This is a genomic window from Duganella sp. S19_KUP01_CR8 (genome assembly GCF_036688705.1).
Taxonomy (GTDB): Bacteria; Pseudomonadota; Gammaproteobacteria; order Burkholderiales; family Burkholderiaceae_D; genus Rugamonas.
The window spans coordinates 1-40,808 of record NZ_JAQQPR010000040.1 but is presented as its reverse complement, the minus strand read 5'-3'; the positions used below and the strand labels follow the sequence as shown (position 1 = coordinate 40,808).

Here is a 40,808-nt window from a genome sequence, read left to right as displayed (position 1 = left end):
GCCATCGCCGCGCTGGAAACGGCCGACCTGGTCGCCATCAAGACCGCCGCCATCGCCGCGCTGAGCACCGGCCAGGTGGTCGCGCTGAGCACCGGCCAGGTGACTTCGCTGACCACCGGCGCCATCGCCGCGCTGAACACCGCCGGCGTGTCGGTCCTGAGCACCAACCAGGTCGTCGCCCTGACTTCGGCGCAGATCGCCAGCCTGGGCACCGCGCAAGTGGCGGCCCTGTCGAGCAACGGCCTGGGCGCGATCCAGACCGCCGACCTGGCCGGCCTGTCGACCAACCACATCGCCGCGCTGCGCACCGCCCAGCTGGGCGGCCTGACCACCGACCAGGTGGCCGCGCTGTCGACCGGCCAGATCACGGCGCTGTCGTCGGCCGCGCTGGCCGCCTTGAGCACCGGCCAGATCGCCGCCCTGACCACCGCGCAAGCGAGTGTGCTGAGCGTCGCCCAGGTGGGTGGCCTGACCACCAACGGTGTCGCCGCGCTGGAAACGGCCGACTTCGCCGCACTGTCGACCAACGCCATCGCCGCGCTGAGCGCCAACCAGGTCAAGGCCCTGACCACCAACCAGGTCGTCGCCCTGACCACCAATGAAGCGGCGGCGCTGACCACCGCGCAAGTGGCGGCCCTGACCACCAACGCCATCGCGGCGCTGGAAACGGCCGACCTGTCGGCGATCAAGGTGGCGGCCATCGCCGTGCTGGGCACCGCCCAGGTGACGGCGCTGACCACCGGTCAGATCAACTCGCTGGCCACGGCCTCGATCGCCGCGCTGAACACCGCCGGCATCGCCGCCCTGAGCACCAACCAGGTTGTCGCGCTGACCTCGGCCCAAGTGGCCGCGCTGGGCACCGCGCAAGTGGCGGCACTGTCCACCGCCAGCATCGGCGCGATTGAAACCGCCGACCTGGCCGGCCTGTCGACCAACGACGTCGCCGCCCTGCGCACCGCGCAGCTGGCCGGCCTGAGCACCACGCAGATCAGCGTGTTGTCGACCGGACAGATCGCCGCGCTGGCCACCTCGGCCTTCTCGGTGGGCCTGAGCACCACGCAGATCGCCGCGCTGACCACCGGCCAGGCGGTATCGCTGAGCGTGACGCAGGTGGCCGCGCTGTCGACCAAGAACGTCGCCGCGCTGGCCACGGGCAGCCTGAACGTCTTCACCACCGCGGAAATCGGTGCGCTGAGCGCGGTCCAGCTGGGCGTGCTGAGCTCCGACCAGGGCGTGGCGCTGACCTCGACCCAGGTCGCGGCGCTGACCACCGCGCAAGCGGTCGGCCTGTCGACCAGCGCGCTGTCGGCTCTCGACACCGCCGACATCGCCGCACTGAGCACCGCCGCCTTCGCCGCGCTGAGCACCCGCCAGATCGTCAGCCTGCGCACTGCGGAAGTGGCCGCGTTGACCACCAACCAGGTGCATGCGATGACCTCGACCCAGTTGCACGCCTTGACCAGCGACCAGGTGCACGCCATGAGCACCGACCAGACCCACGCACTGTCGTACCTCACCCCGATCGTGCTGGACCTGAACGGCAACGGCGTGCAGACCACCGCACTGGGCCAGGGCGTGCAGTTCGACCTGCTGGCCAACGGCAATAAAGTCAACACCGGCTGGACCGCCGGCGGCGACGGCCTGCTGGCCCTGGACCGCAACCACGACGGCGTCATCAACGACGGCGGCGAGTTGTTCGGTTCGGGCACCACGCTGGCCAACGGCCAGAAAGCGAGCACCGGCTACCAGGCGATGGCGGAACTGGACAGCAACGGCGACGGCACCATCGACGCCAAGGACAGCGCCTACGCCGACCTGCGGGTCTGGGTGGACGGCAACGCGGACGGCGTCAGCCAGGCCGACGAGCTGAAATCGCTGCAAGCGCTGGGCATCACCAAGCTGAACCTGGACGTCAAGCAGGACGGCACGCTCAACAACGGCAACATCCTGGGTCTGACGTCGACCTTCGAGACGGCCGACGGCGCCACCCACGCGGCGGCCGACGTGTGGTTCGCCACCACGCCGACCAGCAACCTGAGCGGTAACGTCAGCGGCCTGGCGCAAGCGCTGTCCAGCTTTGCCGGCAGCAACGCGGCAGCGCCGGCGGCGGCCAAGCTGGAAGTCCCGGGCGGCAGTGTCAACGGCAACGTGGCGCAGCTGGCCGGCGCCATCCAGCAGTACAGCGAGAAATCGCTGGGCGCGCCGAGCCAGGCGGCCACCGACAGCGAGCTGCGCCTCAAAGCGCTGCAATCGCAAGGCGGCCATGGCTTGCTGGCCGCGCCGTCCAAGTAACACGGACCGGCAGTCATGAACGGCAGGGCTCAGGCCCTGCCGTTTTGCCCTCCACGACCCGGTTTTCGTAGCAGGATGCAAGTGTTGGCGCGATTTTTGCGTTGCATCTAGTAAACAAAAAAGCTTAATGCAGTCAGTAAATTTGTCGCTTTATACGGTCAGGGCGGTTGCCGACGCCCGGTTTGACGGCCTGATTAATTGAAACTATGTGCAGTACTCTTGCCATAAAATTGTTAACGCTAGGAAAATTCCTAGTGCTGGTATCCTAAAGTTGGCCTGGATATTGACGTTAAGAACTAAAGTGCGGCGCTCTTCTGGCGTTTAGCTCAAGCAATTCGGTAATAAATTCGTAAGTCTTACCCAATTTAACGTTGGAGCCTGGGGGGAAAGTCCCTGCTGGCTCCGATATTCGTCTGTATAGAACTGTGCAGTGCCCCAAGGAGAATGGAAATGAGCCTCGTAACAAGCATGAGTACCGACCAGATTGCAGCTCTGTCGACCCAAACAATTGCTGCTCTCGCGACTTCCGATATTGTTGCGCTCAATTCAGCTCAGACCCGGGCCCTGACCACGGACCAGACGGTGGCGTTGACCACCACCCAGATCTCCGCGCTCACCACCAAACAACTGACGGTCGGCCTGACGACCGACCAGATCGTCGCCCTGAGTTCGACCCAGGTCGGCGTGCTCAACTCGGCGCAGTTCAATGCGCTGGCGACGGAATCGATCGTCGCGCTGGAGACCGGCGACTTCGCCGCCCTGCGCACCGCCACCATCGCCGGCATGAGCACCGCCCAGCTGGCGGTCGTGACGACCGACCAGATCGTCGCGCTGACCGCCGCCCAGGCGGGCGCGCTGGGCAGCGCCCAGGTGGCCAGCCTGAGCACCGGCGCCATCGTCGCGCTGGAATCGGCCGACCTGATGGCCCTGAAAACGGCCGCCATCGCCGCACTGAGCACCGCCCAGTTCACCTCGCTGACCACCGACCAGATCACCAACCTGACCACCGCGCAAGTAGCCGCGCTGAGCACCGTCGACCTGGCGTCCGGCCTGACCACCAACCAGGTCGTCGCCATGAGCTCGACCCAGCTGTCGCTGCTGAGCACCAGCCAGTTCAGCGCGCTGGGCACCAGCGCCATCGCCGCGATTGAAACCGGCGACCTGATCGCGATCAAGACCAACGTCATCGCCGCGCTGAAGACCGCGCAACTGGTGGCCCTGACCACCGACCAACTGTCCAGCCTGACCACCAGCCAGATCGCCGCGCTGACCACCGCCAGCATCGTGGCGCTGACGTCCGACCAGGTGGTCGGCCTGTCGTCGCAGCAGATCGGCACCCTGAGCTCGGCCCAGGTCGCCGCGCTGAGCACGCTGAACCTGGCCGCGATTGAAACCGCCGACATCGGCGCGCTGAAAACCTCGGCGATTGCCGCATTGACCACCAACCAGGCCAAGGCCCTGACCACCGACCAGGTGGTCGCGCTGAGCTCGGGCCAGATCGGCGCGCTGACCGCCAACCAGGTCGCCGGCATGAGCAGCGGCCAGATCGCCGCCATCGAGACCAACGACATCGGCGCGCTGAAAACCGCCGCCGTCGCCGCCATGACCACCAACCAGGTCAACGCCCTGAGCACCGACCAGATCCAGGCGCTGAACACCGCGCAGTTCGCCGCGATGACCACCGCCAACCTGGCGTCCGGCCTGACCACCGACCAGATCGTCGCGATGAGCTCGAGCCAGTTCGGCGCGCTCAACACCGCCCAGTTCGGCGCACTGTCGACCAACGATGTCGCCGCCATTGAAACGGCCGACATCATCAGCCTGAAGACCGCGATCATCGCCGCGCTGAAAACCGCGCAACTGGCGGCCTTGACCACCGACCAGCTGTCGAACCTGACCACCAACCAGATCGCCGCGATCACCACCGCCAACATCCAGGCCCTGACCACCGATCAAGTGGTGGCCCTGTCGTCGCAGCAGGTCGGCACCCTGAGCTCGGCCCAGGTCGCCGCGCTGAGCACGCTGGACATCGCCTCGATCGAAACCGCCGACATCGGCGCGCTGAAGACCTCCGCCGTCGCCGCACTGAGCACCAACCAGGCCAAGGCCCTGACCACCGACCAGATCGTCGCCATGGGTTCGGCGCAGATCGGCGCGCTGACCAGCGCCCAGGTCGCCGGCATGGGCAGCGCCCAGATCGCCGCCATCGAAACCGGTGACATCGGCGCGCTGAAAACCGCCGCCATCGCCGCCATGACCACCAACCAGGTCAATGCGCTGAGCACCGACCAGATCCAGCAGCTGAACACCGCGCAATTCAGCGCGATGACCACCGCCAACCTGGCCTCCGGCCTGACCACCGACCAGATCGTCGCGATGAGCTCGAACCAGTTCGGCGCGCTCAGCTCGAACCAGTTCGGCGCGCTGTCGACCAACGATATCGCCGCCATCGAAACGGCCGACATCGTCGGCCTGAAGACCTCGATCATCGCCTCGTTGAAGACCGCGCAACTGGCGGCCCTGACCACCGACCAGCTGTCCAGCCTGACCACCAACCAGATCGCCGCGATCACCACCGCCAACATCCAGGCCCTGACCACCGACCAAGTAGTGGCCCTGTCGTCGCAGCAGATCGGCACCCTGAGCTCGGCCCAGGTCGCCGCGATGAGCACGCTCGACATCGCCACCATCGAAACCGCTGACATCGGCGCGCTGAAAACCTCCGCGATTGCCGCATTGACCACCAACCAGGCCAAGGCCCTGACCACCGACCAGATCGTCGCCATGGGTTCGGCGCAGATCGGCGCGCTGACCAGCGCCCAGGTCGCCGGCATGGGCAGCGGCCAGATCGCCGCCATCGAAACGGCTGACATCGGCGCGCTGAAAACCGCCGCCATCGGCGCCATGACCACCAACCAGGTCAATGCGCTGAGCACCGACCAGATCCAGCAGCTGAACACCGCGCAGATCGGCGCGATGACCACCGCCAACCTGGCGTCCGGCCTGACCACCGACCAGATCGTCGCGATGAGCTCGAACCAGTTCGGCGCCCTCAGCTCGAACCAGTTCAACGCGCTGTCGACCAACGATATCGCCGCCATCGAAACGGCCGACATCATCGGCCTGAAGACTTCGATCATCGCCACGCTGAAAACCTCGCAACTGGCGGCCTTGACCACCGACCAGCTGTCGAACCTGACCACCAACCAGATCGCCGCGATCACCACCGCCAACATCCAGGCCCTGACCACGGATCAGGTAGTGGCCCTGTCGTCGCAGCAGATCGGCACCCTGAGCTCGGCCCAGGTCGCCGCGCTGAGCACGCTGGACATCGCCTCGATCGAAACCGGTGACATCGGCGCGCTGAAAACCGCCGCCGTCGCCGCGCTGACGACCAACCAGGCCAAGGCCCTGACCACCGACCAGATCGTCGCCATGGGTTCGGCGCAGATCGGCGCGCTGACCGCCAACCAGGTCGCCGGCATGAGCAGCGGCCAGATCGCGGCCATTGAAACGGCTGACATCGGCGCGCTGAAAACCGCCGCCATCGCCGCCATGACCACCAACCAGGTCAACGCGCTGAGCACCGACCAGATCCAGCAGCTGAACACCGCGCAATTCAGCGCGATGACCACCGCCAACCTGGCGTCCGGCCTGACCACCGACCAGATCGTCGCGATGAGCTCGAACCAGTTCGGCGCGCTCAGCTCGAACCAGTTCGGCGCGCTGTCGACCAACGATATCGCCGCCATCGAGACGGCCGACATCATCGGCCTGAAGACCTCGATCATCGCCTCGTTGAAGACCGCGCAACTGGCGGCCCTGACCACCGACCAGCTGTCGAACCTGACCACCAACCAGATCGCCGCGATCACCACCGCCAACATCCAGGCCCTGACCACGGATCAGGTAGTGGCCCTGTCGTCGCAACAGATCGGCACCTTGAGCTCGGCCCAGGTCGCCGCGATGAGCACGCTCGACATCGCCTCGATCGAGACCGCCGACATCGGCGCGCTGAAAACCGCCGCCGTCGCCGCCCTGTCGACCAACCAGGCCAAGGCCTTGACCACCGACCAGATCGTCGCCATGGGTTCGGCGCAGATCGGCGCGCTGACCGCCACCCAGGTCGCCGGCATGAGCAGCGGCCAGATCGCCGCCATCGAAACGGCTGACATCGGCGCGCTGAAAACCGCCGCCATCGCCGCCCTGACCACCAACCAGGTCAATGCGCTGAGCACCGATCAGATCCAGCAGCTGAACACCGCGCAGATCGGCGCGATGACCACCGCCAACCTGGCGTCCGGCCTGACCACCGACCAGATCGTCGCGATGAGCTCGAACCAGTTCGGCGCCCTCAGCTCGAACCAGTTCGGCGCGCTGTCGACCAACGATATCGCCGCCATCGAAACGGCCGACATCATCGGCCTGAAGACCTCGATCATCGCCACCTTGAAGACCGCGCAACTGGCGGCCTTGACCACCGACCAGCTGTCGAACCTGACCACCAACCAGATCGCGGCGATCACCACCGCCAACATCCAGGCCCTGACCACGGATCAAGTGGTGGCCCTGTCGTCGCAACAGATCGGCACCCTGAGCTCGGCCCAGGTCGCCGCGATGAGCACGCTCGACATCGCCACCATCGAAACCGCCGACATCGGCGCGCTGAAAACCGCCGCCATCGGCGCCCTGTCGACCAACCAGGCCAAGGCCCTGACCACCGACCAGATCGTCGCCATGGGTTCGGCGCAGATCGGCGCGCTGACCAGCGCCCAGGTCGCCGGCATGGGCAGCGCCCAGATCGCCGCCATCGAAACGGCCGACATCGGCGCGCTGAAAACCGCCGCCATCGGCGCCATGACCACCAACCAGGTCAATGCGCTGAGCACCGACCAGATCGTTGCGCTGAGCACCGCCCAGATCGGCGCGATGACCACCGCCAACCTGGCGTCCGGCCTGACCACCGACCAGATCGTCGCGATGAGCTCGGCCCAGTTCGGCGCGCTCAGCTCGAACCAGTTCGGTGCGCTGTCGACCAACGATATCGCCGCCATCGAAACGGCCGACATCGTCGGCCTGAAGACTTCGATCATCGCCTCGCTGAAGACCGCGCAACTGGCGGCCTTGACCACCGACCAGCTGTCGAACCTGACCACCAACCAGATCGCCGCGATCACCACCGCCAACATCCAGGCCCTGACCACGGATCAAGTAGTGGCCCTGTCGTCGCAGCAGATCGGCGCCCTGAGCTCGGCCCAGGTAGCCGCGCTGAGCACGCTGGACATCGCCACCATCGAAACCGGTGACATCGGCGCGCTGAAAACCGCCGCCGTGGCCGCGCTGTCGACCAACCAGGCCAAGGCCCTGACCACCGACCAGATCGTCGCCATGGGTTCGGCGCAGATCGGCGCGCTGACCAGCGCCCAGGTCGCCGGCATGGGCAGCGGCCAGATCGCCGCCATCGAGACGGCTGACATCGGCGCGTTGAAAACCGCCGCCGTCACCGCCATGACCACCAACCAGGTCAACGCGTTGAGCACCGACCAGATCGTTGCGCTGAGCACCGCGCAGATCGGCGCGATGACCACCGCCAACCTGGCGTCCGGCCTGACCACCGACCAGATCGTCGCGATGAGCTCGGCCCAGTTCGGCGCGCTCAGCTCGAACCAGTTCGGTGCGCTGTCGACCAACGATATCGCCGCCATCGAAACGGCCGACATCGTCGGACTGAAGACCGCGATCATCGCCTCGCTGAAGACCGCGCAACTGGCGGCCTTGACCACCGACCAGCTGTCCAACCTGACCACCGGCCAGATCGCGGCGATCACCACCGCCAACATCCAGGCCCTGACCACCGACCAGGTCGTCGCGTTGAGCTCGCTCCAGATCGGCACCCTGAGCTCGGCTCAAGCGTCCGCCCTGAGCACGCTGGACATCGCCTCGATCGAAACCGGTGACATCGGCGCGCTGAAAACCGCCGCCGTGGCCGCCCTGTCGACCAACCAGGCCAAGGCCCTGACCACCGACCAGATCGTCGCCATGGGTTCGGCGCAGATCGGCGCGCTGACCAGCGTCCAGGTCGCCGGCATGAGCAGCGGCCAGATCGCCGCCATCGAAACGGCTGACATCGGCGCGCTGAAAACCGCCGCCGTCGGCGCCCTGACCACCAACCAGGTCAATGCGCTGAGCACCGACCAGATCGTTGCGCTGAGCACCGCGCAGTTCGGCGCCATGACCACCGCCAACCTGGCGTCCGGCCTGACCACCGACCAGATCGTCGCGATGAGCTCGGCCCAGTTCGGCGCGCTCAGCTCGAACCAGTTCGGTGCGCTGTCGACCAACGATATCGCCGCCATCGAAACGGCCGACATCGTCGGACTGAAGACCGCGATCATCGCCTCGCTGAAGACCGCGCAACTGGCGGCCTTGACCACCGACCAGCTGTCCAACCTGACCACCGGCCAGATCGCGGCGATCACCACCGCCAACATCCAGGCCCTGACCACCGACCAGGTCGTCGCGTTGAGCTCGCTCCAGATCGGCACCCTGAGCTCGGCTCAAGCGTCCGCCCTGAGCACGCTGGACATCGCCTCGATCGAAACCGGTGACATCGGCGCGCTGAAAACCGCCGCCGTGGCCGCCCTGTCGACCGCCCAGGCCAAGGCCCTGACCACCGACCAGATGGTGGCCCTGGGTTCGGCGCAGATCGGCGCGCTGACCAGCGTCCAGGTCGCCGCGATGAGCAGCGGCCAGATCGCCGCCATCGAAACGGCCGACCTCGGCTCGCTGAAAACCGCCGCCGTCGCCGCGCTGACCACCAACCAGGTCAACGCGCTGACGACCGACCAGATCGGCGCGCTGAGCACCGGCCAGATCCTGGCGATGACCACCGCCAACCTGGCTTCCGGCCTGACCACCGATCAAGTGGTGGCGCTGTCCTCCGGCCAGCTGGCGGCACTGAACACGGCGCAGGTCAACGCGCTGACCACCGGCGCCATCGCCGCGATCGAAACGGCCGACATCGGCGCGCTGAAAACGGCGATCATCTCGACGCTGCGTTCGGCCCAGGTCGCCGCACTGACGACCGACCAGATCTCGGTGCTGACCACCGGCCAGATCGCTGCCCTGAGCACCGCCAACCTGGCGGCCGCGCTGAGCACCGACCAGACCGTGGCGTTGACCACCACCCAGGTCGCGGTGCTGAGCTCGGCTCAACTGAACTCGTTGAGCACCAACGACATCGCCGCCCTGGGCACGGAAGACATCACCGTGCTGCGCACCGCGGTGGTCGGCACGCTGCAGACCGCCCACATCGCGGCGTTGACGACCGACCAGATCGTCGCGCTGTCGAGCCAGCAGGTTGCGGTGCTGACCTCCAACCAGGTCAAGGCGCTGTCCACGAATCAAATCGTGGCCATGGAGACCGCTGACCTGGTGGGCCTGAAGACCGCCGCCATCGCCGCCCTGAGCACCACGCAGATCCGCGCGCTGACGACCGACCAGATCCACTCGCTGACCAGCCAGCAGGTCTGCGCGATCACCAGCGCCCAGGTACCTGGCCTGTCGACCGACCAGATCGCGGCACTGCCTTCGCCGCTGGGTACGCCGATCGTGCTGGACCTGAATAACGACGGCATCAACACCCTGGGCCTGTCGGCTGGCGTGAACTTCGATCTGAACGCCACCGGCACCAAGGTCAACACCGGCTGGGTCGGCGGTGGCGACGGTCTGCTGGCCCTGGATCGCAACCACGACGGCGTGATCAACGACGGCGGCGAGTTGTTCGGTTCGGGCACCACCTTGGCCAACGGTCAGAAAGCGACCAACGGCTACTCGGCCCTGAACGAGCTCGACTCCAACGGCGACGGCGTCATCGACGCCAAGGACAGCGCCTACGGTGACCTGCGTGTCTGGGTCGACGGCAACGCGGACGGCGTCAGCCAGGCCGACGAGCTGAAGTCGCTGCAGGCCCTGGGCATCACCAAGCTGAACCTCGATGCCAAGGAGAATGCGTCGCTGAACAACGGCAACATCGTCGGTATCACGTCGACCTACGAGACGGCCGACGGCGCCAGCCACGCGGCGGCGGACGTCTGGTTCCAGACCGGTGCCGCGACGACCAGCCTGACCACCTCGGTGAGCGGCCTGGCTTCGGCGATGTCGAGCTTTGACGCGGCGGCGGCAGCGACCACCACCACGGCCAAGCTGGAAGTGCCGAACAGCGTCAACACGGCGGTGGCGGCGATGGCCGACGCGATCAGCAATTACGACACCAAGCTGACCGCGACGTCCAACTCGGCCTCCAGCGAGGAAACGCTGCGACTCAAAGCGCTGCAAAACGGCAACCACCAGGGCTTCCTGGCTGCCAAGTAAGCCACTTCCATAAGGGAAGCAAGAACGGCAAGGCCTGCGGGCCTTGCCGTTTTTTTTTAGCCCTCGAACTGACTGGTAAATCGGGCTGTGTTTCTACCACACAAAAACCTCCAGTCGGCACTGCGCTGGGTTAGAATCCGAAGGCTGGCACGATAGTGCGCTACTGCAAGCTTTTCCCAGCTCTTTCCCATTGATCAGGCTTATGCACGATAAATTTCCCCATACCGCGATCCAGTGTCTGACGGCCATCGCGCAGCACCATGGTCTGCAAATCAATCCAGAACGCCTGATCGATGACTATGCCTTGCGCGCGGAAGAACCCGGCACCGGCGCGCTGTTGCGGATCGCCTCGGACATCGGCCTCAAGGCCAAGGCCGACAAGCTGACCTGGTCGCGCCTGATGGCGCAGGGCGGCGTGTTCCCGCTGATGGCGCGCCTGAACGACGGCAATATGGTGATCGCGGTCGGCGTCAAGCCGGCCGAGGAAGGCGGCACCAGCGGCGGCGAAGACCATGTGGCCGTGCTCAACCCGGCCAACGCCAACGCCGCCGTGGTGATGGTGGCGCGCAGCGATTTTGAAAAGCGCTGGAGCGGCGACGTGCTGTTCATCAAACGCCAGCACAAGTTGAGCGATCCCAACCAGCCGTTCGGCCTGCGCTGGTTCATCCCCGAGATCCTGAAACAAAAAGCCGCGTTCCGCGACATCTTCATCGCCGCCATCGCCATGCAGCTGCTGGCGCTGGCCTCGCCGATCTTCTTCCAGCTGGTGATCGACAAGGTGCTGACCCACCAGAGCGTGACCACGCTGCAGGTGCTGGCGGTGGGCATCATCGCGGCGCTGGTGTTCGACGCCGTGTTCGGCTTCCTGCGGCAGACGCTGACGCTGGCCGCCTCCAACAAGATCGACATGCGGCTGACGCGCCGCGTGTTCGGCCACCTGCTGTCGCTGCCGATCGACTTCTTCGAGACCACCAGCGCCGGCGTGGTCACGCGCCACATGCAGCAGCTGGAAAAAATCCGCAGCTTCCTGACCGGCCGCCTGTTCTTCACCGCGCTCGACCTGATCGCGCTGCTGGTGTTCGTGCCCATCCTGTTCAGCTACTCGTTCAAGCTGGCGATGATCGTGCTGCTGTTCGCCGGCATGATCGCCGGCATCGTGGTGGCCATGGTGCCGACCTTCCAGCGCCGCCTCAACGCGCTGTACTCGGCCGAGGGCCAGCGCCAGGGCATGCTGGTGGAAACCATCCACGGCATGCGCACCGTCAAGGCGCTGGCGATCGAGCCGTCGCAGCGCCGCATCTGGGACCAGCGCTCGGCCGAGGCGATCACCATGCACTTCCGCGTCGGCCAGATCTCGATCGCCGGCAACGCCGTCACCGACTTCCTCGGCAAGCTGCTGCCGGTCACCCTGATCGTGGTCGGCGCCGCCGACGTCTTCACCGGCGGCTTGTCGGTGGGCGCGCTGATCGCCTTCCAGATGTTGTCCGGCCGCGTCACCCAGCCGTTGATCTCGATCGTCGGCCTGGTCAACGAATACCAGGAAACCGCGCTGTCGGTGCGCATGCTGGGCGAGGTGATGAACCGCGCGCCGGAAGGCCGCGCCGGCGCCAACGGCCTGCGTCCCGTGCTGCAGGGCGAGATCCGCTTCGACGACGTCACCTTCCGCTATCCGGGCGCGCAGGCGATGGCGCTGGACAAGGCCCGCTTCACCATCGAGCCGGGCACCGTGGTCGGCATCGTCGGCCGTTCCGGCTCCGGCAAGACCACTTTGACCAAGCTGATCCAGGGCCTGTATCCGGTGCAGGAAGGCATCGTCCGCTTCGACGGCATCGACGCCCGCGAGATCGAGCTGTCGCACCTGCGGCGCCAGATCGGCGTGGTGCTGCAGGAGAACTTCCTGTTCCGCGGCACGGTGCGCGAGAACCTGTCGGTCACCAAGCCGGACGCCACGTTCGAGGAACTGGTGGAAGCGGCGGCCGCCGCCGGCGCCGACGAATTCATCGAGCGCCTGCCGATGGGCTACGACACCGTGCTGGAGGAGAACGCCTCCAACCTGTCCGGCGGCCAGAAGCAGCGGCTGTCGATCGCCCGCACGCTGGTGGCCAAGCCGCGCATCCTGATCCTGGACGAGGCGGCGTCGGCGCTGGATCCGGAATCGGAAGCCATCTTCATCAGCAACCTGGCGCGCATCGCGGTCGGCCGCACGGTGGTGATGATCTCGCACCGCCTGTCGACCCTGGTCAACGCCGACAAGATCATGGTCATGCAACAGGGCCGGCTGGTCGACGCCGGCCGCCACGAAGAACTGCTCACCACCAGCGACACTTACCAGCACTTATGGAACCAGCAAACAAGTCACCTCTAAGCTTCAAGCGCCGCCGCAAGGACGAAACCGAAATCGCGTTCCTGCCGGACGCCGACGCCATCGAGCGCGGCCCGCTGCCCAAGTTCGTGCGCATCACGCTGCACGTGATGCTGGCCGCCTTCGTGTTCTTCATCGTCTGGGCCAGCGTGTCGCCGGTGGAGAAGATCGTGGTCGCCCACGGCCGCCTGGTCAATCCGCTGCCGAACATCGTGGTGCAGCCGCTCGACACCTCGATCATCCAGAGCATCGACGTGCGGGTCGGCCAGGTGGTGAAAAAAGGCCAGGTGCTGGCCACTTTGGATCCGACCTTCACCGCCGCCGACGAGCAGCAGCTGCGCTCGCGCCTGGACAGCCTGAACACCCAGGCCGCCGGCCTGCGCGCCGAGCTGGCGGGCCAGCCGGGCGCAACCACCGGCAGCGGTTCGAGCGCCGACAGCCTGCTGCAGGCGCAGTTGTCGACCGAACGCAAGGCCAACTTCGAAGCGCAGAAGAACAAGATGGACCAGAACATCGCGCGCCTCAAGGCCGGCCTGGAAACCAACAAGCACGACCAGTCGATCCTGGCCCAGCGCGTCAAGTCGCTGCGCGAAGTGGAAGCCATGCAGGAGCAGCTGATGGCCGAGCAGTTCGGCGCCAAGATGCACCTGCTGGAAGCGCGCGACCGCCGCCTCGAAGTCGAGCGCGACATGGACATGCAGCGCAACAAGTCGATCGAGATGGCCAGCGAGCTGGCCTCGGCCCAGTCCGAGCGCGCCGCCTTCGACAAGAGCTGGCGCCAGAAGGCGATGGAAGACCTGCTGAGCGCCACGCGCGACCGCGACGGCGTCGCCGAGCAGCTGTCCAAGGCCGACAAGCGCGCCAAGGCGATCCACATGCTGGCGCCGGCCGACGGCGTGGTGCTGGAGATCGGCAAGCTGTCGGTGGGCTCCATCGTGCGCGAGGCCGAGCCGCTGTTCACGCTGGTGCCGCTGGGCGCGCAGCTGGAGGCCGAGGTGCAGATCGACTCGCTCGACATCGGCTACATCAAGCCGGGCGCGCTGGCCCACATCAAGGTGGACGCCTTCTCGTTCCAGCAGCACGGCATGCTGGAGGGCAAAGTGCGCACCATCAGCCAGGATTCCTTCAAGCGCGAGGCGGCCGACAAGAACGGCGGCGGCCTCGACGCCTACTACCTGAGCCGCATCCCCTACACCGGCAAGCTGAGGAAGATGACCGAGGGCGCCCAGCTGCTGCCGGGCATGACGGTCTCGGCCGAGGTGGTGGTGGGCCACCGCACGGTGATGTCCTACCTGCTGTACCCGCTGACCCGGGCCATGGACGAATCGATACGCGAACCCTGATAGCCACCGGAGCCTGACACGTGTTCACCATCATCATCGCCACCCACGACCGTCCGCTGCTGCTGATCCGTACGCTGGAGTCGCTGATTGCGCAGACCTGCCAGGACTTCAACGTCATCATCGTGTCGGACACGGCGGGCTACCTGCCGCCCTACCAGCAGCTGGCCCAGCTCGACACCCGCTTCGACTTCGTGATACGCCGCAGCGGCAAGGGCGGCCCGGCCGCCAGCCGCAACCTCGGGCTGGCGATCGCCGAGGGCGAATACATCCTGTTCCTCGACGACGACGACACCTTCCGCCCCGGCCACCTGGCGGCGCTGAAGGCGCGCCTGCTGCGCGACAAGCCGGCGCTGCTGTTCTGCGACTTCCAGGTGCAGAACGAAGACCGCACCGTCTACCCGCCGACCGCGCTGTCGACCCAGGCGCTGTCGATCGCCGACGTCAGCTTCGACAGCGTCTACGTGCGCAACCGCATCCCCAACAGCTGCGTGGCCTACCGCCGCGACGTGCTGGACGGCGTGCGCAATGAAACCGACCTGATCCTGTACGAAGACTGGGACTTCCTGCTGGCCGCGATGCACGGCCGCCAGCTGGCGCACCTGGCCACGGACGGCGTGGTGATCCACAAGAGCCAGGCCACGGCGCCGGAGAACATGCGGCGCGGTAATTCGCAGGACGACAAGATCGTCGAGGTCATGCTGCAGCTGTACCGCAAGCACGCGGCGCCGAATATGGAGACACGGCTGGCGCGCCAGGCGCTGCTGGCCGGCGCCGGCGTGGTGCTGGACCTGGCGTATTTTTGACCGATTTTTAAACGCAGTGCGACTATAACCTCACAGAAGGATCTGCCATGTTTTTAACCGTAGAAAATGGATTTATCGAGCGACCGGCCGTAGCGGACCGGGCCATCGTCGAACGCGTGATGAATTCGTATAACAAGGCCAAGGCGGTGCAGAAGGATGCGGCGGAAGAGTACCAGGTCAGCCACATGTGGCTGCCGATCTACCAGGGTTATATGGGCGAGCTGATGCAGACCATGGCCAACCGCGACATCGACAAGCTGTGCCACATCTACGCCAACTTCTTCCGCGACCAGAGCACCGTCGGCATCCACGGCATGCCGGTCGACATGCAGAGCACCTACTTCTCCGGCAACATCAGCGAAGACGCCAAGGGCAAGTACCTGGCCGACGTCATGCACCGCATGCAGATCTGGCTGGACTCGATGGGCAAGGTGCTGCCGCTGGAGTCGCTGGAGACGCCGCTGGTGGGCAATCCCTACGGCTTCTACATCGACGGCAAGTTCTACCGCGCCGGCGTCGACTACCAGCACTACTACGCCACCATCATCGGCCGCCTGATCCGCGGCAAGCAGCACAAGACGGTGCTGGAGCTGGGCGGCGGCTTCGGCGGCCTGGGCCACTTCCTGATGCGCGACAATCCGGACCTGACCTACATCGACGTCGACCTGCCGGAAAACATGGCGCTGAGCGCCTACTACCTGCTGGCCGGCTGTCCCGGCAAGAAGATCGCGCTGTTCGGCGAGATCGACCTGGCCACGGCCGACCTGACCCAGTACGACGCGGTGGTGCTGCCGAACTTCGCGCTGGCGGAATTGAAGGACAACACGGTGGACATGGCGTTCAACTCGTACAGCCTGGCGGAGATGTCGCTCAACAACGTGGCCAACTACGTCAAGCAGTTCAGCCGCCTGTCGCGCAAGTTCATCTACCACATCAACCACACGGCGATCCCGCCGGTGAAGTCGGACGACTTCGCCTTCGACTTCGACAAGTTCGAGCTGATCTCGCGCGCGCCGGCGCTGTGGAACATGGGCCGCAACAAGCACATGGACGAGTTCGAGTACCTGTACAAGTCCAAGCACCTGAGCTTCAACTAAGGTCACGCCGTCGCTCCCGCGCAGGCGGGAGCCCATGCTGAGCGTCCTGGCATGCTCAGCATGGATTCCCGCCTGCGCGGGAATGACGCTGGTTATTGCAGCCGCGCCAGGACGGCGTCGACGTTGTCGGCCGTCAGGCCTTCATACAGCGCCTCGCGGTTGGCCAGGATGGCTTCGTCGCTGACTTTGGAAAAGTCGAACTTCAACATCTTCTCCACCACCGCCGGTTCGAAACGGTGCTTGATGTAGCGCGCCGGGTTGCCGCCGACGATGGTGTACGGCGCCACGCTCTTGGTCACCACGCTGCCGGCCGCGACGATCGCGCCCTGGCCTATCGTCACGCCCGACATGATCAGCGTCTGGTAGCCGATCCACACGTCATCCTCCACCACGATCGGCCCCTTGGTCGACGATTCCAGCATGTCGCCGAAATACTTGACCTTGAACGGGAAGGTCGAGAAGCCGTCGTACGGGTGGTTCCCGCCCAGCATGAACTTGACCTCGCTGGCGATCGACACAAAGCTGCCTATGCTCAGCCGCTCGGCGTCGCGGCCGTAGGCCATGATGTTGAGCTCGCCATACGAGCGGCGTCCCACCGTCACCTTGCTGAAGTCGAACGGCCCGGCCGACATGGTCAGCATCGTGTGGTTGTGCGGATTCAGCGCGCGCCAGTAGTCGGCCTTCTGCTCCTCGAACGATTTTTCCGGCGCCGGCGGCGGCGCCACCGCCGCGGCCTGCTTCGGCACGTCGGTGATCAGGTTCTCCACCGCCTTGTAGAAGTAGTCGTCGTGCAGGTAGTCCTGCATGTGCTCGAAGAAGCCGGTGCGCGAGAAATCGTCGTTGTCGCCGAAGTAGTAGGGGATGATGTGGTTGATCAGCAGCGCCTTCTTCTCCACCTCGTAGACTTCCTTGCTCAGCTGGCCGTTGGCCAGGTAGGGCTTGAGCAGGGTCAGGTAGTTGGTGCCGAACACCTGCGCCACGTTGTAGCCGCTCTTGCGGCCGGCGTTGACGCCGGCGAAGTAGCGGCCGTACAGCACGATGGCGCGCTTGCCCAGGCCCATCAGGCGGAACATGACGTCGGTCTGCACCAGCTTCAGGTGCACATTGCGGCCGAAGTCCGGCATCGCGTAAAACTCGTCGCGCCACATGCCGAAGCCGCCGATCCAGGTGGCGAAGTAGGACACCCGCTGGACGAACTCGTCGAAGGTGTTCAGCACCTCGATCGCATTGCCGGCGAACATATTGCCGTTGGTGAAGAACACCACCGGCTTCTCGGCCGCCACCGCGCGGTACACCTTGACCAGTTCGGTCAGGCTGCCGTCCAGGATGGTCAGGTTATCGTTGTGCAGCTTCAGGTAGTTGCCGCTGCCCATGCGCAGCGCCGCTTCGAAGTTCTTGTCCGGGAACACCGGCTCCGGGTGGCGCGAGTACTTGATCTTGTCCGGGTAGGCGGCGGCGAAGGCCTGGCCCACGGCCTGGGTGCTGTCGTCCGAGCAGTTATCGGAGATCAGCACCTCGATGTCGTAAGTGTCGGTGAACGCCTGCTGGGCGACGATGCTTTCCAGCGTCTGCTTGAGAAAAGGGCCTCGGTTGAAGGTCGGAATGCATATCGATAAAACGAAGCCGGTTGGTTCCATAGGTCTGTCCAGAAAGTTAAGCGCGCGGCGTGGCGAACCAGCGGTAGGTCTTGGTGATGGTCTGTTCCAGGCCGCAGGTCTGGCGCACGCCCAGGCGTTTCTGCGTGGCGGTCACGTCGGGATACAGGTCGTCCTGCGCCGGCTGCTTGCCGGGCGCGGTGTTCAGCGCCACGCGCGGCGCCGGCGTCACGCGCTCGCCGATCAGGCGCACCAGCTCCAGGTGGGTCACCGCCTCGGCGCTGCCCAGGTTGTAGATCTCGCCGTCCACGCCCTTGACCAGCGCGGCCAGCGTCCACCAGGCGGCGTCGCTGCCGTACAGGTAGCTGCGGCGCGCGCTGCCGTCGCCGTGGATACGGATCTCGCTGCCGGTCAGCACGTCGCGCAGGAAGTTGTTGATGGCCCACGGGCGGTCCAGCTGCTGATAGGCGCCGGTCAAGGTGAACGGCCGCACGGTCGATACCGGCAGCCGGTACTGGCTGCGGTAGATCGAGGCCAGCATCTCGGCCGAGCGCTTGGCGTCCACATACACCTTGTGCAACTGGCCGGACGGGATCGGGTAGTAATCGTTCTCGCCCAGCGGGCCGGGACGCTGCGGCGTGCCGGCCACCAGGCAGGAGCTGACGTTGACGAAGCGCAGCAGGCCGTCCAGCTGCGAGGCGGCGTCCAGCGCGTTGCCGATGCCGGCCACGGTGGTCTGGTGCACCCGCAGCGGATCGGAGGCGTGCACGCGGTTGTTCGGGATGCCGGCCGCGTGCACCACGTAGCTGGTGTTCTTGGCGAATTCGAACGGCGAGCGCACGTCCTGCGAGCGCAGGCGGATGTCCAGCCGCTTGGCCAGGTGCGGGTATTGCGCCGGCCATTCGCTGACGTTGCGGGCGAACAGGTCGAGCGTGATGCCCAGCTGGTACTGGTCGTTCAGCGCGGCCACCATCTCGGCGATCCAGCTGCCGAGGAAGCCGGTGCCGCCGGTGACGGCGATGTGCTGGCGCGCCAGCGCGGCGCGCACGTCGGGCTGGTCGGCGCAGGCGGCCAGGCAGTCCTGGCGCATTTCGGCGTTGCGTTGATCGGTCATGATTATCCTTTCTGGGCGGCGCTTTGGGCTGCCAAATCGCGCGCGACTTCGATGATCAGGCTTTCCTGCCCGGCCACCGCGTTGCGCTTGCCAAGGCCGAAGAAGATGTCGCGCGGGTCGACCTTGTAATCCTCCGCCGCCCGCGCCACCGGCTTGGCGAAGCCGGAAAACACGCCGGCCAGGCCGGAGACGATGGACAGCGGCGAAATCGACGGCGCCACCGGATTGAATTCCTTCTCGGCGATGTCGGCCGCGTCGAGGATCTTGTACAGGTCGATGCCGGTCTCGAAGCCGAGGCGGTCGAACACCGCCACCAGCACTTCGAGCTGGGTGTTGCCGGCGCCGGCGCCGAAGCCGCGGATGGTGCCGTCGATGATGGTGGCGCCCTCGTTGACCGCCGTGACCGAGTTGATCACCGCCATGCCCAGGTTGTTATGGCCGTGGAAGCCGACCGGGATATTCAGGCCGTTGACCAGCGTCGAGATGCGTTCCTTGACGTCGTCCGGGAAGTAGGCGCCGGCCGAATCCATGATGACGATCGCTTCGGCGCCGTAGGATTCCATCTTCTTGGCCTCCTCCAGCAGCACCGAGGGGCTGGCCATGTGGCTCATCATCAGCACGCCCCAGGCTTCCTTGCCTTCCTTGCGGGCGTAGGCGATGTGGCGGTCGGTGATGTCGGCCTCGGTGCAGTGGGCGGCGATGCGGAACACGTCCACGCCCAGCTCCACCGCGCGCACCAGGTCCTTCTTGATGGTGCAGAAGCCGGGGATCACGTGGATGCCGAGCCGCGATTTCTTCAGGTGCTGGCGCGAGATGGTGAGGATCTCCTCGTCCGTCAGCCGGCATTCGCCGACCAGCAGCGAGGAGGCGCCCAGGCCGTTGCCGTGGCCGACTTCGACGATCGGCACGCCGGCCGCTTCGGCGGCCTGGCAGTAGGCGATGAAGCTTTCGCGGCTCAGTTGATGGCGCACGGCGTGGTTGCCGTCGCGCAGGGTCGGATCGCTGATCAGGATTTTCTTAGCCATGCTTGCGCTCCTCTTGGTGTTTTTTACCGTGCTTGCCGTGTTTCGACGTGGCCAGCATTTCCGCCATGGCGATGGCGGCGCAGTTGATGATGTCCAGGTTGCCCGCGTACTGCGGCAGGTAGTCGCCGGCGCCCACCACCTTGATGGTGGTGATGATGCGGCCACCCTCGATGGTCGGCGGCACCACCAGGCCGTAGCCCGGCACATAGGTCTTCAGCTTGGCCACCATCGCGTCCACCGAGGCGCGGATCGCCTCCAGGTCCGGGTTGGCGATCTTGGCGTAGATCGTGGTCTGCATGTCGATCGGCGGGTTGGCCGGGTTCAGGATCAGGATGGCCTTGGCGCGTTTGGCGCCGGAGAAGCGCTGCAGCGCTTCCTCGGTGGTGTCGATGTATTCGTCCAGGTTGGCGCGCGTGGCCGGGCCGGCGCTGCGCGAGGCGATGCTGGACGCCACCTCGACGTACTCGATATCCTTGTGCACCATGCCGATGGCGGCGGCGATCGGGATCGACGACTGGCCGCCGCAGGTGATCATGTTGATGTTGGCGGTGCCGGTGTCCAGGCATTCCTGGGCGTTGATCGCCGGGATGCAGAACTCGCCCAGCTTGGCCGGCGTCATGTCGATCACGGTCTTGCCCAGTTTTTCCAGCACCGCCCAGTGGGCGATGTGGGCCTGGGCCGAGGTGGCGTCGAACACCACGTCGCAGATGGCCGGATCGGCGATGATGGCCTCGATGCCGCGGTCCGAGATCGGCACGCCCAGCTGGCTGGCGCGCTTCATGCCGGCGGAATTGAAATTACGCCCGGCGAACAGGGTGCACACCAAATGCTTGGAGCGCATCACCTTGATCATCAGGTCGGTGCCGATGTTCCCGGAGCCGATGATGGCTATCTTGAGTTTGTCGGAGCTTGTCATCTGGTTTCACCCATGGTCTTGTTGTGTTGCGTCCCTGCCGAGGATTATCGCCGATTCCACGGCGATGCCATCGATAGAGGAGTACGCGGGTTGATAGCCCAATTCGGCGGCTTGCCGGTTGAGCGAATAGTAAAAGGGCTTGGCGCCGGTGGCGTTGACGATGCCGGCCGGCGCTTGGGTGCTTGCGGCGACCTCGTAGCGCAGGCCGAAGCGCTGCTGCATGGCGGTCAGCAGCTCCTGCTTCTCCACCGGCGCCGCGCTGTAGCAGTCGAACGCGCGGTTCTGCGGCGGCGCATCCAGCACGCGCCGCACCAGCTGGTGGAAGTCCTGCGGGTGCAGGTAGTCGCGCACCATCTGGCCGTCCGTGGTTTGCAGCACGGTGTCGTCGCGGATGGCGCGCAGGATGTCGGTGATGAAGAAGCGCGCGCCCAGGTCCTGGGTGCGGCTGAAGTAGTTGAACACCCGCAGGTCGGTGATCGCCAGTTCCGGCAGCGCGCGGTGCTTGCATTCCGCATGCAGCTTGGCCATCGCGTAGTAGTCCTGCGGCGTGACGGCGTTCAGCGCGATGCTGGCGCGGGTGTCCGGGCCGGCCGGCTGGGTGAAGGTCGGGCCGTAGGCGGCGCCGCTCGACAGGAAAATATAGCGCCGCTGCGGATGCAGCTTGAGCTGCTCCAGCGCCAGGTCGTCGTACTGCTGGGTGATGCCGAAGATGGCGCCGCCCATCTGCGCGGCGCGCTGCGGATCGCCGACGCCGACGAAATTGAGCACGGCGTCGTGCGGCTCGCGGCCGTAGTCCGCATAGTCCAGCACGGCGAAATCCAGGCCGCGCGACTGCTGCCAGCGCTGCGCCGCCGCGACGTCGCGCACGTACAGCAGCAGCTCGGAGCAGCCCTCGCGCGCCAGCGACTGGATCAGATCCTTGGCGATCTGGCTGCTGGCACCGAGGATGGCGATGCGTTCCATGCTAGAGCGTTTTCGACTTCTCGTGCATGCCGCCTATCATGGCCTTATCCAGCACATCGCGCGGGATCAGCGGCGACAGGTCCTCCAGCGGCGGCGACACCAAGGTGCCGTCGGCGCGCGAGACCACGCCCAGCTTCGGCGAGAACAGCTGCTGCGGATGCATGAACACTTCGCAGATCACCGGGCCGGTGTGGGCCTGCACCTTGGCCAGCGTGGCGTCGCACTCGTCCCAGCCGCGGATCTGGTAGGCGGGGATGTCGAAGGCGGCGGCCAGCTTGGAGAAGTCGGGGCAGGACACGCCGGACTTGCGGTCGGTGCCGACGTAGTCCGACTTGAACAGCGACTTCTGCGTGTGCTTGATCATCAGGTAGCCGTCGTTGTTGAAGATGAACAGCTTGATCGGCAGGTTGTGATGCACCATGGTTTGCAGCTCTTGCAGGTTCATCATCATGCCGCCGTCGCAGTTCAGGCACATCACCTCGCCGCGGTCGTTGGCGAACGACACGCCCAGCGCGGCCGGCAGGCCGTAGCCCATCTCGCCCAAACCGGTGGAGGTCATGAAGCGCTGGCCTTCCTTGAAGCGCAGCACCTGGTGGCCGCTCAGCAGCGCCGTGCCCATGTCGGTCACCACCACCTGGTCGTCCTTGAAGAAGCCGTTCAGGCGCTCCATGAAGCGGTAGGAGTTGATGTAGCCTTCCGGATCCGCGTGCTCGGCGCCCACCCACGGGAACTGCTCCTCGTAGGCGCGGCACTTGGCGACCCAGTCGGCCTTCGATGCGATGGCCGGCGCGCTCGCCGCGTCCAGGCGCGCCTGCAGCGCCTCGATGAAGACGCGGGCGTCGCAGATGATGTTTTCCTGCGTGCGCTTGGCGTGCTTGATCACTTCGTCGCCGTCGATGTCGACCACGTCGATGCGCGCCAGGCGGGCCAGTTCATTGATGTCGTAGCCGATCTGCGGGATCGCCAGGCGGGTGCCGATGGCCAGCACGTAGTCGCTGTTCTGCAGGATGAAGTTGGCGGCGCGCTGGCCGTAGACGCCGGCGCGGCCGAACACCAGCGGGTGGCTGGAGTCGAGCATGTCGATGCCGGCCCACGACACCAGCGCCGGCGAGCCGAGTTTTTCCAGCAGCGGCTTGAGCAGACGCTCGCCGCCGGCCAGGCGGATGCCGTTGCCCAGCCAGAGCACCGGACGCTCGGCCTTGGCCAATGCGGCCAGCACGCTGTCCACCTGCGCGGCCACGGCCGGCGTCAGGTAGTCGGGCGCCGGCGGCGCGACGTAGTGCTCCAGCGTGGCCGGATCGATGCGGCCGGACTGGATGTCCATCGGGATCTCGATCCAGGTCGGACCCGGACGGCCTTCCAGCGCCAGGTGCACGCCTTTTTCCAGTTCGTAGACGGCGCGTTCCATCTTCGTCACGCGCATCTGGTATTTGCTGACGCGCTCCACCATCTGGCAGGAATCGTAGCCCTGCACGCCCCACATGCGCAGCGGGTTTTCCGGGAAGGTGAACTTGGAGTTCTCGTTGCCGGCGATGATGATGCACGGGATCGAATCGGCCCATGCCGACACCACGCCTGTGACGCCGTTGGTGGAGCCGGCGCCGGTGGTCAGCAGCGCGGCGGCGATGCGGCCGTTGGTGCGGTAGTAGGTCTGCACCGCCATGCAGGCGGCCTGCTCGTGGTGGACGCAGACGATCTCGGTGTAGCCGCGGCGGGCGATGGCTTCGAACAGGTGCACGTTGCCGGCGCCGATGATGCCGAAGGCGTGCTGGATGCCCAGGTTTTCCAGGGCTTCGGCCACCAGTTCGGCGACCTTGACTTTATTGTCTTGCATTAGAAGTTCACACCAAAGAAGGCTTCGAGTTTGTCGATCGTGAAGTCCAGCATTTCACGGGTCAGGCCGGGGAACACGCCGATCCAGAAGGTGTCGTTCATCACGCGGTCGGTGTTGGTCAACTCGCCGGAGACGCGGTAGTTGCGGCCCACCATATACGGCTGGCGCGTCAGGTTACCGGCGAACAGCAGGCGGGTGCCGATCTTGTGCTGGTCCAGGTAGGTCAGCAGGTCGACGCGCGAGACGTTCGCTTCAGGCTTCAGCGTCATCGGGAAACCGAACCACGACGGGTCGGAATGCTCGGTCGCCTGCGGCAGGATCAGGAACTCGGCGCACGATTGCAGGCGCTCGGTCAGGTAGGCGAAGTTGTCCTTGCGGGCCTGGATGAAGCCCGGCGCGCGGTCGATCTGCGCCAGGCCGCAGGCGGCCTGCATGTCGGTGATCTTCAGGTTGTAGCCCAGGTGGCTGTAGGTGTACTTGTGGTCGTAGCCCATCGGCAGCGTGCCCAGGCACTGGCAGAAACGCTTGCCGCAGGTGTTGTCCTTGCCCGGCGCGCAGTAGCAGTCGCGGCCCCAGTCGCGGAACGATTCGGCGATCATCTTCAGTTCGGCGTTGTTGGTGAACACCGCGCCGCCTTCGCCCATGGTGATGTGGTGGGCGGGGTAGAACGACATGGTGCCGATGTCGCCGAAGGTGCCGACCATCTTGCCGTGGTAGGTGGAACCCAGCGCGTCGCAGCAGTCTTCGATCAGCCACAGATTGTGCTTCTTGCAGATCGCGGTGATGACGTCCAGGTTGTACGGATTGCCCAGCGTGTGGGCCAGCATGATGGCCTTGGTCTTGGGCGAGATCGCCGCTTCCAGCTGGGTCACGTCGATGTTGTAGGTGCCCAGTTCGACGTCGACGAAGACAGGGATCGCGCCGAACTGGATGATCGGATTGACGGTGGTAGGGAAGCCGGCGGCCACGCCGATCACTTCATCGCCCTGCTGGATCGCGCGCGCGCCCAGCTTCGGCGAGGTCAGCGTGTTGAACGCGACCAGGTTGGCCGAGGAGCCGGAGTTCACGGTGATCAGGAAGTCCACGCCGATCATCTTGGCCAGCTTGGCCTCGAACTGGTCGTTGAAGCGGCCGGTGGTCAGCCAGGCGTCGAGCGAGGCTTCGACCATCAGTTCCATTTCCGGTGCGCCGACCACTTTGCCGGCCGGCGGGATCACCGTCACGCCGGGTTCGAAGGCCTTAGGCACGCTGGCCAGCGCGCCGTATTCGCCCACCAGCTTGATGATCTGTGCGCGGAGTTGTTCTTTGCTTTGTGCTTCACTCATGATTGCTGCCCTAAAGATGGTCGCTTAAAGATGTGCGGTGTTTTGATATGTGTCGATTTGCGCCAGCGTCAGCGCGCGCATGTCGGCGCCTTTGGCGTGGGCCTGGTGCCATGCGACGATCATGTCGATCGTATGGCCCAGGTGCCAGCGCGGCTGCCAGTGCAGGCGGCTGCGGGCCTTGGAACAATCGAGTTTCAGGTAGTGCGCCTCGTGCGGCTGCGGCGCCGAGTCCAGCTCCCAGCCGGCGCCCTGGCCCCAGCTTTCGCACAGGCGCGAGATGATCCATTCGACCGGACGGGCGTCGATGTCGTGCGGGCCGAAGTTGAAGCCCTCGGCGAAATCCGCGCCTTGCAGGTACAGGTGTTCGGCCAGCGCCAGGTAGCCCGACAGCGGCTCCAGCACGTGCTGCCACGGGCGGATCGCGTGCGGGCTGCGGATGCGCACCGGCTTGCCGGCGGCGATGGCGCGCACCATGTCGGGGATCAGGCGGTCCTCGGCCCAGTCGCCGCCGCCGATCACATTGCCGGCGCGGCCGGAGCCCAGGCCGACGCCATGCTCGGCGTATTTTTCAGGATTGAAGAAGGACGAGCGGTAGCCGGCCGTCACCAGTTCGGCGCAGGCCTTGCTGTTGCTGTAAGGGTCGTAGCCGCCAAAGGCTTCGTTCTCGCGATAGCCCCAGGCCCATTCCTTGTTCTCGTAGCACTTGTCGCTGGTGACGTTGACCACGGCCTTGACGCCGGGCGTGTTGCGCACCGCTTCGAAGAAATTCACCAGCCCCATGACGTTGGTGGCGTAGGTCTCCACCGGATTGGCGTACGAATAGCGCACCAGCGCCTGCGCCGCCATGTGGATGACGATTTCCGGACGCGCCTTCATCATCGCTTCGCGCAGGGCCGCGCCGTCGCGGATGTCGCCGATGATGGAGGTCATGCCGGCGCCGACTTGCGCCGTCTCGAACAGACTGGGTTTGCTTGGTGCTTCGAGCGCGTAGCCGGTGACGTGCGCGCCCAGTTGCTGCAACCACAGGCTCAGCCAGCTCCCCTTGAAACCGGTGTGCCCGGTCAGGAATACACGCTTGCCGTGCCAGAAGGATGGATTCATGGCCATCGCTTCCACGGGGCCTTGCCGCTTTCCCACAGGTCTTCCAACAGGACCTTGTCGCGCAGCGTGTCCATCGGCTGCCAGAAACCGTGGTGGTGGAAGGCGTCCATCTGGCCTTCCCTGGCCAGTTTTTCCATCGGCTCTTTTTCCCAGGTGGTGCTGTCGTCGGCGATGTAGTCGATCACTTTCGGCGACAGCACGAAGTAGCCGCCGTTGATCCAGGCGCCGTCGCCCTGCGGTTTTTCCTTGAAGCTGACGATGCGCTGGCCGTCGATGTCGATCGCGCCGAAGCGGCCCGGCGGCTGCACCGCCGTCATGGTGGCCAGCTTGCCGTGCTGCTTGTGGAAGGCGATCGAGGCGGCGATGTCGATGTCGGCCACGCCGTCGCCGTAGGTGAAGCAGAAGGCTTCGTCGTTCTCGACGTACTGGCGCACGCGCTTCAGGCGGCCGCCGGTCAGGGTGTCGGCGCCGGTGTCGATCAGCGTGACCTTCCAGGGTTCGGCGTGGCGCTCGTGCACTTCCATGCTGTTCTTTTGCAGGTCGAAGGTGACGTCCGACGTGTGCAGGAAGTAGTTGGCGAAGAATTCCTTGATCACGTAGCCGCGGTAGCCACAGCAGATGACGAAGTCGTTGATGCCGTGAGCCGAATAGCTCTTCAGGATGTGCCACAGGATAGGCTTGCCGCCGACTTCCACCATCGGTTTCGGCTTGACCGTGGTCTCTTCGCTGAGCCGTGTGCCCAGTCCACCAGCCAGTATGACTGCTTTCATACGATCCCCGATTATTTTGAATTGACGCAGACGATATTATCTCTTGCGCCCGGGCTATTTTAAACGAAAAGCAGGGGTCGTTTGGTGCCACAGACCGGGCGATGGCGATTTACCACAGTTATGGCGCCAGCAGGAGTTGATAGCCAATTCTCATGGTGCGCTGCAGCACATCGACCCGGTGGGCAGCGGTCGCGGCCAGTTGTGTGTAGTGACTGGCAATGAGTGTGTTCAATTCGGAAAGACGGGCCGACAGCAGCTGCTGGAAGTGGCCGGCCGGCTCGAAGCGGTGGCCGTGGGCATGGGCCTGGTACAGCAGCTCCAGCGCCTCGATGCCGGCCTCCAGCTGGGCCAGCGGCGTGGCCGGCACGACGGGCGCGGCGCGGTAGCTGGACAGCGGCTGCGGCAGGTAGACATAGTCGCCGCCGGCCAGCGCGGTCAGCGTGCTGGCGACGTAGGCGCGGTCACGGTAGGGGCGCTCATGATAGTGGCCGAACGCCGCGCCGATGCTGGCGCGCTTGAACAGCAGGGCGCCCGGCGCGCAGACGGCGGCGGCCGCGCCGCTGTCGCCATTGAGCAGCAGGTTGGCCAGCGAGCCGGCGCTGACCACGATCTCGGCCGCGAACAGCGGCGCCACCGGCAGCGCCTGGCCGTCGGGCGCACGTGGCTGGCGCCAGCAGGCCACCAGGTTCACCTGCGGATGATCGAGGAAATACGGCAGCATCACGGCGATCTTGTTGGGCGCCAGCGTGTCGCCGGCCGGCGCCACGGCCACGTAGGCGCCCAGCGCCAATGCCAGGCAGTGATTCAGGTTGTCCAGCGGCGCCAGGCCGGGCGCGGGCGCGTAGCGCAGGCGGCGGTGGGCTTTCAGCAGGGGCTTGAGCAGCGCGCGGCAGGCGCCGTCGGGGCTGCTGTCGCTGACGATGATTTCGCAATTGGCCCAGGTTTGCGCCAGCGCGCTGCGCAGCGTGGTTTCCAGCGGCAGCGGGTCGTCGGCGGCGATCAGGATGCTGACCAGCGCGTCGTCGTTCCCGCGCACGCGGGAATCCATACGTCGCGTGCCGGCCGGCGCAGCATGGATTCCGCATCGGCGGACCGCCGCCTGCGCGGGAACGACGGGGGAGACGCCCTTGGCGACCCGCAGGTACAGCGCTTCCAGGTCGCACACCAGCTGCGGCGTGTCGAACAGCGGCGCGCTGTCGCGGTGCTTGCGCAAGCGGTTGCGCAGCCGCGCCAGTTCCTTGGGCCGCTCGGCCAGGCGTACCGCCCTGGCTTCGTATTTCTGCTCGCTGGCGGTGACCAGCTCCGGCAGCCCGGCCGCGTGCAGCAGGCTGGCGCTGACCCGGCTGGCGCTGCTGCGCCCGGTGCTGGTCAGCAGCGGCAGGCCGGCCCACAGCACTTCGCCGGCCATCGCGCCCGACGCGTACGGCGCGGTGTCGAGGAACAGGTCGGCGGCCTGGTAGCGCGCCAGCTGCTGGTCCGGGGATGATGCGACCGGCTCGGCAAAGCACAGGCGCTCGCTGGCGACGCCGCGTTGCATGGCCGCCACCCGCAGGTTGTCGCGCACCGGTTCGCTGGCCGTTTGCAGCCACAGCACGCTGTCCGGCACCTGTTGCAGGATGCGCATCCAGGTGGCGTAGCGTTCCGGCGTGATGTGCTCGGCCGCGCCGAAGCAGCAGTAGACGAAGCCCGGCTCCGGCAGGCCGAGCGCGGCGCGGCTGCCGGGACCACTGTGGCTGCCGTGGCCGCCGTGGCCGGGCTGCGGCTTGGGCAGCGGCCGCCGGCGGTCCTGCGGTTGGAAGCAGTGCGGCAGGTACAGCGGCTGTTCGGTGTAGTGCGGCGCCAGTTCCGGCGGCAGCGTGATGGCGTCGGCCAGCACGTAGTCGACGGCGGCCATGGCGCTGCTGCCGGGCTGGCCCAGCCAGGCGATCTGCACCGGCGCCGGCCGCTGCAGCAGGATGCCCGGCCGCGCGCCCGGCAGCCGGCCGTGCAGGTCGACCAGGATATCGATCTCGTGGGCGCGGATCGCCTGCGCCGCCTGCAAGTCGCTCAGCGCGGCGATCGGCACGTGCAAGTCCATGCCGCGCAGCAGGCGCTGGCGCAGGGCCGAGCCGTCCTCGGCGCTCCAGCAGAAGCCGTAGACTTCGATCTGCTCGCGATTGTGCAGCTCGAACAATTCCGCCAGCAGCCGGCCGATGGGCTGGGCGCCAAAGCCGCAGGACAGGTAGCCGATGCGCAGCTTGCGGTGGCCGTAGCCTTCGCCGTCGGCCAATGGCGCCGGGGCCGGCGGCAGGGTGGCGCGCACTTCGCGCTGGGCCGCCGCCAGCTGGCGGGCCGGGTCGTCGCTCAGGCTCAGCATGGCCAGCGCCGAGGTGGCGTGGCGCAGCGCGCTCTCGCTCAGGCCGGGCACGAAGCCCACCACCGGCCAGGCGCACAGCTTCAGGCGCAGGTTCAGCCATTGCGGCGCGATCAGGCTCTGGCGCGGGTCGAGTTGCAGGCTGTGCAGCAGCGCCTGCTCCGCCTGCGGCAGTTCGCCCTGCGCCTCGGCCAGCCGGCCGATGTTGTTGAACAGGCGTATCCGCAGCGCCGGCGCGGCGGCCGAGCTGGCGTCGAGGTCGTCCAGCGCCTCCTGCCACAGCGCCAGCGCCGCTTCCGGCTGGCGCCGCCGTTCCAGCAGCGCGCCCAGTCCCAGCTGGCTTTCGGTGAAGCCGGGATGCAGCCGCAGCGATTGACGGTAGCCGCGCTCGGCGCCGGCCTCGTCGCCCGCTTGCAGCTGGACCACGGCCAGGTTGTACCAGGCCACGTATTCCAGCGGCGAGTCGCAATGCTCCAGCCACAGCTGGTACAGCGAAATGGTCTGCTCGCTCTTGCCCTGCGCCGACAGCAGACTGGTCAGGCCGATCAGGTCGATGATGGCCAGCTCGCCCAGCCGCGCCAGCGCCAGCGCCAGCGTTCCCGCTTCAGCCAGGTTACCGGCGGCCATCGCTTGATGCAGTTGCTGGGACATGGGCGGGCTCCGGTCAGGTGGCTGGCGCTTTAGCGCGCCTCGGTCAGCATCAGCACGCCGACCAGGTCGAGGTGGCGTTCCGGCGCATCCGGCCGGCCGCCGGCATAGCAGTCGAAGCCGGTCTGCGCGCCGCCGGCCTGTTCCGGCACCGACACAGCCAGCCGGCTGGCGCCGTAGGGCCGCAGCAGGCTGTGGCTCCACAGCAGCGGCAGCGGGATGCTGGAGTAGACGAAGGGCAGGGTTTCGGTATCGGCGTGGCGGGTGGCGACGCGGGCGTTGAAGGCCAGGCCGTCGTCGCTGCCCAGTTCCAGTTGCAGCGCGTCGTGCTGTGGGTCGGATTTCAGGAACAGCGCCAGCGGGAACATCTCGCTGTTCAGTTCGAGGCGGCTGCCGGGCAGCATGCGCAGATAGTCCAGCTGCATCAGGCGGTTGCCGGTATGGCCGCGCTGCACCGGGCCGCTGGTGAACTGTTGCAGGTTGACGCCGGGCAGGTACATCGCCTGCAGCCCGGCGAACGGCGACACGGCCTGCAGGCGCGCCGCCGTGGCCGCCAGCGGCTCGGCGTTCTGCGCCTTCAGCGTCAGCAGGCGCTGGGCGACGATGGCGCCGACGATGGAGGTGGCGTGCGGCGTGTCGTAGTGGGCCGGGTCGCGGTACAGCCAGGCCGGCGCGCGGCCCAGGAACAGCGCCGACAGCGCGGCGCGCACGTCGATCACCGGCAGCGCCAGTTCATTGAAGGCGCGCAGCTGCGCGTCGTAGATCGGATGCGGCGCGGTCGACGAGAAGTGCTGCTGCTGCGCCAGCACCAGCGGCACGAACACCGCCGTCGGGTACAGCTGCGCGGCCGTCTTCAGCAGCAGGTGGAAGCAGAACAGCCAGGAATCGGCGCCGCCGGGGCGGGGCGCGAAGTGGCCGGTGTCGTTGATCGAGTACTCGTACAGCACCACGTCCACCGGCGCCACCGACGTGCTGGCATAGGTTTCATACAGGCGGCCGATGGCCGACAGCGAGGTGGTGGCGCCGACCGAGATCTGCACGATCTCGGGCTCGACATAGCCTTGCAGCGACTGCGCCAGGTGGGTGACGTAGCCGTCCTTGAGCAGCGAGTTGGAACCGCCGATGATGAGGATCTTCATGGGACTCAGGCCGGCACGGCGGTGACGATGTAGCGTTGCGCCATGGCGTCCTGCACCGCCAGCTCGGGATCGCTGCCGCTGGCCTGGGCCAGCTGGCGCAGGATGGGCAGGAAGATTTCGCGGCCCGGCTCGTTGTACATCACGGGCATGCCGCCGCTCATGCGGAAGCCGCATTGCTGCAGCAACTCCAGCAGCGAGCCGCGCGTGAAGCCGTGCAGTTCGCCCTGCTGCATCACGCCGTCGGCGCGGTAGCGGAAGTCGCCCATGTTGAGCCGCACTTGCGTGCTCCAGTGCTGCAGGTTACGCACCGACAGCACCAGCGTGCCGCCCGGCGCCATGCTGGCGCGGATCGCCGCCAGCAGCGCGGCCGGATCGCGCACGCGTTCCAGCGCGCCGTCCAGCAGCCACAGGTCGGCCTGCGCCAGCTGGCGGTCGCGCTGCGGGTCCGGGGTTTCGATGTCCTGGCTGTAGACGAAATCGCAGTGTGCGCGCGCCTGCTCGGCGGCGATGGCGTCGCGTTCGATGCCGGTGTAGTTGCACAGCGGGTGGCGCTGCTTGTAGGCCTTGGCGAAGGCGCCGTCGCCGCAGCCCAGCTGCACCACCTTGACCGCGCTCGGCGCCAGGTCCAGCAGCTGCTGGTTGATCTGCACGGTGGCCGCGGGTTTGTCGTAGTGGTAGCCGCCGGTGCGGCGCACCGTGCCCTGCCAGTCGTGGCGGATGAAGATGCGCTGCGCCGGCTGGTCGCTGAAATCGTTGTTGACCCAGGCGACGTTGCGCATCAGCTGGTCGCTCTTGCCGGCCTGCGCCATCGCCACCATGGACGGCAGCATCGGCGCGCCGTGCTTGACCGGCAGCGGCCACTGGCGCACCACCTCGATGTTGGTCAGCATGCAGGCCGGGTGCAGGTAGGGCATGCTGCCTTCGCCGTAGGGCTGGCCGTCGGCGTTGACGGGGGTGACGTTGCCGACCCCGTACATCTGCGGCTCCAGGTTCTCCACCAGCGATTCGAGGAAGCCGCGCTTGAGGATCTCGACGTCGGAATCGAGGAACAGCACCTGGCCGGACAGCTCCAGGTTCTCGATCGCCCACGCCATGCCGGGGCCGTGGTGGATGTTGTAGCCGAACGGGATGAAGCGCACGCCCGGATACTGGGCGGCGATCGGCGCGATCTTTTCGGCGATCTCCGGCGCCGAGCCGTCGATGATGGTGACCGGGTTGTGCGGGTAGAACTGGCGGAAAGTGCCCAGCAGCGAGGCGATCAGGTCGGGTGCGTTGTAGGACACCGCGATCATCGGGATCTGGTCGATATTCATGGCTGCTTTCGTGGTGTTGGTTGTAGCAATGCCTGGCCGCGCCACGCGCTGCATGGCCGCCTCCAGGTTGCGCACCAGGCGCGGGGTGTCGAACAGGGCGCAGCTCATGCGGTTTTCGATCAGCTGGCGCTTCATGGCGGCGATGGCGTCCGGGTCGTTGGCCAGCGCCACCGCCTTTTCTTCGTAGTCGGCGAAGTTGTAGGTGATCAGTTGCGGCAGGTCGACCGCGCGCAACAGGCTGCCGGCCATGCGCGAGGCGAAGGTCGGCCCGGCGCAGGTCAGCAGCGGCAGGCCGGCCCACAGGGCATCGCTGGCGGTGGTGCCGGCGTTGAACGGATAGGTGTCGAGGAACAGGTCGGCCAGCTGGTAGCGCGCCAGGTAGTCGGCCGGCAGCGCGCGTTCGGCGAAGATCAGCCGTTCGGCATCGATGCCGGCGTCGGTGGCGAAGCGCTTCAGGTTGTCGGCCACCAGCGGCGTGTCGGCCACCAGCCACAGCACGCTGCCCGGCACGCGGCGCAGGATGTTCATCCAGTGCGCGAACAGCTCGGGCTTGAACTTGTAGCTGTTGTTGAACGAGCAGAATACGAAGGCGTCTTCCGGCAGCTTGACGCTGGCGCGGGTCGGCTTGTTGCCGATCAGGCGCTGGCGGTCGTTGATCTGGAAGGTGTCCGGCAGGTACAGCGGCTGCTCGCTGAAGTCCTTGGTCATTTCCGGCGTGATCAGGAACTCGTCGGCGATCACGTAGTCGATGCCGGGCAGGCCGGTGGTGCCGGGGAAGCCCAGCCACGTCATCTGCACCGGCGCCGGACGGTACGCCAGGATCTGCGGACGCGCGCCGGAGGTCAGGCCGTGCAGGTCGACCAGGATGTCGATCTCGTGGCCGCGGATCAGGCGCGCGGCCTGCTCGTCGCTCAGCGCGTGAATCGGAATGTAGTGGTCCATGCCGGCCACCACGCGGGCGCGCAGCGGCGAGCCGTCCTCGCGGCTCCAGCTGAAGGCGTAGACCTCGAACTGGCTGCGGTCGTGCAGGCCGTACAGCTCGGCGGTCAGGATGGACACCGCGTGCGAGCACAGGTCGGACGACAGGTAGCCGATGCGCAGCCGTTCATGGCCGTAGCCGGAGCCCTGGCCGGCCGGGCCGGTCAGCGAGGCCACCGTGGTGTCGAGCTTCTCGGCCACGAAGCGGGCGGCGGCGGCCGCTTGCAGCGCCGGGTCGTCGGTCAGGCTCAGCATCGCCAGCGCCGAGGCGCCGTCTTCCATCTGGCGCCGGCTGATGTGCGGCAGGCCGCTCCAGGTCGGCCAGTGGCACTGCTTCTGGCGCAGGTGCACCCAGTGCGTCATCACGTGCGGCTGGTCCGGCTCCACGGTCAGGCTTTGCGCCAGCATGGCTTCCGCTTCCGGGTACTGCTTCTGGATTTCCAGCAGACGGCCCAGGTTGTTCAGCGTTTGCAGGTATTGGGTGCGGTGGGTTTTCTGGTCCAGCTTGACGGCCGGGCCGAGGATGGTGCGCCACATCGCCAGCGCCTCCTCCGGCTGGCCCTGGCGTTCCAGCAGGGTGCCGAGATTGAGCCGGCCTTCGACAAAGCGCGGCTGCAGCGCGATGCACTTGCGGTAGGCCGCCTCGGCGCCGGCGTCGTCGGAATCGGCGGCCAGCAGCGCGCCGAGGTTGAACCAGGCCGCGTACAACAGCGGCTGGCGCGAGCCGTGCTCGATCCAGCAGCGGTAGAGCGCGATGGCTTGCTGCGGCTGGCCTTGCTTTTGCAGCGCGGCGGCGGCGTCGAACAGCTGCGGGATCGTCATGTTGCCGCGTCCCGCCTGTTTCAGCCACTGGGTGTAGGGCGTGCCGGCGCCGCTCATGGTTGCGCCGCGTCCCAGCCGGCGGTGATCTCGGCCGGGTAGCCGCGCTTGAAGTGGGTGGTCCACGGATAGGCCGGAGCGCCGCTGCCGTCCTTCAGCTTGATCTTGCTGGCGTCGCACAGGAACTGCGCCGGATTGCCGGCCACCACGGTGTGCGGGGCGACGTCGCGGTGCACCTTGCTGTGCGCGGCCACCAGCGAGCGCTCGCCCACGGTCACGCCGGGCAAGATCACCGACATCGCGGCGATGGCCGCGTAGTCGCCGATGGTGGCGCCGACCAGCACATTGCTGGGCGGATGGGGATCGTTGGTCAGCACCACATACGGCAGCAGCCAGACGAAGTTGCCGACCCTGGACATCTTGCCGATGAAGACGTTGGACTGGCAGCGCACGTAGTCGCCGATGACGCAGTCGCCCTGGATATCGTTCATGGTGCCGATCTGGAAGGCGATGCCGGCCACGGTTTTTTCGCGCACCACCACGCGGTGGCCGGTGACCAGCTTGTCGCCGAAGCGCGAGCCTTCGTAGAACACCGAGTGCGAGCGGATGCGCGCGCCGGCGCCGATCACCAGCGGCTGGCCGTCGGCCAGCGGGGTCGGATAGCCGATCTCGCAATAACTGTCGATGACCGAGCCGGCGCCGATCTCCACGTTGTCATGGATGATGGTGAACGGGCCGACGCTGACGCCGTCCCCCAGCTTGGCCTTGGGCGAGACGATGGCGCTAGCATGAATCATGTGGTTTCCTGTAATTTATGCCGCGCAGAACTTGCGCACCGCCGCCACCACTTCCATCGCCTGTTCGGCCGTCATGGTCGGGCCCATCGGCAGGCTCAGCACTTCCTTGTGGATGGCTTCGGCCAGCGGGAAGTCGCCCGGCTGGTAGCCCAGGTGGGCGTAGGCCGGTTGCAGATGCGGCGGCACCGGATAGTGGACGATGGTGCCGATGCCCTGTTCGGCCAGCGCCTTGGCCAGCGCGTCGCGCTGGGCGTGGCGGACCACGTAGACATGCCATACCGGCTCGGCCCATTCCGGCACGTGCGGCAGCGCCAGGCCGGGCAGGCCGGCCAGCTCGCGCTGGTAGATGGCGGCGATGGCGCGGCGTTTGGCGTTGTCGCCGTCCAGCTTGGGCAGCTTGACGCTCAGCAGCGCCGCTTGCAGCTCGTCCAGGCGCGAGTTATAGCCCGGCACCTCGTTGTAGTACTTGACCTTGGAGCCGTAGTTGCGCAGCGTGCGGATCTGGTCGGCCAGGTCGTCGTCGCTGGTGGTGACGGCGCCGCCGTCGCCCAGCGCGCCCAGGTTCTTGCCCGGATAGAAGCTGAAGGCGGCGGCGTCGCCCAGCTGGCCGGCCACGCGGCCGCGGTACAGCGCGCCGTGGGCCTGGGCCGCGTCCTCGATCAGCTTCAGGCCGTGCTTGGCGGCCAGCGCTTGCAGCGGATCCATGTCGGCGGTCTGGCCGTACAGGTGCACCGGCATGATGGCCTTGGTGCGCGGCGTGATGGCCGCCTCCACCCGGGCCGGGTCGATGTTGAAGCCGTCGGCGGTGGGCTCGACCGGGATCGGCGTGGCGCCGCAGTCGCTGACCGCCAGCCAGGTGGCGATGAAGGTGTTGGACGGCACGATCACCTCGTCGCCGGGGCCGATGCCGTAGGCCTTGAGTATCATGAAGATCGCGTCCAGGCCGTTGGCCACGCCGATGCCGTGCTTGCTCTTGCAATAGGTCGCGAAGCTGGCTTCGAAGGCGCCGGTCTCGCTCCCGAGGATGTACCAGCCGGAATGCAGCACGCGCTTGAACGCGGCTTCCAGCTCGTCGCCTTGCGACAGGTTGATGGCTTTCAGGTCGAGGAAGGGTACGCTCATGGCAAAACTCACTTAGGTTGGTGTGCCGCGGCCACGAATTCATCGTAGTCGTGGTAGTAGTCTTTGGGGTCGTACAGCGTCGAGGCCAGCACCACGCACACCGCGCCGGACGAGAAGTTCTCGACCTCGCGCCACATCATGCCGGGCACGTACAGGCCGTAGTAGGAGCGGTTCAGCTGGAATTTCTTGCGCTCGTAGCCGTCGTCGACGATGACGTCGAAGCTGCCCGACATGGCGACGAACAGCTGCTGCAGCTCGATGTGGCCGTGGCCGGCGCGCGCCGAGCCGCCCGGCACGTCGTACAGGTAGTAGACGCGCTTGATGTCGAACGGGATGTGCACGCCGCCTTCGATGACGGACAGGTTGCCGCGCACGTCGTGGTGGGGCGGCAGCTCGATCAGCCGGCACTGGTCCATCATGATGCCGTCCCTTCCGCCGCAGCGCGTTGGGCCGCCAGCACGTTATGGAAGCGCTGCTGCGAGCGGGCCACCATCGGGAAGATGCCGCTCAGGCGGGCCGCCACGTCGTCCACCGTCGGCTGCATCACCACCAGCTCTTCCGGCGCGACCAGGCCGATGTCGCACGATTCGATCAGCAGGTCGATATAGTCGGAGAAGCAGTAGCCGAAGTTGGGGTTGCTGTTGATATTGCTGTTCGATTCGAGCCGCTGGTCGTGGCGGAAGTAGGACAGCTCCTCGTCGATGTAGAACACCTTGCCGTCGCGCGCCAGGTTGAAGTAGGCGGCGACGTCGGCCAGGCCCAGCGTGCAGTCGTGCTGGTGGTAGCGGAACAGGTGGCGGCCGATTTCCCACAGGCGCTCGCGGCGGAACATGATGGTGCTGAACTCGCCGACGAAGTTGCGCATGCCCAGCACCATGCTGCGCTGCATGTCGCGCGCCGTCATGCTGCCGCTGGCCTGGTAGGGCCGGCGCAGCTCGGTGCGCTCGTTGTCGACGTTGATCACCTGCGAGGACGAGAACACCAGCTGGATCTCCGGATCCATATTCATGGTCGCCACCATGCGCTCGATGCAGAACGGGTGCAGGATGTCGTCGTCGAACAGCGGCTTGATCAGCTGGCCCTTGGCGGCGAACAGCGCGGTCAGCACGTTCTGCTCGCGCAGCGCCGAATTGCGCTGGTAGATCAGGTGGCCGGTGTACTTGGCGCACATGTCCTTGATCGCCTCGGTCGGGCAGTTGTCGCTGACCAGGATCTCGATGTTGGGATAACTCTGTCCCAGCGCCGACTTCAGGCAAGCCTCGAAGTGGGCGGTCTTGTAGGACGGGATAACGATGCTAACTAATGGCAAACTCATAGATTGTCTGGCTCCTGGCTTAGGCGGCGACCGCCATCACGATGTATTGCCACGGCAGCGCGTCTTCCACCGCCACCACCGGATCGAGGCCGCTGGCGCCGGCCATCATGCGGATCGCCGGCAGGTATTTCTCGCGCGCCGGTTCGTCGATGATGCGGGCGCTGCCGCCGGCGATCTGGAAACCGGCCTGCTGGAACAGCTCCAGCATGGCGCCGCGGGTGAAGATGCGCTTGCGCGTCTTTTCGATGCCGGCCGGGCCGTAGCGCATGTCGCCGGCGTTCAGGCGCGCCTGCACGCTCCAGTGCTGGAAGTTGCGGATGGTGGCGATCAGCTTGCCGCCCGGCGCGATGCTGGTGCGGATTTTCTGCAGCACGGTCCACGGGTCGTTCAGCGTTTCCAGCGTCTCGTCGATGACCCAGCAGTCGGCCCCGCGCACGTGGTCCCACAGGTCGGCGCCGGCGTGTTCGAGGTCGAGGTTGAACACGAAGTCGCAATGCGGACGGGCGGCCTGGGCCGGCGCCGGATCGGCTTCGATGCCGGTGTAGTTGGCCAGCGGGTTGCGGGCGCGGTAAGCCTTGGCGAAGGCGCCGTCGCCGCAGCCCAGCTCCACCACCTTGGCCGCGTTGGGCGGCATGAAGGTCAGCAGGTCGGTGTTGACCACGCTGGTGGCGCTCGGCAGGTCGTAGTGGTAGCCGCCGGTGCGGATCACCGTGCCCTGCCAGTCGTGCTTGATGTAGGTGCGGCTCGGCTCGCGGGCGAAATCGTTGCGCACCCAGTCGACGCTGTGCATCAGCGCGCTCTGGCCGGCCTGGTGCATCGCCAGCATGGCCGGCAGCAGCGGCGCGCCGTGCTTGATCGGCATCGGCCACTGGCGCATCACTTCGGCGTTCACCAGCATGCAGGCCGGGTGCAGGTAGGGGATGCCGTCGGCGTCGCGGCTGTGGCCCACTTCGTTGACCCACTGGACGTTGCCGACGCCGTACATCTCCGGGCGCAGCTGGCTGTGCAGCGATTCCAGGAAGCCGGCCTTGAGGATCTCGACGTCGGAATCGAGGAACAGCACCTCGCCCGACAGGCCCAGGTGGCTGAGCGCCCAGGCCATGCCGGGGCCGTGGTGGATGTTGTAGCCGAACGGGATGAACTCGACGTTGTCGTAGCCGTCGGTGATGGCGCGGATTTTCTCGGCCACGTCCGGATTCGAGCCGTCGATCACGTACACGCGGTTGGGGTAGAACTGGCGCAGCGTGCGCAGCAGCGCCTCGATCAGGTCCGGCGCGTTGTAGGACACGGTGACGATGGGGATGTCGACGATGCGCACCGGTTCGGCCGGCTGCGACGGTTCCTGCGGCCGCACCGCGTGTTCCGGCGCGGCCAGGCGCGGCGCGGCCGGCTTGGCGACCTTCTGCAGCGCGGCCTCGAGGTTGCGCACGAAGCGCGGGCTGTCGAACAGCGGGCAGCTCAGGCGGTTGGCGGCCAGCTGGCGCTTCATCGAAGCGATGCGGGCCGGGTCGTTGGCCAGCGCCACCGCCTTCTCTTCGTAGTCGGCGAAGTTGTAGGTGATCAGCTGCGGCAGGTCGACCGCGCGCAGCAGGCTGCCGGCCATGCGCGACGAGAAGGTCTGGCCGGCGCAGGTCAGCAGCGGCAGGCCGGCCCACAGGGCGTCGCTGGCGGTGGTGCCGGCGTTGAACGGGAAGGTGTCGAGGAACAGGTCGGCCAGCTGGTAGCGCGCCAGGTATTCGGCCGGCACCGCGCGGCTGTTGAAGATCAGGCGGTCGCGGGCGATGCCGGCTTCCTCGGCGTAGCGGTACAGGTTCTCGCGCACTTCCGGATAGTCGGCCACCAGCCACAGCACGCTGTTGGGCACGCGGCGCAGGATGTTCATCCACACCGTGAACAGGTCGGGCGTGAACTTGAAGTTGTTGTTGAACGAGACGAACACGAAGGCGTCTTCCGGCAGGTTGACGCTGGCGCGGGTCGGCTTGGCGGCGATCAGGCGCTGGCGGTCGTTGATCTGGAAGGTGTCCGGCAGGTACAGCGGCTTCTCGGTGAAGTCCTTGGTCATTTCCGGCGTGATCAGGAATTCGTCGGCGATCACGTAGTCGACGCCGGGCAGGCCGGTGCTGCCGGGGAAGCCGAGGTAGGTCAGCTGCACCGGCGCCGGGCGGTAGGCCAGGATGTTGGGGCGCGCGCCCAGCGTCAGGCCGTGCAGGTCGACCAGGATGTCGATCTCGTGGGCGCGGATGGTGCGCGCGGCCTGCTCGTCGGTCTGGGCGTCGATGCGGATGTAGTGGTCCATCGCCTTGACCACGCGGGCGCGGATCGGCGAGCCGTCCTCGCGGCTCCAGCTGAAGGCGTAGACCTCGAACTTGCTGCGGTCGTGCAGCTCGTACAGCTCGGCGGTCAGGATGGACACCGCGTGCGAGCAGAAGTCCGACGACAGGTAGCCGATGCGCAGGCGGCTGTGGCCGTAGCCGTGGGCGCCGGTCAGCGGCGCGACGGCGGCGTTGACCTTTTCGTTGACGAAGCGGCGCGCGGCGGACAGCTGCTGGGCCGGGTCGGCCGAGGCGCTGAGCATGGCCAGCGCCGAGGTGCCGTCCATCATGGTGGCGACCGAGATGTGCTCCAGGCCGCTGTAGACCGGCCATTCGCACTGCTTCTGGCGCAGGTGGACCCAGTGGGTCATGACGTTGGCCTGTTGCGGATCGACGCGCAGGCTCAGCGCCAGCATGGCTTCGGCCTCGGGATAGCGCTTGCGGATCTCCAGCAGGCGGCCGAGGTTGTTCAGGGTTTGCACGTACAGGGTCGGATTGGTCTTGATGTCCGGCTGCACTTCATCGGTGAGTATGGTTTTCCACATCGCCAGCGCGTCGTCCGGGCGGCCGGTGCGTTCCAGCAAGGTGCCCAGGTTGAGGCGGGCTTCGACGAAGCCGGGGTTCTGGGCGATGGCCTTGCGCAGCACCGCTTCGGCGCCGGGATCGTCGCCGGAATTGGACAGCACCACGGCCAGGTTGAAGCAGGCGGCGTAGATCAGCGGCGACGGCGTATGGTCGATCCAGGTACGGTACAGGGCGATGGCGGCGGGCAGTTGTCCGCTTTCCTGCAACACGGCGGCGGCGCCGAACAGGTCGCCGATGGACAGCACGCCCTTGACGGCCAGCGCCATAACAGTGCCCAACGGGCTGGTATCGGTGGGGACGGGTGCGACAGGTACTTGTGCGGTCATAGCGTGGCGTAGGATGGGATGAGCCATAAAAGGTACGCACTATCATACCTTTTTGTCGCAGGGTAAGGGGCAACTTTTGGCTCAGGAGCAAGACTGTAAAACGCCACCTGCTCAACGGATAGGCAACCCGGGGTCAGGTCCCCCATTTGAGCATGAGCCCGGCTATTTAGCCGGGCTCATGCTCAAAT

The 40,808-nt window shown here is 66.5% G+C and carries 23 protein-coding genes; 6 read left to right on the top strand and 17 right to left on the bottom strand.

The window, feature by feature from the left end; translation table 11 throughout:
* From V6M89_RS27935 to V6M89_RS27910, 6 genes are all read left to right on the top strand, one after another.
* Window positions 1-2,292: beta strand repeat-containing protein (locus V6M89_RS27935; RefSeq protein WP_442882009.1), on the top strand; the 2,292-nt coding region annotated here is incomplete at its 5' end.
* Window positions 2,293-2,742: 450 nt separating this feature from the next.
* Entirely contained in the window at window positions 2,743-10,665 is a 7,923-nt protein-coding gene (locus tag V6M89_RS27930) for a heme utilization protein (protein ID WP_332856283.1), read from the top strand.
* Window positions 10,666-10,867: 202 nt separating this feature from the next.
* Window positions 10,868-13,030, top strand: coding sequence for a peptidase domain-containing ABC transporter (locus tag V6M89_RS27925; protein ID WP_332856282.1), 2,163 nt, complete (start codon window positions 10,868-10,870; stop codon window positions 13,028-13,030).
* Window positions 13,003-14,370 carry an HlyD family type I secretion periplasmic adaptor subunit gene (locus V6M89_RS27920; protein WP_332856281.1) on the top strand — a complete coding sequence of 456 codons (1,368 nt, stop codon included), beginning with the start codon at window positions 13,003-13,005 and terminating at the stop codon, window positions 14,368-14,370. The genes V6M89_RS27925 and V6M89_RS27920 overlap by 28 nt, the downstream gene beginning before the upstream one ends.
* Window positions 14,371-14,390: 20 nt before the next feature.
* On the top strand, window positions 14,391-15,173 hold the full coding sequence (locus V6M89_RS27915; protein WP_332856280.1) for a glycosyltransferase family 2 protein: 783 nt from the start codon (window positions 14,391-14,393) through the stop codon (window positions 15,171-15,173).
* 47 nt (window positions 15,174-15,220) lie between these two features.
* On the top strand, window positions 15,221-16,270 hold the full coding sequence (locus V6M89_RS27910; protein WP_332856279.1) for a putative sugar O-methyltransferase: 1,050 nt from the start codon (window positions 15,221-15,223) through the stop codon (window positions 16,268-16,270).
* A 92-nt stretch (window positions 16,271-16,362) separates the two neighbouring features.
* Here the strand turns inward: V6M89_RS27910 and V6M89_RS27905 are convergent, their stop codons facing one another.
* From V6M89_RS27905 to V6M89_RS27825, 17 genes are all read right to left on the bottom strand, one after another.
* On the bottom strand, window positions 16,363-17,907 hold the full coding sequence (locus V6M89_RS27905; RefSeq protein ID WP_332856278.1) for a glycosyltransferase: 1,545 nt from the start codon (window positions 17,905-17,907) through the stop codon (window positions 16,363-16,365).
* Between the two features lie 16 nt (window positions 17,908-17,923).
* Complete coding sequence (locus V6M89_RS27900; RefSeq protein ID WP_332856277.1) at window positions 17,924-18,979, bottom strand: NAD-dependent epimerase/dehydratase family protein; 1,056 nt, start codon at window positions 18,977-18,979, stop codon at window positions 17,924-17,926.
* Between the two features lie 2 nt (window positions 18,980-18,981).
* Complete coding sequence (gene dmpG, locus V6M89_RS27895; RefSeq protein WP_332856276.1) at window positions 18,982-20,004, bottom strand: 4-hydroxy-2-oxovalerate aldolase; 1,023 nt, start codon at window positions 20,002-20,004, stop codon at window positions 18,982-18,984.
* The gene (locus V6M89_RS27890) at window positions 19,997-20,920 is read right to left on the bottom strand and encodes an acetaldehyde dehydrogenase (acetylating) (RefSeq protein ID WP_332856275.1); all 924 of its coding nucleotides are present in this window, start codon (window positions 20,918-20,920) and stop codon (window positions 19,997-19,999) included. Before V6M89_RS27890 ends, dmpG begins: the two co-directional genes overlap by 8 nt.
* Window positions 20,921-20,926: 6 nt before the next feature.
* Window positions 20,927-21,883, bottom strand: a complete 957-nt coding sequence (locus V6M89_RS27885; protein WP_332856274.1) for an NAD-dependent epimerase/dehydratase family protein — start codon at window positions 21,881-21,883, stop codon at window positions 20,927-20,929.
* Between the two features lies 1 nt (window position 21,884).
* Complete coding sequence (locus tag V6M89_RS27880; RefSeq protein WP_332856273.1) at window positions 21,885-23,717, bottom strand: thiamine pyrophosphate-binding protein; 1,833 nt, start codon at window positions 23,715-23,717, stop codon at window positions 21,885-21,887.
* On the bottom strand, window positions 23,717-25,042 hold the full coding sequence (gene rfbH, locus V6M89_RS27875) for a lipopolysaccharide biosynthesis protein RfbH (protein WP_332856272.1): 1,326 nt from the start codon (window positions 25,040-25,042) through the stop codon (window positions 23,717-23,719). The genes V6M89_RS27880 and rfbH overlap by 1 nt, the downstream gene beginning before the upstream one ends.
* A gap of 24 nt (window positions 25,043-25,066) precedes the next feature.
* Window positions 25,067-26,143: a CDP-glucose 4,6-dehydratase gene (gene rfbG / locus V6M89_RS27870; RefSeq protein ID WP_332856271.1), complete on the bottom strand. Its 1,077-nt coding sequence runs from the start codon at window positions 26,141-26,143 to the stop codon at window positions 25,067-25,069.
* Window positions 26,140-26,913 (bottom strand): glucose-1-phosphate cytidylyltransferase, encoded by a 774-nt coding sequence (gene rfbF / locus V6M89_RS27865; RefSeq protein ID WP_332856270.1) that lies wholly within the window; start codon window positions 26,911-26,913, stop codon window positions 26,140-26,142. The genes rfbG and rfbF overlap by 4 nt, the downstream gene beginning before the upstream one ends.
* A 118-nt stretch (window positions 26,914-27,031) precedes the next feature.
* Complete coding sequence (locus tag V6M89_RS27860; protein WP_332856269.1) at window positions 27,032-29,917, bottom strand: O-linked N-acetylglucosamine transferase family protein; 2,886 nt, start codon at window positions 29,915-29,917, stop codon at window positions 27,032-27,034.
* A gap of 29 nt (window positions 29,918-29,946) precedes the next feature.
* Window positions 29,947-31,053: a hypothetical protein gene (locus tag V6M89_RS27855; protein WP_332856268.1), complete on the bottom strand. Its 1,107-nt coding sequence runs from the start codon at window positions 31,051-31,053 to the stop codon at window positions 29,947-29,949.
* A 5-nt stretch (window positions 31,054-31,058) separates the two neighbouring features.
* Window positions 31,059-34,223 (bottom strand): O-linked N-acetylglucosamine transferase family protein, encoded by a 3,165-nt coding sequence (locus V6M89_RS27850; protein ID WP_332856267.1) that lies wholly within the window; start codon window positions 34,221-34,223, stop codon window positions 31,059-31,061.
* Window positions 34,220-34,960 carry an N-acetyltransferase gene (locus tag V6M89_RS27845; RefSeq protein ID WP_332856266.1) on the bottom strand — a complete coding sequence of 247 codons (741 nt, stop codon included), beginning with the start codon at window positions 34,958-34,960 and terminating at the stop codon, window positions 34,220-34,222. Before V6M89_RS27845 ends, V6M89_RS27850 begins: the two co-directional genes overlap by 4 nt.
* Window positions 34,961-34,975: 15 nt before the next feature.
* On the bottom strand, window positions 34,976-36,082 hold the full coding sequence (locus V6M89_RS27840) for a DegT/DnrJ/EryC1/StrS family aminotransferase (protein WP_332856265.1): 1,107 nt from the start codon (window positions 36,080-36,082) through the stop codon (window positions 34,976-34,978).
* Window positions 36,083-36,090: 8 nt separating this feature from the next.
* Window positions 36,091-36,501 (bottom strand): sugar 3,4-ketoisomerase, encoded by a 411-nt coding sequence (locus V6M89_RS27835; protein WP_008453214.1) that lies wholly within the window; start codon window positions 36,499-36,501, stop codon window positions 36,091-36,093.
* On the bottom strand, window positions 36,498-37,397 hold the full coding sequence (locus tag V6M89_RS27830) for a glycosyltransferase (RefSeq protein ID WP_332856264.1): 900 nt from the start codon (window positions 37,395-37,397) through the stop codon (window positions 36,498-36,500). Before V6M89_RS27830 ends, V6M89_RS27835 begins: the two co-directional genes overlap by 4 nt.
* A 19-nt stretch (window positions 37,398-37,416) precedes the next feature.
* Window positions 37,417-40,620 carry an O-linked N-acetylglucosamine transferase family protein gene (locus V6M89_RS27825; protein WP_332856263.1) on the bottom strand — a complete coding sequence of 1,068 codons (3,204 nt, stop codon included), beginning with the start codon at window positions 40,618-40,620 and terminating at the stop codon, window positions 37,417-37,419.
* Window positions 40,621-40,808 lie beyond the last annotated feature (188 nt).

Coding starts and splice junctions, on each gene's coding strand:
- V6M89_RS27880 (WP_332856273.1), bottom strand. CDS start 23,717: ATGCAAGACAATAAAGTCAAGGTCGCCGAACTGGTGGCCGAAGCCCTG.
- V6M89_RS27900 (WP_332856277.1), bottom strand. CDS start 18,979: ATGACCGATCAACGCAACGCCGAAATGCGCCAGGACTGCCTGGCCGCC.
- V6M89_RS27930 (WP_332856283.1), top strand. CDS start 2,743: ATGAGCCTCGTAACAAGCATGAGTACCGACCAGATTGCAGCTCTGTCG.
- V6M89_RS27910 (WP_332856279.1), top strand. CDS start 15,221: ATGTTTTTAACCGTAGAAAATGGATTTATCGAGCGACCGGCCGTAGCG.
- V6M89_RS27885 (WP_332856274.1), bottom strand. CDS start 21,883: ATGGAACGCATCGCCATCCTCGGTGCCAGCAGCCAGATCGCCAAGGAT.
- V6M89_RS27920 (WP_332856281.1), top strand. CDS start 13,003: ATGGAACCAGCAAACAAGTCACCTCTAAGCTTCAAGCGCCGCCGCAAG.
- rfbF (WP_332856270.1), bottom strand. CDS start 26,913: ATGAAAGCAGTCATACTGGCTGGTGGACTGGGCACACGGCTCAGCGAA.
- rfbH (WP_332856272.1), bottom strand. CDS start 25,042: ATGAGTGAAGCACAAAGCAAAGAACAACTCCGCGCACAGATCATCAAG.
- V6M89_RS27840 (WP_332856265.1), bottom strand. CDS start 36,082: ATGAGCGTACCCTTCCTCGACCTGAAAGCCATCAACCTGTCGCAAGGC.
- V6M89_RS27890 (WP_332856275.1), bottom strand. CDS start 20,920: ATGACAAGCTCCGACAAACTCAAGATAGCCATCATCGGCTCCGGGAAC.
- V6M89_RS27860 (WP_332856269.1), bottom strand. CDS start 29,917: ATGTCCCAGCAACTGCATCAAGCGATGGCCGCCGGTAACCTGGCTGAA.
- V6M89_RS27845 (WP_332856266.1), bottom strand. CDS start 34,960: ATGATTCATGCTAGCGCCATCGTCTCGCCCAAGGCCAAGCTGGGGGAC.
- V6M89_RS27850 (WP_332856267.1), bottom strand. CDS start 34,223: ATGAGCGGCGCCGGCACGCCCTACACCCAGTGGCTGAAACAGGCGGGA.
- V6M89_RS27830 (WP_332856264.1), bottom strand. CDS start 37,397: ATGAGTTTGCCATTAGTTAGCATCGTTATCCCGTCCTACAAGACCGCC.
- V6M89_RS27925 (WP_332856282.1), top strand. CDS start 10,868: ATGCACGATAAATTTCCCCATACCGCGATCCAGTGTCTGACGGCCATC.
- V6M89_RS27905 (WP_332856278.1), bottom strand. CDS start 17,907: ATGGAACCAACCGGCTTCGTTTTATCGATATGCATTCCGACCTTCAAC.
- dmpG (WP_332856276.1), bottom strand. CDS start 20,004: ATGGCTAAGAAAATCCTGATCAGCGATCCGACCCTGCGCGACGGCAAC.
- V6M89_RS27855 (WP_332856268.1), bottom strand. CDS start 31,053: ATGAAGATCCTCATCATCGGCGGTTCCAACTCGCTGCTCAAGGACGGC.
- rfbG (WP_332856271.1), bottom strand. CDS start 26,143: ATGAATCCATCCTTCTGGCACGGCAAGCGTGTATTCCTGACCGGGCAC.
- V6M89_RS27825 (WP_332856263.1), bottom strand. CDS start 40,620: ATGACCGCACAAGTACCTGTCGCACCCGTCCCCACCGATACCAGCCCG.
- V6M89_RS27835 (WP_008453214.1), bottom strand. CDS start 36,501: ATGATGGACCAGTGCCGGCTGATCGAGCTGCCGCCCCACCACGACGTG.